Source organism: Blautia sp. HCP3S3_C4, from assembly GCF_052064095.1.
Lineage (GTDB): Bacteria > Bacillota > Clostridia > Lachnospirales > Lachnospiraceae > Blautia_A.
The window spans coordinates 1-57,671 of record NZ_JBQHWF010000015.1; the positions used below are offsets into that span (position 1 = coordinate 1).

Annotated in this window: 61 protein-coding genes (1 of these 61 running past the window's edge); 42 read left to right on the forward strand and 19 right to left on the reverse strand. The window is 39.2% G+C overall.

The genetic code is table 11. The features are described from left to right. Nucleotides 1–155: 155 nt before the first annotated feature. The 4 genes from ACTNC6_RS12820 to ACTNC6_RS12835 all read right to left on the reverse strand — a co-directional run bounded on the left by ACTNC6_RS12820 (nucleotide 156) and on the right by ACTNC6_RS12835 (nucleotide 3,075). Complete coding sequence (locus ACTNC6_RS12820) at nucleotides 156–884, reverse strand: hypothetical protein (protein ID WP_238297854.1); 729 nt, start codon at nucleotides 882–884, stop codon at nucleotides 156–158. Beyond that, the gene (gene mobQ / locus ACTNC6_RS12825; RefSeq protein ID WP_238297853.1) at nucleotides 796–2,298 is read right to left on the reverse strand and encodes a MobQ family relaxase; all 1,503 of its coding nucleotides are present in this window, start codon (nucleotides 2,296–2,298) and stop codon (nucleotides 796–798) included. Before mobQ ends, ACTNC6_RS12820 begins: the two co-directional genes overlap by 89 nt. A gap of 197 nt (nucleotides 2,299–2,495) precedes the next feature. Further along, entirely contained in the window at nucleotides 2,496–2,834 is a 339-nt protein-coding gene (locus ACTNC6_RS12830) for a DUF3847 domain-containing protein (protein WP_238297852.1), read from the reverse strand. Between the two features lie 58 nt (nucleotides 2,835–2,892). Beyond that, nucleotides 2,893–3,075 (reverse strand): transposon-encoded TnpW family protein, encoded by a 183-nt coding sequence (locus ACTNC6_RS12835; protein WP_238297851.1) that lies wholly within the window; start codon nucleotides 3,073–3,075, stop codon nucleotides 2,893–2,895. Nucleotides 3,076–3,316: 241 nt separating this feature from the next. On the opposite strand from ACTNC6_RS12835, the gene ACTNC6_RS12840 reads away from it, so the two are divergent. The 13 genes from ACTNC6_RS12840 to ACTNC6_RS12900 all read left to right on the forward strand — a co-directional run bounded on the left by ACTNC6_RS12840 (nucleotide 3,317) and on the right by ACTNC6_RS12900 (nucleotide 15,439). Next, nucleotides 3,317–4,075, forward strand: a complete 759-nt coding sequence (locus tag ACTNC6_RS12840; RefSeq protein ID WP_346793721.1) for a hypothetical protein — start codon at nucleotides 3,317–3,319, stop codon at nucleotides 4,073–4,075. A gap of 84 nt (nucleotides 4,076–4,159) precedes the next feature. Next, on the forward strand, nucleotides 4,160–5,059 hold the full coding sequence (locus ACTNC6_RS12845) for a hypothetical protein (RefSeq protein ID WP_238297849.1): 900 nt from the start codon (nucleotides 4,160–4,162) through the stop codon (nucleotides 5,057–5,059). Nucleotides 5,060–5,077: 18 nt separating this feature from the next. After that, a complete protein-coding gene (locus tag ACTNC6_RS12850; RefSeq protein ID WP_238297848.1) occupies nucleotides 5,078–5,878 on the forward strand; it encodes a KilA-N domain-containing protein in 801 nt (266 codons plus the stop codon). A gap of 188 nt (nucleotides 5,879–6,066) precedes the next feature. Next, a complete protein-coding gene (locus ACTNC6_RS12855; protein ID WP_238297847.1) occupies nucleotides 6,067–7,890 on the forward strand; it encodes a recombinase family protein in 1,824 nt (607 codons plus the stop codon). 26 nt (nucleotides 7,891–7,916) lie between these two features. After that, nucleotides 7,917–8,399 carry an HD domain-containing protein gene (locus tag ACTNC6_RS12860; RefSeq protein WP_441044326.1) on the forward strand — a complete coding sequence of 161 codons (483 nt, stop codon included), beginning with the start codon at nucleotides 7,917–7,919 and terminating at the stop codon, nucleotides 8,397–8,399. Nucleotides 8,400–8,427: 28 nt separating this feature from the next. Beyond that, nucleotides 8,428–9,933, forward strand: a complete 1,506-nt coding sequence (locus tag ACTNC6_RS12865) for an HD domain-containing protein (protein ID WP_441044282.1) — start codon at nucleotides 8,428–8,430, stop codon at nucleotides 9,931–9,933. A 42-nt stretch (nucleotides 9,934–9,975) separates the two neighbouring features. Beyond that, the gene (tnpA, locus tag ACTNC6_RS12870) at nucleotides 9,976–10,263 is read left to right on the forward strand and encodes an IS200/IS605 family transposase (protein WP_441035369.1); all 288 of its coding nucleotides are present in this window, start codon (nucleotides 9,976–9,978) and stop codon (nucleotides 10,261–10,263) included. Then, entirely contained in the window at nucleotides 10,260–11,354 is a 1,095-nt protein-coding gene (locus ACTNC6_RS12875; RefSeq protein ID WP_441035367.1) for an RNA-guided endonuclease TnpB family protein, read from the forward strand. Before tnpA ends, ACTNC6_RS12875 begins: the two co-directional genes overlap by 4 nt. A gap of 413 nt (nucleotides 11,355–11,767) precedes the next feature. Next, nucleotides 11,768–12,067, forward strand: a complete 300-nt coding sequence (locus ACTNC6_RS12880; protein ID WP_441035366.1) for a BMC domain-containing protein — start codon at nucleotides 11,768–11,770, stop codon at nucleotides 12,065–12,067. Nucleotides 12,068–12,090: 23 nt separating this feature from the next. Beyond that, nucleotides 12,091–12,378: a BMC domain-containing protein gene (locus ACTNC6_RS12885; protein ID WP_441035364.1), complete on the forward strand. Its 288-nt coding sequence runs from the start codon at nucleotides 12,091–12,093 to the stop codon at nucleotides 12,376–12,378. 202 nt (nucleotides 12,379–12,580) lie between these two features. After that, nucleotides 12,581–14,035: a diguanylate cyclase gene (locus ACTNC6_RS12890; protein WP_441044283.1), complete on the forward strand. Its 1,455-nt coding sequence runs from the start codon at nucleotides 12,581–12,583 to the stop codon at nucleotides 14,033–14,035. An 81-nt stretch (nucleotides 14,036–14,116) separates the two neighbouring features. Continuing rightward, nucleotides 14,117–14,866: an inositol monophosphatase family protein gene (locus tag ACTNC6_RS12895; protein ID WP_441035361.1), complete on the forward strand. Its 750-nt coding sequence runs from the start codon at nucleotides 14,117–14,119 to the stop codon at nucleotides 14,864–14,866. A gap of 69 nt (nucleotides 14,867–14,935) precedes the next feature. Further along, a complete protein-coding gene (locus tag ACTNC6_RS12900; RefSeq protein ID WP_441035360.1) occupies nucleotides 14,936–15,439 on the forward strand; it encodes a gamma carbonic anhydrase family protein in 504 nt (167 codons plus the stop codon). 88 nt (nucleotides 15,440–15,527) lie between these two features. On the opposite strand, the gene ACTNC6_RS12905 is transcribed toward ACTNC6_RS12900, so the two are convergent. Together ACTNC6_RS12905 and ACTNC6_RS12910 are read right to left on the reverse strand one after the other, a co-directional pair. Beyond that, nucleotides 15,528–16,913: an MATE family efflux transporter gene (locus ACTNC6_RS12905; RefSeq protein ID WP_441044284.1), complete on the reverse strand. Its 1,386-nt coding sequence runs from the start codon at nucleotides 16,911–16,913 to the stop codon at nucleotides 15,528–15,530. 142 nt (nucleotides 16,914–17,055) lie between these two features. After that, a complete protein-coding gene (locus tag ACTNC6_RS12910) occupies nucleotides 17,056–17,622 on the reverse strand; it encodes a class I SAM-dependent methyltransferase (protein ID WP_303243455.1) in 567 nt (188 codons plus the stop codon). 283 nt (nucleotides 17,623–17,905) lie between these two features. Between ACTNC6_RS12910 and ACTNC6_RS12915 the strand changes: the two genes are divergently transcribed. The 3 genes from ACTNC6_RS12915 (at nucleotide 17,906) to ACTNC6_RS12925 (ending at nucleotide 20,726) form a co-directional block, all read left to right on the forward strand. Further along, nucleotides 17,906–18,895, forward strand: coding sequence for a guanosine polyphosphate pyrophosphohydrolase (locus ACTNC6_RS12915; RefSeq protein WP_441035356.1), 990 nt, complete (start codon nucleotides 17,906–17,908; stop codon nucleotides 18,893–18,895). Between the two features lie 137 nt (nucleotides 18,896–19,032). After that, the gene (yfcC, locus tag ACTNC6_RS12920) at nucleotides 19,033–20,553 is read left to right on the forward strand and encodes a putative basic amino acid antiporter YfcC (RefSeq protein WP_441044285.1); all 1,521 of its coding nucleotides are present in this window, start codon (nucleotides 19,033–19,035) and stop codon (nucleotides 20,551–20,553) included. Nucleotides 20,554–20,582: 29 nt separating this feature from the next. Next, nucleotides 20,583–20,726, forward strand: a complete 144-nt coding sequence (locus ACTNC6_RS12925) for a hypothetical protein (protein WP_441044286.1) — start codon at nucleotides 20,583–20,585, stop codon at nucleotides 20,724–20,726. A gap of 158 nt (nucleotides 20,727–20,884) precedes the next feature. On the opposite strand, the gene ACTNC6_RS12930 is transcribed toward ACTNC6_RS12925, so the two are convergent. Beyond that, nucleotides 20,885–21,046 carry a hypothetical protein gene (locus ACTNC6_RS12930; protein WP_441035405.1) on the reverse strand — a complete coding sequence of 54 codons (162 nt, stop codon included), beginning with the start codon at nucleotides 21,044–21,046 and terminating at the stop codon, nucleotides 20,885–20,887. A gap of 283 nt (nucleotides 21,047–21,329) precedes the next feature. Here ACTNC6_RS12930 and ACTNC6_RS12935 point away from each other — a divergent pair, with 283 nt between their 5' ends. The 4 genes from ACTNC6_RS12935 to ACTNC6_RS12950 all read left to right on the forward strand — a co-directional run bounded on the left by ACTNC6_RS12935 (nucleotide 21,330) and on the right by ACTNC6_RS12950 (nucleotide 24,581). Continuing rightward, nucleotides 21,330–21,779: a flavodoxin family protein gene (locus ACTNC6_RS12935; RefSeq protein ID WP_441035353.1), complete on the forward strand. Its 450-nt coding sequence runs from the start codon at nucleotides 21,330–21,332 to the stop codon at nucleotides 21,777–21,779. Between the two features lie 532 nt (nucleotides 21,780–22,311). Further along, on the forward strand, nucleotides 22,312–23,190 hold the full coding sequence (locus tag ACTNC6_RS12940) for a LysR family transcriptional regulator (protein WP_173744190.1): 879 nt from the start codon (nucleotides 22,312–22,314) through the stop codon (nucleotides 23,188–23,190). Between the two features lie 124 nt (nucleotides 23,191–23,314). Continuing rightward, nucleotides 23,315–23,785 (forward strand): flavodoxin, encoded by a 471-nt coding sequence (locus tag ACTNC6_RS12945; protein ID WP_441044287.1) that lies wholly within the window; start codon nucleotides 23,315–23,317, stop codon nucleotides 23,783–23,785. A 28-nt stretch (nucleotides 23,786–23,813) separates the two neighbouring features. Then, nucleotides 23,814–24,581 carry a carboxymuconolactone decarboxylase family protein gene (locus ACTNC6_RS12950; protein WP_441044288.1) on the forward strand — a complete coding sequence of 256 codons (768 nt, stop codon included), beginning with the start codon at nucleotides 23,814–23,816 and terminating at the stop codon, nucleotides 24,579–24,581. A 189-nt stretch (nucleotides 24,582–24,770) separates the two neighbouring features. Here ACTNC6_RS12950 and ACTNC6_RS12955 read toward each other — a convergent pair whose 3' ends face one another. Further along, entirely contained in the window at nucleotides 24,771–25,919 is a 1,149-nt protein-coding gene (locus ACTNC6_RS12955; protein ID WP_441044289.1) for an SLC13 family permease, read from the reverse strand. Between the two features lie 719 nt (nucleotides 25,920–26,638). Here ACTNC6_RS12955 and ACTNC6_RS12960 point away from each other — a divergent pair. Next, entirely contained in the window at nucleotides 26,639–28,681 is a 2,043-nt protein-coding gene (locus ACTNC6_RS12960; protein ID WP_441044291.1) for an N-6 DNA methylase, read from the forward strand. A gap of 47 nt (nucleotides 28,682–28,728) precedes the next feature. Here the strand turns inward: ACTNC6_RS12960 and ACTNC6_RS12965 are convergent, their stop codons facing one another. Both ACTNC6_RS12965 and ACTNC6_RS12970 read right to left on the reverse strand, forming a co-directional pair. Then, on the reverse strand, nucleotides 28,729–28,890 hold the full coding sequence (locus tag ACTNC6_RS12965; protein WP_441044293.1) for a hypothetical protein: 162 nt from the start codon (nucleotides 28,888–28,890) through the stop codon (nucleotides 28,729–28,731). An 11-nt stretch (nucleotides 28,891–28,901) separates the two neighbouring features. Continuing rightward, nucleotides 28,902–29,732 carry a MamI family restriction endonuclease gene (locus ACTNC6_RS12970; RefSeq protein ID WP_441044294.1) on the reverse strand — a complete coding sequence of 277 codons (831 nt, stop codon included), beginning with the start codon at nucleotides 29,730–29,732 and terminating at the stop codon, nucleotides 28,902–28,904. Between the two features lie 381 nt (nucleotides 29,733–30,113). Between ACTNC6_RS12970 and ACTNC6_RS12975 the strand changes: the two genes are divergently transcribed. Continuing rightward, on the forward strand, nucleotides 30,114–30,776 hold the full coding sequence (locus tag ACTNC6_RS12975; RefSeq protein ID WP_441044295.1) for a hypothetical protein: 663 nt from the start codon (nucleotides 30,114–30,116) through the stop codon (nucleotides 30,774–30,776). 45 nt (nucleotides 30,777–30,821) lie between these two features. On the opposite strand, the gene ACTNC6_RS12980 is transcribed toward ACTNC6_RS12975, so the two are convergent. From ACTNC6_RS12980 to ACTNC6_RS13000, 5 genes are all read right to left on the reverse strand, one after another. Continuing rightward, nucleotides 30,822–31,724, reverse strand: coding sequence for a phage major capsid protein (locus tag ACTNC6_RS12980; protein ID WP_441044296.1), 903 nt, complete (start codon nucleotides 31,722–31,724; stop codon nucleotides 30,822–30,824). A gap of 1 nt (nucleotide 31,725) precedes the next feature. Further along, nucleotides 31,726–32,025 (reverse strand): hypothetical protein, encoded by a 300-nt coding sequence (locus ACTNC6_RS12985; RefSeq protein ID WP_441044297.1) that lies wholly within the window; start codon nucleotides 32,023–32,025, stop codon nucleotides 31,726–31,728. 248 nt (nucleotides 32,026–32,273) lie between these two features. Next, nucleotides 32,274–32,507 (reverse strand): hypothetical protein, encoded by a 234-nt coding sequence (locus tag ACTNC6_RS12990; protein ID WP_441044298.1) that lies wholly within the window; start codon nucleotides 32,505–32,507, stop codon nucleotides 32,274–32,276. 152 nt (nucleotides 32,508–32,659) lie between these two features. Then, complete coding sequence (locus ACTNC6_RS12995; RefSeq protein WP_441044299.1) at nucleotides 32,660–34,915, reverse strand: phage/plasmid primase, P4 family; 2,256 nt, start codon at nucleotides 34,913–34,915, stop codon at nucleotides 32,660–32,662. An 11-nt stretch (nucleotides 34,916–34,926) separates the two neighbouring features. Continuing rightward, complete coding sequence (locus ACTNC6_RS13000) at nucleotides 34,927–35,136, reverse strand: hypothetical protein (RefSeq protein ID WP_441044300.1); 210 nt, start codon at nucleotides 35,134–35,136, stop codon at nucleotides 34,927–34,929. A 201-nt stretch (nucleotides 35,137–35,337) separates the two neighbouring features. Between ACTNC6_RS13000 and ACTNC6_RS13005 the strand changes: the two genes are divergently transcribed. The 10 genes from ACTNC6_RS13005 to ACTNC6_RS13050 all read left to right on the forward strand — a co-directional run bounded on the left by ACTNC6_RS13005 (nucleotide 35,338) and on the right by ACTNC6_RS13050 (nucleotide 42,750). Beyond that, nucleotides 35,338–35,748 (forward strand): helix-turn-helix domain-containing protein, encoded by a 411-nt coding sequence (locus tag ACTNC6_RS13005; RefSeq protein ID WP_441044301.1) that lies wholly within the window; start codon nucleotides 35,338–35,340, stop codon nucleotides 35,746–35,748. Nucleotides 35,749–35,932: 184 nt separating this feature from the next. After that, on the forward strand, nucleotides 35,933–36,145 hold the full coding sequence (locus ACTNC6_RS13010) for an excisionase (RefSeq protein WP_441044327.1): 213 nt from the start codon (nucleotides 35,933–35,935) through the stop codon (nucleotides 36,143–36,145). A gap of 82 nt (nucleotides 36,146–36,227) precedes the next feature. Further along, the gene (locus tag ACTNC6_RS13015; protein ID WP_187566373.1) at nucleotides 36,228–36,452 is read left to right on the forward strand and encodes an excisionase; all 225 of its coding nucleotides are present in this window, start codon (nucleotides 36,228–36,230) and stop codon (nucleotides 36,450–36,452) included. Continuing rightward, nucleotides 36,449–36,658, forward strand: coding sequence for a DNA-binding protein (locus ACTNC6_RS13020; RefSeq protein ID WP_441044302.1), 210 nt, complete (start codon nucleotides 36,449–36,451; stop codon nucleotides 36,656–36,658). The genes ACTNC6_RS13015 and ACTNC6_RS13020 overlap by 4 nt, the downstream gene beginning before the upstream one ends. Beyond that, on the forward strand, nucleotides 36,659–37,930 hold the full coding sequence (locus ACTNC6_RS13025) for a tyrosine-type recombinase/integrase (RefSeq protein WP_441044303.1): 1,272 nt from the start codon (nucleotides 36,659–36,661) through the stop codon (nucleotides 37,928–37,930). A gap of 186 nt (nucleotides 37,931–38,116) precedes the next feature. Beyond that, the gene (locus ACTNC6_RS13030; RefSeq protein WP_187566370.1) at nucleotides 38,117–39,154 is read left to right on the forward strand and encodes a DUF262 domain-containing protein; all 1,038 of its coding nucleotides are present in this window, start codon (nucleotides 38,117–38,119) and stop codon (nucleotides 39,152–39,154) included. Between the two features lie 2 nt (nucleotides 39,155–39,156). Next, on the forward strand, nucleotides 39,157–39,798 hold the full coding sequence (locus tag ACTNC6_RS13035; RefSeq protein WP_187566369.1) for an MAE_28990/MAE_18760 family HEPN-like nuclease: 642 nt from the start codon (nucleotides 39,157–39,159) through the stop codon (nucleotides 39,796–39,798). Between the two features lie 92 nt (nucleotides 39,799–39,890). Beyond that, complete coding sequence (locus ACTNC6_RS13040) at nucleotides 39,891–40,925, forward strand: hypothetical protein (RefSeq protein ID WP_441044304.1); 1,035 nt, start codon at nucleotides 39,891–39,893, stop codon at nucleotides 40,923–40,925. A gap of 184 nt (nucleotides 40,926–41,109) precedes the next feature. After that, nucleotides 41,110–41,580 (forward strand): low molecular weight protein-tyrosine-phosphatase, encoded by a 471-nt coding sequence (locus tag ACTNC6_RS13045; protein WP_441044328.1) that lies wholly within the window; start codon nucleotides 41,110–41,112, stop codon nucleotides 41,578–41,580. Nucleotides 41,581–41,814: 234 nt separating this feature from the next. Next, entirely contained in the window at nucleotides 41,815–42,750 is a 936-nt protein-coding gene (locus tag ACTNC6_RS13050) for a DUF5688 family protein (RefSeq protein WP_441044305.1), read from the forward strand. Nucleotides 42,751–42,817: 67 nt separating this feature from the next. On the opposite strand, the gene ACTNC6_RS13055 is transcribed toward ACTNC6_RS13050, so the two are convergent. The 3 genes from ACTNC6_RS13055 to ACTNC6_RS13065 form a co-directional block, all read right to left on the reverse strand. Beyond that, entirely contained in the window at nucleotides 42,818–43,612 is a 795-nt protein-coding gene (locus ACTNC6_RS13055; RefSeq protein ID WP_303243077.1) for an ABC transporter ATP-binding protein, read from the reverse strand. Between the two features lie 2 nt (nucleotides 43,613–43,614). Beyond that, the gene (locus ACTNC6_RS13060) at nucleotides 43,615–44,532 is read right to left on the reverse strand and encodes an ABC transporter permease (RefSeq protein ID WP_019162144.1); all 918 of its coding nucleotides are present in this window, start codon (nucleotides 44,530–44,532) and stop codon (nucleotides 43,615–43,617) included. Between the two features lie 91 nt (nucleotides 44,533–44,623). Continuing rightward, a complete protein-coding gene (locus tag ACTNC6_RS13065) occupies nucleotides 44,624–45,652 on the reverse strand; it encodes an ABC transporter substrate-binding protein (RefSeq protein ID WP_441044306.1) in 1,029 nt (342 codons plus the stop codon). 168 nt (nucleotides 45,653–45,820) lie between these two features. On the opposite strand from ACTNC6_RS13065, the gene ACTNC6_RS13070 reads away from it, so the two are divergent. Beyond that, nucleotides 45,821–46,585, forward strand: a complete 765-nt coding sequence (locus tag ACTNC6_RS13070) for an N-acetylmuramoyl-L-alanine amidase (RefSeq protein ID WP_441035744.1) — start codon at nucleotides 45,821–45,823, stop codon at nucleotides 46,583–46,585. A gap of 137 nt (nucleotides 46,586–46,722) precedes the next feature. Next, a complete protein-coding gene (locus tag ACTNC6_RS13075; RefSeq protein ID WP_173742458.1) occupies nucleotides 46,723–47,322 on the forward strand; it encodes a YdcF family protein in 600 nt (199 codons plus the stop codon). Nucleotides 47,323–47,372: 50 nt separating this feature from the next. Here ACTNC6_RS13075 and ACTNC6_RS13080 read toward each other — a convergent pair whose 3' ends face one another. Next, nucleotides 47,373–48,659, reverse strand: coding sequence for an HlyC/CorC family transporter (locus ACTNC6_RS13080; RefSeq protein ID WP_441035742.1), 1,287 nt, complete (start codon nucleotides 48,657–48,659; stop codon nucleotides 47,373–47,375). Nucleotides 48,660–48,926: 267 nt separating this feature from the next. Between ACTNC6_RS13080 and ACTNC6_RS13085 the strand changes: the two genes are divergently transcribed. The 8 genes from ACTNC6_RS13085 to ACTNC6_RS13120 form a co-directional block, all read left to right on the forward strand. Then, nucleotides 48,927–50,441 carry a hypothetical protein gene (locus ACTNC6_RS13085; protein ID WP_441044307.1) on the forward strand — a complete coding sequence of 505 codons (1,515 nt, stop codon included), beginning with the start codon at nucleotides 48,927–48,929 and terminating at the stop codon, nucleotides 50,439–50,441. A 96-nt stretch (nucleotides 50,442–50,537) separates the two neighbouring features. Further along, entirely contained in the window at nucleotides 50,538–50,882 is a 345-nt protein-coding gene (locus ACTNC6_RS13090) for a TIGR04086 family membrane protein (RefSeq protein WP_441044308.1), read from the forward strand. Nucleotides 50,883–50,955: 73 nt separating this feature from the next. Further along, nucleotides 50,956–51,096, forward strand: a complete 141-nt coding sequence (gene scfA, locus ACTNC6_RS13095) for a six-cysteine ranthipeptide SCIFF (protein WP_015524633.1) — start codon at nucleotides 50,956–50,958, stop codon at nucleotides 51,094–51,096. A gap of 126 nt (nucleotides 51,097–51,222) precedes the next feature. Then, nucleotides 51,223–52,590: a thioether cross-link-forming SCIFF peptide maturase gene (gene scfB, locus ACTNC6_RS13100; protein ID WP_441035738.1), complete on the forward strand. Its 1,368-nt coding sequence runs from the start codon at nucleotides 51,223–51,225 to the stop codon at nucleotides 52,588–52,590. A 40-nt stretch (nucleotides 52,591–52,630) separates the two neighbouring features. Next, nucleotides 52,631–55,045: a protein translocase subunit SecD gene (secD, locus tag ACTNC6_RS13105; RefSeq protein WP_441044309.1), complete on the forward strand. Its 2,415-nt coding sequence runs from the start codon at nucleotides 52,631–52,633 to the stop codon at nucleotides 55,043–55,045. A gap of 165 nt (nucleotides 55,046–55,210) precedes the next feature. Continuing rightward, on the forward strand, nucleotides 55,211–56,923 hold the full coding sequence (recJ, locus tag ACTNC6_RS13110; RefSeq protein ID WP_441044311.1) for a single-stranded-DNA-specific exonuclease RecJ: 1,713 nt from the start codon (nucleotides 55,211–55,213) through the stop codon (nucleotides 56,921–56,923). 96 nt (nucleotides 56,924–57,019) lie between these two features. After that, nucleotides 57,020–57,544, forward strand: a complete 525-nt coding sequence (locus ACTNC6_RS13115) for an adenine phosphoribosyltransferase (protein ID WP_441035733.1) — start codon at nucleotides 57,020–57,022, stop codon at nucleotides 57,542–57,544. 36 nt (nucleotides 57,545–57,580) lie between these two features. Beyond that, nucleotides 57,581–57,671, forward strand: partial view of a RelA/SpoT family protein gene (locus ACTNC6_RS13120; RefSeq protein ID WP_441035731.1) — the beginning only. Its footprint extends 2,237 nt past the window's final position; the window shows 91 of its 2,328 coding nt (coding positions 1–91); the start codon lies at nucleotides 57,581–57,583; its stop codon lies beyond the right edge, outside the window.

Sequence of the window (57,671 nt, forward strand, 5' to 3'; positions counted from 1 at the left end):
ATCGAAATTGATGTAAACGAAAGGGCAGTTTTATAAAACCGCAAGACTGCTTTTTCGTTTACACCAACTCCGATTGTTTCCTTAACAATTTGAACCGCCTTTGTATTACTCTCCCGTGAGCAGATTTCATCTGCCCATGGGAGTACTTTTATGCATTAATGGTAACTGCCCTTACAACTGCCATGATACAAAAAATTCAGACCTGCCGAAAGAATAAGCCACCAGCTTAGCACATTAATATCTACCGGAATCAGTGAAACAGATAACATTGACAATGTAACACTGATAACACAAAGTGCTACGGACACAGCCTTTCTAAGTTCTGCAACACCAGTGTTTTTGTAATATTGCCATCGGTCATCACACTTTTCTGTAATCCTGTCAAATGCTATTTTCGCAAGTACAAATACACCTGCCGCAATCCCAACAGACACTAAAGCAATAATACCAACTGCCACATAGGAATGGACATACTGAGCCAGATATTCATAGCACCACTGATACACCCTACAAAGCAAATTTGAAATGTTCATCACATTCCTGCCACGATTCAGAAACCAATCAGGTATGGTGGCAACTACATCTTTGTTGACAAAAAAGATATAACCAGTTTGAACAATGCTGATAAAAGCAATTACCCATGTCCATACGCCAAGTGTAGCGGTTTGCGTTCGCAACTTTTCCTGTAACTGTATTTGCATATCTGCTTTTACTTGCTTGCGGATATGCTTAGCTTCAACGGAAATATGATTGTTAAAATCAGCTTCCAATGCCTTCGCTTTCATTAAGACAACATTAGCGTTCTCTGCCTTTTTCTCGGCTTCTGCGAAGATTCTCTGAGCCTTCTCTTTCTCTGCCAGCACCTGCTGATTTTCCTTTTTCAACTTCTCGTTCTCCACCAGTACCAAATCGCTCTCTGCTAATCTGGCGATATGAGCGTTCAAGTTCTGATTCTCTTGCGCTATTGCGTCCAGAGTTGATTGCATGGATTGTATCTGCGATTTCAGCTTTTGCCTGTCGGATAAATGCGTCTGTATCTGATTCTCCAACTGATTTATCCGATGACGGTAAGTTTCGTTCTCCTCCATAAGTGTCTCCGACAGACTCAACAAGTCGTCTTCGTTCTTTAAGTTTTCTGATTCGTTCATCTCGTTCCCTCGCTTTCTCTTTTACTCTTTGCATAATTTCTGCAATTGCTGATTCTGTGTTTGCAATCGCAGATTCTGTCCGGCTAATTCCTGATTCTCTGCCGACAGCTTGGCATTCTCTTCGTTCAATTTCTTCAGCAATTCGTCCTGCTTCTGAATCGTATTCCGAAGAAAATCCAACTCCTTCTGCTGTTCCTCCATGATGTCCAGCATCTCTTCCTGTGAGGAAAAAATCTTCATGATTTCCTCCAAGGTATCCTGCAATTCGTTCATATAAAAAACGTCCTTTCTCTATAATGGTCTGTTGTAATTCACGGACTGTCTGTAACCATTTTGTCTTAAGTGAATTGATAGCTTTTACAATCCGGTTGTATTCGCACCGATTAGAAACAAAGCCTGCCTTCTCCATCTTGCGGGCACGATACCCTTCGTGGATGGTAGGCTCTAAATCCAGCTCCTGCCGTTTGTAACTTCTGTGGTCAATCTGCTGTTCCAAAGACAGATATTCGTTACAGATATCTGCCCATGATTTTCTCCAGATTTCTGCTTTACTGTGTTCGTTCCAGTCATTTGGTTCTACAGTAATGCGTTTCCAAAGCTTTTCATTCCGTTTACCAAGCTTCTGCTCTCCGGTAGCAGGGTCAATGAGTGGAATGCGGTTTCCGTCTTCATCAAGGGCATAAATCTTCTTTTCCTTCTGTGCCCATGTGCCATCGGGTTTGATGCCACGCATGGTCAGCATAATGTGAGCATGGGGGTTGCCATCACCCTTATCATGCAATGCCCAGTCGGCACACATGCCAACGGAAACAAAATTATCCTGCACATACCTTCTTACAATTTCAATCTGACATTCCCTTGAAAGCTCCTTTGGAAGTGCCACTTCTATCTCTCTCGCAAGCTGTGCGTTGGATTTCTTTTCTGCCTTTTCCACCGCATTCCATAATACATTCCGGTCAGCATATTCCGGCGGAGCATGTGCCGGAAGTGCAACTTCTGTAAATACAACTCCACGCTTTTTCGTAAAGTCATGAACAAGACCTGTGCGGTCATCCATGAGCTTTTCGCCGGAGCGGTAGGCAGAAGAAGCAACTGCCGATTTTCCATCACTCCTGCTAATGATTTTGATACTGCAATGATAAATTGACATAGTGCATATCCTCCTTCGTTAAAAGTGCATATTCTTATGTGGAAGAACGCCGGAGGGGTTCTTCCTATGGGAAGCAGACCGTTCCGAAAGTTTATCTTTTAAAACCCAGATGCTTCCCATAAGCCTCGCAGAGCGCGCGCAATAGACAGGCTCTGCCTGTCTATAAGTGCGCCCTTCTCCCTAAAAAGAGAAGGGAATCAGGAAACTCCTGACTCCCCAACTTCCTCTTTTTTCATATCTGTATCCGGACCTTTTTGCATTGCTTTGGAGAAAAATTTCCCGTTGGCTTCCTGCTTATTTAGAAATGCAATCAGCTTAGGGATTTCTTCCAGCTCAATACATCTTCCAAGAACTGACTCCACCGCCGCACCAATTTCAATCAGACGGTGGGTACGGATTTTCCGTTCTTCCTCCTTCTTTCGTTTCTCCAGCTGCTTCTTTTGTGCCTCATAACGCTTCAGTTCCTGTGCCAGCTTCTCGATCCTTAAATCCTTCTCCTGGATTCTTTCTTCATAGGTTTTGGTTGATTTACCCATACAAAACTCCTTCCTGCTGATGAAATATCAGCTTAAAAACAATTGATTTGTGCAACAATTACTCTGCATCCGGTATACCCTGCTTCCGGTTGGCAATATCATTTGCCATCAGATGCAAAAGCTTATCCTCAAAGGTAGCTGTAGTATTCTCTGCGAAAAACACATTTACCTTATAGGTGGTCTGTCCTTTTCTTTTGGTAAAAGAGGACATCGCCTGCTCTTTACTTGCTGTCTGCTCCATAATTATTTCACCTCCTCCTTGAAATGTGAACATATGTTTGCTATAATCAAAGTATCTTTGACGGACTGCGACAACGGATAAGACAAATCTTCATAAAATCCGGCTCCTTTCTTATGGTATTAAGTAATCTTTTTTCGATAAATAAGATTACTTCCTCACCTATAGGAGAAATGCAGTCCCAAAACGGAACTGTTTTTTATAAAAGTTTTGAAAATATTTTTTGAAAGGTGGTGAATCCCTGTTGAAGGAATGTACAAATGATTATTTTGAAGAAGACATGCCGGAAGATGACCTGACGGATGCCCTTGAACGGGAGAATGCCGCTATTCTTGAAATAGAACTTGAGATGGAAAATGAGCCGAAAGTATCAGGGATACCGGAAGCATCAACAAGAAACAAGCTGAAACGTGAACTGGAACAGGAAGCACTGACACGTCTTGAGGATTCTGCCAGAACCGAGGAGGAATTTGCAAATGTGGTTACATGGTGGAACAGGTTTGATGCCAACCGGGAACGTAAGGAACGCTACCATGAAATAGGAAGATCGGATGTTCCCCTTGAATGGGGAATGTCACCGGATGAGATTGTAATTCCTGCTCCCATCCGGCATGTTTTCTGGAAGCAGATACTGAAAGGGGATTTCCTTGATGCCATTTATGACTGCCCCTTTGAAATACATGAGCTGGTAACAGACGAGGATATTTCTAAAGCAATCTTTGCGTTAAAAGATGTACAGAAGGAGCTTTTATATCAGCTTGCCATTAAGGGATACTCCTGCCAGTTAATTGCAGCATGTAGAGAGCAGACCGACAGAAATATCCGAAAAATCCGTGACACCATGTTAAAAAAGCTTCGTAAATCCTTTATGCAGGCACTACAAAACAGAGTGGATAATCACATTTCCCTTACGAAGACGGAGCAGATTTTTTATGATACCTATCGGTCACTGATTACGGATAAAAAGAATAAGAAAACGAAAGAAATCACAAATACCATTTGACCTTGTAGGACATGCTTGGTATGATAGTAATATATTTTCCAATGATACAGATTACATTTTAGAGCAGACAGATTGGAGGCTTTTATGAGTAACCTATTTAAGAGAACCAGCTCCAACTGGGCACGTTATGACAAATATGAATGGAAGGAAGATAAAGAAGGTACGTTGTACATCACACCTTCACCGGATGCGAAAGTGTCTCTTTATAATCCGCTAAAGGATTCGGAGCAGATTGTATTAAAGGCGGTAAACCTTGGATTGATGTGCATGGACAAAAATAATACACAGGAACGTTTGCAGAGTGCCATTATGGATTTTGTTACCTGTTACGGACTGCTTGGATTTATGACAGCACTTCCTACCACACCGGACTTTATTACCTACCATGCGGTATATTTGCCGAAGAACCATTTCATCAAAGAGGAAAGCATGACTACGGAAAAATATCTTTCTTACTTCTTTCCCTTTGATAAGATTGATTTTGTAAAAAAAGGGATGGAATCTTCATGGAGTACGGACGATGTGCAGATGATGGCACTGATTATGACCATGAAAAACAAATCGCAGGCAGTAATGATGAGTTTCCAGAAAGAATATGCAGAACGGTATGACTGGCTTGTGACTTTATTTAAAGACTGGGCATTTACCTTTATGTCAAGCTTTCTCTACTATCAGGACTTTGACATGCTGGATGATATGCAAAAACAGCTTTACCGTCAGGGCATGGCGGCATTTGGCGGTATTGCACCAACCTATCACATAGAGCTGCTTGACCGACCTACCATTGTCTGGGATTTCCACTCCCTCTTACTTGGTGTGCAGATGATGTTTTCCTTTATGCTTACCGATGAAAAATCCACACTCCGGGTATGTAAGCATTGTGGCAATGCTTTTATTGCCAACAGACCAAACAGCGTATTCTGCAGCGGCAAATGCAAGAACCAGTATAATGTGTATAAGAGCCGGGCGAAGGATAAAGAATAAAGAAAGGACGGCTGATTTATGGAAAAACTCAATGTCGATGGTACTGAAATACAGGTATTACAGATTGAAGAAGATGATTATATTTCTTTAACAGATATGGTGCGAAAAATTGATAACGGACCGGCATTGATTGAGAAGTGGCTTCGTAATAAAAATACAATAGAATTTCTTGGTATATGGGAAGAAATGTATAACGAAGATTTTGATATCCATGCATATGAAGAAATTATGCAGGAAGCTGGTCTGAATCGTTTCATTATGTCGGTTAAGCAATGGGTAACCAGAACCAATTCAAAAGGTATCATAGCTAAAGCTGGACGATATGGTGGAACATACGCATACAAGGATATTGCATTTGAGTTTGCAAGTTGGGTATCTCCTCAGTTTAAGCTGTATCTGATTAAGGAATTTGAACGGTTAAAAAAGAAAGAACAAGCTTTACTTGGCTGGAGTGCGAAAAGAGAGCTGGCAAAAATCAATTACCGAATACATACAGATGCCATAAAAACAAATCTGATTCCAGCTGAGCTTACACCACAGCAGACCTCTGTAATCTATGCATCCGAAGCAGATGTATTAAATATGGCATTGTTTGGTATGACTGCCAAGCAGTGGCGTGAAGAACATCCTGACAAAAAGGGGAATATCAGAGATTATGCTAGCATTAATGAATTGATTTGTCTTTCCAACATGGAAAATATCAATGCAGTTTTGATTGAAGACGGATTAAGTCAGAAAGAACGTCTGATAAAATTAAATAAGATTGCCATACATCAAATGTCCATTTTGGAAGAACAAAATCCAAAGGTATTGAAGTAATTCAATTGCATTTTTCTAATTCCCCCGAATTCGGGGGAATTAAAATTTATAAGTTTTACAAAACAGTTCCGATTTTCTTTCGGATTTCTCCTATTAGTGAGACAATAATTATTTTTACACAAACCAGCTTATTCGTGGTAGAATAAAACCACAGATAAGCTGGTTGTTTGTTTTGAAAGGAGAATCTTATGAAAACAAAACAACCGGAACTTAACAAAATCACTGCACTCTACGAGAGATTATCCCGTGATGATGAACTGAGTGGTGACAGCAACAGTATTATAAATCAGAAGAAAATGTTGGAGAAATTTGCAACCGAGCAGGGATTTGTCAACCTACGTCACTATACGGATGATGGCTGGTCGGGAACCAATTTTGACAGACCTGACTGGAAGCGTATGCTTGCGGATATTGAAGATGGCACTGTAGGATGCGTTATCGTAAAGGATATGAGCCGTATCGGACGTAATTACCTTGAAGTAGGCTTTTATACGGAAGTGCTGTTTCGAAAGAAAAATGTGCGATTTATTGCCATTTCCAACAATGTGGACAGTGCTCTAAACGATGGCAGTAACGAATTTGCCCCATTTCTTAACATTATGAATGAGTGGTATGTACGTGATACCAGCCGGAAAATCAAATCCGTACTTCATAATAAGGGAATGGATGGAAAACATCTGACAAGCAACGCAATTTACGGGTACAAGAAAGACCCTGATGACCCAGACCATTGGATTATTGATGAAGAGGCTGCCACAGTGGTAAGACGTATTTATCAGCTTATCATTGAGGGAAACGGACCGATGCAGGTGGCAAGGATTCTGAAGGATGAAAAGGTTGAAAGACCTTCCTATTATCTTGCAAAGCAGGGACTTGGAACCTGTCGGGGAAGCTGTGACATGAACAGACCATTCACTTGGACTGCTTCTACGATTTCAGACCTTGTAAGAAAACCTGAATATATGGGGCATACAGTAAATTTCCGTACCAAAAAGGAATCCTACAAGGATAAACATTCTGTGCATAATTCACCGGAGGACTGGGTTATCTTTGAGAATACTCAGGAAGCGATTGTGGACGAAGAAACATGGCTTACTGTTCAGAAAATCCGTGAAACCAAGCACCGTCCCACCAAGAAAGGTGACATCAATCCTCTGACCGGACTGGTATATTGTGCTGACTGCGGTGCTAAGATGTTCAACCACCGCACCGGCGGTTATGAAAAGAGGGATAAGGATGGTAATCCTACCGGAAAGTACACCAATGCACAGGACAATTACACCTGCTCCACCTACAGTAAGGCAAAGAGCAAGTTTGAAAACAGATGCACACAGCATCATGTCCGCACGGATGTTATCAGGGATTTGCTTTTGGAAGTTATTAAAGCTACCAGCACTTATGTGATGGAGCATGAATCCGAGTTTATCGAAAAGGTTCGCAGTGCTACGGAGCTTCAACAGGAAAGCGAAGCCAAAGCACTGAAAAAACGTCTTTCCAGAGAGCAGAAACGTATCAAAGAATTAAATACCCTCATTAAGAAAATCTATGAGGACAATGTAAATGGGAAGCTAAGTGACAAGCGGTTTGAAATGCTTTTGGCTGACTACGAAACGGAACAAAATGAATTGGAATTATCAGTAGATGCTTTAGAAAAGACTTTTAATGACTATCAGGAGAATGCTGATAATGTAGATAAGTTTATTGAACTTGTACACCGATACACAGATTTCACAGAACTTACTACTCCTATGATTCATGAGTTTGTTGATAAAATCGTGGTACACGAAGCAGACAAATCAACCGGTGACAGAATTCAGCAGATTGATATTTATCTCAAGTATGTGGGTAAGCTGGATGTTCCGATGCCGGAGCTTACACCTGAACAGATAAAAGAAGAAGACCGCAAACGCCGTAAGCGTGCATGGAACCGTACTTATATGCGTCGCAAATATGAGCGTGAAAAGGCGGAACGTGAGGCAAAAGAAAAAGGGTTATCTGAGGCAGTCAGATAGACTGTCCCAGAAATAACCCTGTGAAAGTGAAACATGAGAGTGTTGCAGAGCATAGCTGGAGACTTGCTGTAATGGCTTATTTTGTGCGGGATGAATTTCCGGAAGCGGATATTGATAAGGTAATACAGATGTGCATATTCCATGATATGGGGGAGGCGATTACAGGAGATATTCCGGCATTTGATAAAACATCTGCTGATTCAGATCATGAAGCTTATGTGATGGATAAACTATTGGATGCTTTGCCGGAACCATACCGCAGGGATTTGAAAGGGCTATTTGCTGAAATGGAAGCTTTGGAGACATTGGAAGCAAAAATATATAAGGCACTGGACAAACTGGAAGCGCTTATTCAGCATAATGAGGCTGACCTTTCTACCTGGATTCCACTGGAATATGATCTTCAGATGACATACGGAAATAAAGAATGCAGCTTTTCGGAATATATGAAAGAACTGAGGGATACAGTAAGGGAAGATTCAAAAAAGAAAGTCCGGCAGGAAAAATAAGTAATACAATGGATGGAGAATAATTCAAATGATAGTTAACAGGTGTTCGGAAAATTTACTTACAAAATCAAAAAAATTATATGAGAATTACAGAGATAACTGTACAGTGGTTCAGAGAATGCTGGAAAAATATAAAAAGATATATCCCAATATTTCTGATTATTCTATTATGCATTTTATAGATATTGCAGAATTTTGCGATTTAATCATGGACAGACAGCAGCTGGAAGATTTGAATGAAGATGAGTGCTACTGTCTTTTGATGGCGGCTCTGTTTGCTCATACCGGATTTGGTTTAAATCAGGAAATTATGAATAAATATATAAGCAAACTGGGAATTCAAAAGCAGACTCAATCGCTTACATTCCTGCAGATCATGAGTAAATATCATGTTTTGTTCAGTGCGTGTCTGATAGAAGAATATGGAGATATATTTGAATTTCCGTCAGAGATACATAAACATGCCATAATCAGTATGCTGCGTTTTATTGGAGATAATAGTGATGATATAAATCAACTGGAAGAAATTTTGGCATTAGACAATAAAAAAACTGTCAGATTGAAGGGTCTGGCAGCAGTTCTTGTGGTTGGAAATCAGCTTGCAGAATTGAAAAACATAAATCCTGACCTGGATTATGAGGCTTTTGATAAATATAATTCGGAAGAGATTGTTGGATTTGTTGAAAGAAATGTGGTAAGAAGCATCACTGTTAAAGATGGTAAACTTGTGATAGAAGCAGGCGGCTCGGATTCCGCCTATGCATTGATTGAAAGAAAAGTAAATTTAATTACCAATAATTTTGAAAAGATTTTCAGAAGTCTGACTCATGGGTCGGGTGATAAAGCCAGTCTTTTTGGCATTGATTCCATAGAACTCAAATGTGTTCTGCCTGCTGAAAATTCAGAGAAGATCTATCTTAATAAAGAAATTGAAGAATCATGGACAGAAGAAGATATAGAACTTTTTCATAAACTCTCTTTTGAAGAAAGAGTGTTTTATGCGGATTATCTGTCTACAGAGTTTGAGATCACCAAGTTTCTTGTGGACTTTGCAAAGACAAACAACGCAGTACTTGCGGGATTAGAATATAGAGTAAAATCACCGAAGTCCTTATATAATAAGCTCTATCAGAGAGTAGAGAAATCTTTTTTTGATTCAATAGCGGATGTTATTCGTTATACAGTGATACTGGAGCCGAAAAATTATGTTGAACAGATACGTTCTGTGACAGATGCTCTGTATGAGAAAAACTGGAAAATCTATTCATTGAAAAATTATTGGGTCAATGACAGCTTTCCATATAATGGTGTAAATGCCAAGTTTAAAAATTCACGTAACTATCGTATTGAAATCCAGTTCCATACTCAGGAAAGCTTTAATGTGAAGATGAGTGAAGAAGATCACAAATTGTATGAGCAAAGAAGGGTTTTGGAACCTGGCTGCGAGGAGTATAACAGAATATTGCAGTTGCAGCTGAAATTATATTCAAATATGGAATATCCTGAGAATATTGAGGATTTAGACAAAATTTAACATAATATATAGCAAGAATTCTCCTTCCTCTATAGGTGGGAGATGAATTGCAAAAAAAACAGAAAAGAACACTCGTTCTGCAATGCGATTCATGGTATTGACCATGTGCATGTAATGTTTCGTGCACAGCCTAAAACGGAACTCAGTAAATTTATCAATGCATATAAAAGTGCCAGCAGCAGGCTGCTGAAAAAAGAGTATCCGGAAATCCGGGAAAAACTTTGGAAAGAAGCATTCTGGAGTCAGAGTTTCTGCCTTTTGACGGCAGGAGGCGCACCAGCTGAAGTAATCCGTCAATACATCGAAACCCAGGGAGAGAAAAAGCATTGAACATAGCATATCGTTTCCGGATCTATCCAACAGAAGAACAGAAGATACTTCTGGGAAAAACATTTGGCTGCTGCCGTTTTCTGTATAACCAGATGCTTAATGACAAGATCCGGGAGTATAAAAAGACGAAAAAACTGTTAAAAAATACACCAGCCATGTATAAAAAGGAGTATTCATTTCTGAAAGAAGTAGATTCGCTGGCACTGGCAAATGTTCAGCTTCATTTGGAGAAAGTATATAAGAAATTTTTCCGTGATCCCAAGGTTGGATTTCCACGTTTCAAGTCAAAACATCACTCCAAAAACAGCTACACAACAAATGTAGTCAACGGAAATATTCTGGTAGAAGATAAGCGGATCCGGCTTCCCAAATTAAAATGGATCTCCATGAAAAAACACAGGGAGCCTGCAGAAAACTGCTGTCTGAAATCAGTGACAGTCAGTATGGAGCCGTCCGGAAAGTATTTTGCAAGTCTGCTGTATGAAGGATACAGCTGCGAAAACCAAGCAGCAGATAATGATTACAGCAATGCCAAAATACTGGGAATTGATTATGCGATGCAGGGGATGGCAGTGTTTTCAGAAGAGATTGAACTTGAAAAAGCAGGATTCTTCAGAAGAAATGAAAAAAGGCTGGCAAGGGAGCAGCGTAAACTGTCGAGATGTGTAAAAGAAAGCCGCAATTATGTGCGGCAGAAAAAGAAAGTTGCCAGGTGCCATGAAAAAATACGAAACCAGAGAAAGGATTATCTGCATAAACTGAGCCGCAGGATTACAGACCAGTACGATATAGTCGCGGTAGAAGATATTGATATGAAAGCGATGGGCCAGTGCCTGCATTTTGGAAAAAGTGTACAGGATAATGGATACGGGATATTCCGGAATATGCTGGATTATAAGCTTGCCTGGAAGGGAAAGAAATTAGTAAAGATAGACCGCTTTTTCCCTTCAAGCAAAAAATGCAGAAAGATAAAAAAAGAGCTGAGATTATCCGAAAGAGTATACCGCTGCATGTGTGGAAATGAGATGGACAGAGATCGAAATGCAGCGATCAATATCCGTGAAGAGGCAAGAAGGATGCTGGCAGTATAAACTGTCCATATCCGGACAATAAGTAAGAAAATACGCCCGTGTCCGGGCAAAAAGAATCGCGGGGCACGCGAGGATAGCTTGTAGATACTTGGCTCAGTAGAGTCATTGAGCAAGAAGCCCCCACTTCAAAATCTGGGATTTAAGTGGTGGGAGCATGTCACAGTATTGGATAATTTGAGATCAGAACTGCTTGAAAGCTTGTGACTAATTATAAAAGAGGGAATTTATGGAAATAGTAAAAAAGAAATAATCCAACGGTCATATCTCCTGAAAAATGTGGGATTGTGTTGTGTTTTGTGAAATTTTATGAGATTCTAGCAGAAAACGACTTGTAAATATAGTGAAAACAAGGTATACTGGTATAAAAGAAAACAGTCGGGAAAACCATGTTCCCGTCGTGTAAGGAGGATAAAATGGCAAAAAACTATGATGGTATGGCGGTTGGGGTGTTTGAACTGGATAACCTGGTAGCTTGCTTTGTCGCTCTTGATGCAGCATCCAAGGCTGCAAACGTAACAATTCAGAGTGTGGAACGAAATCGACTGAAAAGTGGGGCATGTGTCAAAATGCGTGGCAGTGTTTCCGATGTAAATGCTGCAATGGAAGTGGCATTGGAGACAGCCAGACCACTGGGTAAGATTGTTTCCCACACTGTGATCGCAGCACCTACGGCAGATACTGAAGTGGCACTCAAGATGACCATTAACAAATAGAACATGTCAGGAGGATATAGAAGATGTCATATGGAGCATTAGGATTAGTGGAGGTTCTGGGAAGCTGTAATGCAGTCGTTGTCCTTGACCAGATGCTGAAAACATCAGAAGTGGAATTCCGTACCTGGCATACCAAGTGCGGAGGCCATGCAACCGTATTCTTAAGCGGTGACGTAGCAGCAGTAAAAGCTGCAGTAGATGCTGTAAAGGGAAATCCACCCTGCGAAATTGTAGCGGCAGCTGTAATCTCAGCTCCGTCAGAAGAAACATCACGGCTGGTGGAAGAAGAGGAAGCGAAACATCACAAATAACCATGAAAAGGACTTTCTGCAGATCGGTGAATAAAGTGCAGAGAGTCTTTTTGTATATATATCAAAATCCAGTAACATTGTTATTTGAGGATGAGATTAACTGTAAGGAGTTTCGACTTTACGCTAAAATAGTTTCATGTTATCATTAGCGTAACTAAAAAACATTTAAGAGGAAACTGTTTTTGAACAGGAGGTGCTGCATATGAAGATAAAGCATTCACAGATGGGATTTTACATTAAAGTAAGCAGCCTGTTTATTGTTATGGTAGTTGTCGGCTTTCTGGTTTTCTTTGTAAATATCCAGAATGCTGTAAAAGAAAATTCGCAAAAATCTATGATAACCAATGTGTCCAGACAGAGCGAACATTTGAGAGAGATTATGAAGATACATTATCAGTATCTGAGTGAGATTGCGGAAGAAATGGGAGAAGAAGAATTACTTTCAGAAAGAAATCTGAATGATATAGTTTCCTTGCAAAAACATACGGATCTTGAAAGAGTAGCATTGATAGAGCCTGATGGAACATCCCATTATGACAATGGGGATGTTAAGAACGTTTCCCATCGGAGATATTTTAAAGAAGCTATGAATGGGAAGGTGACATTAAGTGAACCTTTAAACAGCAGTGTTGACGGGAAAATAAGAGTAGTTCTTGGAGTGCCTGTATATAAAAATGAACAGGTAATAGGAGTCCTGGGAGGCTCTTGTAATGTATCTGCAATAGGTAAGATGCTTTTTGAGAATCTGTTTGGCAAAGAGGGAAATATCCTGATTCTGTCAAGCAATGGGATGGTTATATCCTGTGATGACAGTTCTAATAAAAGTATAAAGATTGCCAGAGAGTCTAATTTGTTTGAATATTACAAAAAAGAAAAGCTGCATGATTGGGCAGAGAAGATAGAGGATGATTTTGAATCTGAGAAAGAAGGCTTTGCTCAGTTTAAGGTTGTTAAGAATGAAAAAACAGATTATTTTCTTGCATATATGCCGCTGGGGATGAATAACTGGATGATTGCCTATATTGTGCCTGCAAACCTGGCTATAAGTAATTACAGCTTTGCCAATCAGTACGCGATTGCTTTTCTGGGATATTTTACTATTCTTGTCCTGCTTCTGATACTGGCAATTCTCCGCAAAAGCAGGAAAGAAAAAGAACAGCTGATGGTACGTGCACAGAGGGATTCTCTGACTGGCTTGTACAATAAAGAAACAACGCAGAATCTTATTTCTGAAATTGTGTCAGATGGTAAAATGCATGGTTTTATGATTCTGGATATTGACTTTTTTAAATCTGTGAATGATACTTATGGACATGCTGTTGGGGATAAGGTCCTTAGTGCGGTTGGGAATTTGTTTCAGATGCAGTTCCGAGATCAGGATATTATAGGTCGAATTGGCGGCGATGAATTTATTATCCTGATGCGGGATATACAGAATAATGAAATCATAGAAGAACGGATAAACTGTTTGTTTGAGCAGGTTCGTAATTTATCTGTACCTGAGCTGGGAGAAGCCAGAATTACATTAAGTGCTGGTGTTGCGATTTCTCCAAAGGACGGAAATACTTTTATGGAATTATACAGACATGCGGATAAAGCACTTTATAAAGTGAAAAGTGAAGGAAGAAATAATTATCAGCGATATAAAAAAATGTGATTGGATAGACAGTAATCTGTAAAATGTACATAAATGGTTTGTAAACATCAATAATAATTTGTGATGGGGAGTGATGGATCAATGAAAGATATACATACAATATTAAACGAAATCATTGTCGCTGCAAAAGAGTGTGGACAGGTTATGCTTCAGGCAGACAGAAATAATTTTGGGATTAAAGACAAAGCAGGAAAAGCAAATTTTGTTACAGCATATGACTGCAAAATCCAGGAAATACTGCAAATCAGGCTGTCGCAGATTCTTCCGGAAGCAGAATTTCTGGGAGAGGAAGAGGATTGCCGGATTGACAGAAATGCGGAATATATTTTTGTGGTGGATCCAATTGATGGAACTACCAATTTTATTAAAGATTATCATATGAGCTGCGTGTCTGTTGGTCTGATCCGAAACGGGAAAAGATATCTGGGAGTGGTGCATAATCCATATCTTGATGAAACCTTCAGTGCAATTTCCGGTGAAGGTGCATATATGAATGGAAATGCCATTCATGTATCATCGGATGATCTGGAAAACAGTATTGTTTTGTTTGGCTCTTCTCCCTATAATACGGAACTTGCAAAAGCTTCTTTTGAACTGGCTTATGAGTATTTCCAGAAATGTCTTGATATCAGAAGGAGTGGTTCAGCAGCTCTTGACCTGTGCTCTATAGCATCAGGAAGAGCAGAACTTTACTTTGAACTGATATTGTCCCCATGGGATTTTGCTGCAGGTGCACTTATTGTTGAAGAAGCTGGTGGGATAGTAACAACTGTTGAGGGAGGGGCACTTCCGTGTCTGGAGAAGAGCTCGGTTTTGGCACGAAATAAGTGAGGGCTCAGATCTCCGGATAATGGTTATGAATATTTGCTTTAGTAACGTAGAAAGGTGAGTTTTCAGAAGATGAATTATAAAAATGTAAAAATATCAGAGGATGCCAGAATTGCAAAACAGTCGGTAGTGATCGGAGATGTAACGATTGGACGTGACAGTTGTGTTCTGCATTATGCGGTGATACGTGGGGATGATGCCCCTGTTGTGATTGGTGAAGAGTCAAATATCCAGGAAAATTGTACCATCCATGTAAATCATAATATGCCGGTGCATATTGGAAATAATGTGACAGTAGGACATAATGCAGTGCTTCACGGATGTGTGATTGGAGATCGGACATTGATCGGAATGGGAGCTGTTGTCCTTGACGGCGCCAGAATTGGCAGGGACTGTATTGTTGGAGCAGGAAGCCTTGTGACAAAAAATACAGTAATACCGGATGGTTCTCTTGTAATGGGCAGTCCTGCCAAGATTAAACGAAATCTTACCTGGGAAGAGAAACTGAGTATTATTGAGAATAGTAAGGAATATATTACAGTGTCTGCTGAAATGCAGAGACAGGGAGTGTTATAGAGCTGGAAAGCTTCCGGTTATATAAAAGCTTTGAAGGATAATTAAAAAGACAGAAGGTATCAGATCGGATTACCTTCTGTCTTTTTAATTATTCTTCTGGGATTTTCTGGATAACAGTTCTGTTTATGCTTATCAGGAAGAGCACAGATATGATCAGTGAAATGACTTCTGCAATGGGGAATGACCACCAGACAGCGTGGAGTCCACCGATGGATGCCAGGATGTATGCAGCGGGAACCAGAACGAAGAGCTGTCTCATAATAGATACGATCATACTGAAAACAGCCTTTCCCAGTGCCTGGAATACAGTTCCTGCAATGATGCAGAACCATGCGATCAGATAATGGATACCGATGATCCGAAGTGCAGGAATACCGATGGCAAGCATATCGCCAGAGGCACTGAACATTCCCAGGAGAGCCTCTGGTATGAGTTCATACGCCAGAAAGCCAACAAAGGTAAAGCAGAATGCAATGAACATGCTGACCTTGATCGTCTGGATCATACGCTTTTTGTGACGGGCACCGTAATTATAGGCAATGATTGGTGTAATACCGTTATTAAGACCAAACACAGGCATAAAGAAGAAGCTTTGCAGCTTAAAATAAACACCAAATACTGCAGTTGCAGTAACCGTAAACTGTACCAGGATCAGATTCATGGAATAAGTCATAATGGAGCTGATGGATTGCATAATGATGGAAGGAATACCTACTGCATAAATATGACCGATAATTATTTTATCCGGGCGGAAGCCTTTGAAATTAAGACGAACCTCAGGATTAAATTTATGGTTGCAGACCCCGGCAACAATGCAGGCTACAAATTGGCCGATCACTGTGGCAACAGCTGCTCCTGCAACTCCCATTTTGGGTGCTCCCAGGAGACCAAAGATCAGGATAGGATCCAGGATAATATTAGTGAATGCACCACATAATTGAGAAATCATGCTGAAAATAGTTTTTCCGGTAGAAGCGAGAACGCGTTCGTAGAAAAACTGACCAAACATACCAAGGGAAAAAATCATAACTATGCTTAGATATTGAATTCCATATTGCATGATTTCCGAATCTGCCTGGCTGACCTGGCTGGCGTAAAATGGTTTTACTACCAGAAATCCCAGGACTAGGAATACCAGAAAACTCAGAAAATACAGAAAAGCAGCATTTTCAGCGGCCTGGTTGGCTTTTTTGAAATTCTTTTCCCCAAGGGATTTAGAAAGCAGAGCATTCATACCTACACCGGTACCGGCACCTACAGCAATCAGAAGGGTCTGCAGGGGAAACGCCATGGACACGGCCGTCAGGGCATTTTCAGAAAGCATGGCAACGAATACGCTGTCTACAATATTGTACAATGCCTGTACCAGCATGGAAATCATCATGGGCAGAGACATGTTCAGTACAAGCCTGCCTACAGGCATTGTACCCATTTTATTTTCTGCTACAGGAGCAGAGGTGTTTTGTTGATTCATAGTTCCTCCATTTTGTGAATTATAGCAATCCTCGTAAATAATACATCTTAAGCATTATCTACGAGGATTGCTATGGAATGAAAAAAATATAACATGAATAGCAGAGGGTTTCAAGAGCTATGTAAAAACATCAGGAAAGTTCTCAGGATAACTTTATGACCAGCACAGGAATAGGAGGATGATTGGGGCGGTTATAATATTCGCTTTTTATAACCAGATATTTATGAGAATCCAGTTGCTTAAGCCATGCCAGAATCTGATCTCTCTCCTCAAAACCGGAATCACCACCGCTGTAGATGCAGAGAGATATCATACCTCCTTTTTTTAGAAGGATTAAAGCTTGTGACAGTGCCTGTACGCTGGTTTCTCCTCTGGTGGCCAGAGCATGGTTTCCTCCCGGCAGATAACCAAAGTTAAAAACAATACAGTTTACACTGCCAGGTTCTGCATATTGAGCCATATTTGCGTGAGATTCCAAGAGAAGGGTGTAATTGTCTGGAGCATTGGCGGTATCCAGACGTTCTCTGGTTGCGTTCAATGCCTGTTCCTGAATGTCAAAAGCAAGCACTTTACCGGTACTACCGCAGAGTCTGGAGAGGAGGAGGGTATCATTGCCATTTCCCATGGTTGCATCAATGCAAAGATCCCCATCCTGTACCTGGTTTCGGATAAAACCGGAACACCACGCAGTGATTTGATAATTATTCATATAATTCCTCCGAAAATCAGAAATATTTGTCAGTTGATACGTTGTGATGTTTTCTATTTTGCCAGAATCTGTGGAAAAGTCAAGAATTTATAGGAGATAGTAATAAATAAAAAGTTTGCGGACTTATTTTGGATAACGTGTTATACTATATTGAAATTAACCGAAGCAGTTATTCGGTTATGAGCAAGTAGCAAAGCGAATTGCGAATATCCGCTTGACCTGTGGTCCGTGGATTATTGCGGATTGTTTATGAAAATTGAAAACTTCAAAAGAGGAAAAGCTTATGATTACATTAAATGATTACCTGTATTCAGGAGATACGGTCTTAAAAATTTTACAGAAATATACCCGGGATCTGAGGAAAGAAGCGAAGCTCACTCATAATGAGATTGATCTGATGCATGTGAATTTCCTGATCCAGATTACAGAGCTATTAGAGCACAATGATTTCCTTACAGCGCAATCTCAGAAAATCAGAGAATTTTATAAATATATGGCTCATGAGTATCCCTTTCTTGCATTTACATTTAAAGGAAGGATTAAGTCGCTGATTCGGGCGGAGGAGAAATTTAACGGTTACATTGTGGAATATATTTACGATTATTATACAAAACATGGAACCTATCCTTCTGTGCCGGAACTGAAAAATAAACTCAGCTGTTTTCGGGATTTTATTGCATACAGAATTGTGTTGTGTATGCCAAAGTGTCATCTGAAACCAGGAGAAGATCAGGAAATGGCGTCGATCCGCTATCTTTATGAGATTGCCAATGTTCTGCCTGGATTTCTGGAAGAGAGAGGGTTTACTGTGGAGTCTGCTTATGGAGTGAAGAAAAGTACATCGCCGCTTCTAAATGAAGATGTGAAGCCCTATTATCGGGATTATATCTGTGGAACCAACAGGGAAGGGTATCAGTCCTTGCATATCACAGTTTATGACAACAGTTCCCGCTCTTTCATGGAAGTGCAGCTGCGCACCAAGAAAATGGATGATAATGCAGAAATTGGTTCGGCGAATCACCTGGGATATGAGAAGAAACAACAGGATGAGCGTGCAAGACGTGATGCTATTCCAGAAGGCGAGTGTGTTTATTTCGATGAAGCTTATGAACGGGGCATGCGTCTTTTGCAGCTGGAACTGGCAGATCTGGATGTAAATATGTTTTCCGCAGTAGATAACAGTCTGATCAATGATGGGTGCGGACTGTTTAGGGGAAGACTGATATTACCTTATGAACATTTGTCAAGATTTCAGAATGATGTGATTGATTGAATAAAACGCCTATCTTTTGATGTATAAAAATACAGGGAAATGACAAAAATTGATAAAATATGTAAATTTTTAGTTATATTTTAGGCATTCTATGGTACACTGATATAGTATATCAAAAATGGGAGGGAAACTCGAAAATGAGCAAAAAAGAAGGAAAAGGGTTAAAGTCTTTTAACAAGGGATTTCAAGTGCCTGACACCTACATTATTATTTTTTTAGTAGTTGTTGTCGCTGCACTTCTGACTTTCCTTGTACCAAAGGGATTTTACGAAACACAGGATATTTCGTACATGATCAATGGTGTTGAGAAAACCCGTACAGTAATCAAAGACGGAAGTTTCCAGTATCTGACAGACGATGCAGGAAATGTAGTGACAGAGGGAGTAGCACTTTTTAGTGGAGATGGTGGAACAGGATTCTTCAACTATATGTATAACGGAATCGTAAGCAGTTCTGCAATCGAGATTATCGCATTCCTTATGGTAGTAGGTGGTGCATTCGGTATCATGATCCGTACAGGTGCGATTGAATCCGGATTGATCGGATTGATCCGTAAGGCAAAGGGAGCAGAAAAACTGCTGATTCCGATACTTTTCGTACTGTTTTCTCTTGGTGGAGCAGTTTTTGGAATGGGAGAAGAAGCACTTCCGTTTACTATGATTCTTTGTCCGTTGTTTGTAGCAGTTGGATACGATTCAGTTATTGCAGTTCTTGTTACTTATGTTGCAACACAGATTGGTTTCGGTTCATCATGGATGAATCCATTCTCTGTAGGTATTGCACAGGGTATTGCAGGTATTGACGTATTCTCCGGAGCAGGATTCCGTATGGTAATGTGGGTAGTATTTACAGCACTCGGCTGTGGAATGACTATGTTCTATGCATCAAAGATCAAAAAGACTCCGACAATCTCAATCGCATATAAGACTGATGCATATTTCCGTGAGCAGTATGAAAAAACAGGAATTGACGAAGGACATTCGTTTGGTCTTGGACACATTTTAGTTCTTATGACACTGGCTGCTACAGTAGTATGGGTAGTTTGGGGAGTTATGACTCAAGGATACTACATGCCGGAGATTGCTACTCAGTTCTTCATTATGGGAATTGTTTCCGGTGTGATTGGAGTTATCTTTAAACTGAACGATATGAAACTGAATGATATCGCAACATCATTCAAAGATGGAGCAAAAGACCTGATCGGTGCTGCACTTGTTGTTGCTATGGCACAGGGCATCATGCAGGTTCTTGGTGGATCTGATCCGACAACACCTACGGTTATTAATACAATTATGTATAATATTTCAAATGCACTGTCTGGAGTTTCCGGAGCAGTTGCAGCAGTACTTATGTATCTGTTCCAGTCTGTATTCAACTTCTTCGTTGTATCCGGAACCGGACAGGCTGCGATCACAATGCCAATCATGGCTCCACTGTCAGACCTGTTAGGTGTTTCACGTCAGACAGCTGTAGTTGCATTCCAGCTTGGTGATGCATTTACAAACCTGATTGTTCCTACATCAGGATGCCTGATCGGATCTCTTGCAATTGCAAAGATTGAGTGGTCTAACTGGATTAAATTCATGTGGAAATTCCTTGGTGTATTAATGATTGGTGCAATTATTACAATTCTTATTGCAGTTGGAACTGGATTCTAAAACATACATTTGATAATTGAGAGTGATTTATGATGAAATTAATTCAGAATATTGATGTCTATGCCCCACAGCATCTGGGGAAAAAAGATGTACTTACAATCAATGATAATCTTGACAAGGAACTTCAGCTTGTTGAAGCAATTGCAAAAGGGAATACAGTTTATACAAAATAAAGTATATTGATGTTAAAAGCACCAGTCATTCAGTTGGCTGGTGCTTTTTGCAACGGATCCTGAATAATAAGATCACTTATGCCGGGAAACGAATGACCAGAGACAAACTATTGTCGTACCTGTTAGCAGAATCCATATCTTTTGATATGTTAATTATACTATATCTTCGATAATTCTAATATTTTTCCATTAATACTTATTGTTACAACTTGCCCTGGTATGAACTTTCCACTGCTTTGAAGTGCTTTTTTTGCTGCCATCTCCAATCCACCACAGCCGTTGCATTTGTCTTTATTAATCCTGATAATCTTTCTTATCATTTTTACCCTCCGTCAATAGAATTTAACTTTTGTTTCTGCTGGAATTATAGTATGATAAATACAACTTGTATGTTTGATTTCCAACAGGAGGAAGGATTTTGGCAGATTATCTTTGTATGGATCGTGCAGCAATGTTTACAGAGATATTTAAGTTACAAAAGAAGGTTTTATAAAAACGAATAGAAATCATTTTGAATTGATTACTTGCAATGAAACAGATTTACAAGCTGACAAATGATGGTATAATTAATTCTATTGTTGAGCTGATAGAAAGGGTATAGGTATGAGAAAAGCAATCATATATGCATCTGTGCATCATGGAAATACAGAAAAATTAGTAAAGAGCATAGCAGAAGAGTGTCAGGTCGATTTGATTGATGCAGTAAAACAGTCAGATGCAGATCTGAGCAGTTATGATATGATCGGGTTTGCATCAGGAATCTATTTTTCAAAGTTTCATCAGTCGATATTGAAATTTGCGGAAAAGAATTTACCAGATGACAAAAAGGTCTTTTTGATCTGTACTTATGGTGGAAGTGGGAATTATAAATCCATAGAGCGGATTTTGGATAAAAAACATGCCAGTGTAGATGGTAAATTTGGATGCAAAGGATACGATACATTTGGGCCGTTCAAACTGTTTGGAGGTATTGCAAAAGGACATCCGGATGATAAAGATATCCAAAATGCAGTGGAATTTGTAAAAAACTTAAAAAATATAAAGACGAAATAGAAACATTAGATTTCATCTTCAGGGAGCAAAAGTGCCAATATGTCTATTCCTAAACAGTATCAGTGGCAGCCTGGAATTCGATTCATAATGAAACAGTCACCATATGGGATCAACACCGAAGAGAGCAGGAATACAGAAGAACGCAGAATGTGATTATAAAATATGAAAAAGGGGAAAGCGTCGATCATCCGAAATTTGGCGAAGGAATTATAGAAAAAATAGAGCAACGATCTTGCTTTGTGAGTCTTCATATTCGCTTTGGAGAAGAACTGAAAGTGATAGATTAGAAATGGCCTCTTCAGACAAAATACAAAAAAAGAAAATGATAACAGTAATATTTGTCTGCTACGGCACTCTTTGAAAGCTTCGCCAAAAAGCCAGTAAAATCACGGTCCGGAGGGCATAGGCGGTTAGAAAATAACCCGAAAATAACCCACGGTATTTTGTGCAGATATTACATGTAAATATAGATGATGTCTGGGATGCAATATGATAGAATGGTTACAAGAAAAATTTGTAGGAATATAAAGATATGGAATTAAGATTATTACGCTATTTTTTAACAGTAGCAAAAGAACAGAGCTTTACAAAAGCAGCAGAACAATTGCATATTACCCAGCCAACGCTATCCAGACAAATGGCGGCATTTGAAGAGGACCTGGGAATAATATTATTTATTCGAAACGGGAAGAAAATATCGCTCACTGATGAAGGAATTTTATTAAAAAGGCGTGCCTTGGAGATTCTTAATCTTGAGGAAAGGACGCTTGAGGAACTGAAAGGAAAAGAAGAGGTTGTAGAGAGCACGATAACCATTGGATGCGGTGAATTTGCAGCAGTGGAGACATTGGCGAAGATATGTAAAACATATAAAGAAAAATATCCGCTGGTTCAGATTGTATTGCATACTGCAACAGCAGATGCAGTGTATGAGATGATGAACAAAGGACTTGTAGATATTGCATTATTCATGGAGCCGGTGGACACCGAAGGGCTGGATTATATCCGGATCACAGATTGCGATCACTGGTGTGTCGGAATGCGGCCGGATGATCCGCTGGCAGAAAAAGAGTTTATAAAAAAAGAAGATCTTATTGGAAAGCCCTTGATCCTGCCGGAAAGAATGAACGTTCAAAGTGAACTTGCCAACTGGTTTGGGAAAGACTTTTCAAAATTACAGATTGCTTTTACGAGTAATCTTGGAACGAATGCCGGAGTTATGGCAGCAAATGGACTGGGGTATCCAATTTCAATTGAGGGTGCTGCAAAGTATTGGCGAGAGGATATTCTTGTACAGCGAAGAATTTCTCCTGAAATCACGACCAGTACGGTGATTGCCTGGCGACGGAATATCCCATATTCTTTGGCAGTCCGTAAAATGATCGAGGAGATTAATGCTTTTCAGGCATAAAACAAAATTCAATATAAGCATTAGACATAATGAAGCGATAGAGCTTAAAATAGATGTGTAAGATGAATGTAAATCTTATACATCTATTTTTTGCGAAAATACGTATAGAAAGGGGCTTTTTATTATGAGTAAAAAATTAGTAGCATTTTTCAGTGCAAGCGGAACAACAAAAAAAGTAGCACAGATGATCGCAGAGGAAGTAAAAGCGGATTTGTTTGAGATTGAGCCGAAAGTTCCATATACAAAGCCTGATCTTGACTGGATGAATAAAAAATCCAGAAGCAGTGTGGAAATGAGTGATAAAAAATATAGACCGGCGATTATGAAAAAAGAGATGGATATGAGTTCTTATGACGAGATCCTTCTGGGATTCCCAATCTGGTGGTATGTGGCTCCGACAATCATCAATACATTTTTAGAAGCTTACGATTTCAGTGGTAAAAAGATTGTGCTTTTTGCAACATCCGGAGGAAGTGGATTTGGGAATACTGTGAAAGAATTGCAGTCATCTGCATCAGACGCAGATATTACAGAAGGCAGACTGTTAAATTGTGGAACGAAACAGGAAATCACTGAATGGATAAACTCTTTATAAATAACAGCGTTATGGAGGTATACAGAATATGGGAAAAATAGTACAGACAGCAGGGAGAAATACACTTGGTGAATTCGCACCGGAATTTGCACATTTTAACGATGATGTACTTTTCGGCGAAAACTGGAATAATCAGGACATCGACGTAAAAACAAGAAGCATTATTACAGTGGTTGCTCTGATGGCTTCCGGAATTACGGATTCTTCTTTAAGATATCATCTTCAAAATGCAAAAAATCATGGTGTGACACAAAAAGAGATTGCTGCAGTGATCACGCATGCCGCATTCTATGCAGGTTGGCCAAAAGCATGGGCTGTTTTCAATCTTGCAAAGGAAGTGTGGGAAACAGGCGAAGGAGATTTGCCATACGAAGAGGAAGCGATGCGGGCGCATGCAAAAGAGATGGTATTTCCAATTGGTGCACCAAACGATGGCTTTGCACAGTATTTTTCGGGCAGGAGTTTTCTTGCACCGATTTCTACTTTTCAGGTTGGAATTTTCAATGTGACATTCGAACCAGGATGCAGAAATAACTGGCATATCCATCATGCAAAAAGTGGAGGCGGACAGATTCTGGTATGCGTTGCCGGAAGAGGATATTATCAGGTAGAAGGTAAAGAAGCTGTAGAAATGAAGCCAGGCGACTGCATCAATATTCCGGCAGAAGTGAAACACTGGCATGGCGCAGCACCGGATGAATGGTTTTCACATCTGGCAATAGAAGTTCCGGGCGAAAATAGTTCCAATGAATGGCTTGAACCGGTAAGTGATGAAGAATATAGAAAACTAAAATAGGAAGGTTGAAAAAACTATATTTATAAGACAATTAGAAAGTTGTAAAGTGGTGTAAAGATTAATGATCTTTGTATTGGCACCGAAAATTTATTTATTTCTCCGCGGCTTTTCTTCCAGGATGGGAGAGTGCCGCGGAGAATTTTTTGCGAAGAAAGAATTGCTATAGCTTTTGTAATTCCGGGAAAACCTTTATCTAAGAAAAAAATACAATATTAACATGAATATCATGAATATAATATTGGAGGCTGTGAATATTCCAAAATACTTCCCTCTCAGATTCCTGTTTTCTTTTGCAATATATTTGAAACTTATCAGGCTTGCCATGGATGCAATCAGAGTGCCGAGACCTCCAATATTGGTTCCGACAATTAAAGCCCGGTAATTATCTGTAAAATCGGATAAAAGAAGCGCAGCGGGAACATTGCTCATAATCTGACTGGCAAGAACAGCAGTAAGTGTTTCCCTTCCTGCCATGATTCTTTCCAGAAAACTGCTGAATTGCGGAATCCTTCCAAGGTTGCCGATAAAAATAAATAATGCGATAAAGGTGGCAAGCAGGGAGTAATCCACCCTGCTTATATTTTCCCTGTTTCTTAGCAGCATATATATAAGAACCAATACAAGAGGAATCTGGTATGGAATGATACGTGCAACAGTGAGCAGGCAGATTGTAAATAAGATCAGGTAAGCGGCCAGGTATTCCATGTTAAGTTCTTTTCTGTCAGAGAATCCCAAAAGAGTTTTATTTTTTTCGGAACCGCATACGTGAGGTGCTTTGGCAGCGGCTACCTGTATCCATATCAGAAGAAGGATAAGTGCTGTGGCGGAATAGGGAAGCATCAGGGTTATTAATTCTGCCGCGGACATCCCTGCTCTGGCATATAGATAAAGGTTCTGCGGATTTCCGATTGGTGTGAGCATGCTTCCGAGATTAGCAGCGATTGTCTGCATGGCTACTATTTTAAGAAGCCAGTAATTGCCCAGTTCCTTTGGCAGTTTATGCACAATGATCAGTGCAAGAGGAACAAAAGTAATCAATGCCACATCATTGGTGATCACCATTGACAGGAAGAAACATAAGAGTACCAACAGCCTGATCACACCCACAGTTCCCGATGTTCCCATCAGCAATTTTTGGGCAAGTATATCAAAAACACCAACAGCCTTCAAACCAGCTACAATTGCCATCAAACAGAAGAGGAGCCCGAGAGTCCTGAAATCGATATAAGTAAAATAAGCCTTATCCGGTCTGACCCAGAACATAGAAAGAAGCGCCAGGATCACTGCAATTGACAAAACGGTTTCTTTCCTGAAAAAAACATATAATTTTTGTAACATAATATTTCCTTTCCGGTCTGATACGACCGCGTATAAGTATATCACAGAAACATCCAGAAAAAAAGAATATCATTTTGTATTATGGATTGTGTTTGCGATTACCGCCTCATTCCTGTATAATAAAAATGTTATCAATGGCGACATCATTTCAAAAGTTCAGAATATGAAAGGAAAACGTTTTGGAAGAACTATACAGAAAATATCAGGGAAAAACAATAAAAGATGACTATGGGAAAAATTCCAAGGAATTTATAGATTTTGCAAATGACATGAAAAAGAGCATTGGGAAATTTGTTTGAGCAGTAGTCTGCACCCCCTAAACTGACTACGATTTGACTACTACAGACGGAAGTGATTTGCTTCATTTTGCACTTTTTTGCAAAAAATGTAGTAAATGAGAAGAAAACTACGATACCTTGAAATGCTGATAAAACCTTGCAAAATACGGAATTTCAAGGCAATTTGAGAGGAGAAAAAACAATGATTCGAGTACTTTTCGTATGCCACGGCAGGGCTTTGGATACAGTTATAAGTGGCGATGAAGTGCGATAAAGCGGGGCAAATTGTGGTGGAGTGATAAGTTGAGGACTACGGTATTTATACGTACTAGTTAATGATACATAGAAATCAAGATGCATATCTGAAATTAAGATACGTATCTTGATTTTTTTGTTGCAATATGTTATGTTTATATCAAGAACTTTATTAGGAGGAACAAAATGAATTCAGGAGTAAGTTATTCAATGTTTTATGAAATACTTCTAAATTTGAGAGAATATTTTCATAGCTATGGAAGAATTGATGATTCAAATGCGAAACTAGATGAGATTATAAAATTGATTGCTATTAATTATGAATTAGCATCTAAAGGAGAAAAATTTTCACTTCAATATATAAGAAAAATGGCATTAGAATTAACTGGGAATGAAAACAATATTGCAGACGGCTTAATTAGATTATTTGAAAGAGAAGCTGAGGATAAAATTTTTTATAATGATGATGGAACCAATATTTTTGGTGCAAATCCAACTTTATGTTTACAATCAAACGAAAATGAATTTGCTGAGAAATTAATTAGTGAAATAGAAAAAATAGATTTTATACATTTATTAGAAAGTCATAGATATTCTGACTTCGATATAATAAATGAGTGCTTTGGACATTTTGTGAGAGAAAATTTTAGAAATAATAAAGAAGATGCTCAGTATATGACACCGTATGAGATTTCAGAACCAATATTAGATGTCATATTTAGCGACATGGAAAAAGACGGATATTTTACTGATGATGTATTGAAAGAATTCACAATAATGGATCCAACATGTGGTGTAGGTACACTTTTGATAGAAAGTGCTAATCATTTTACTAGATATATTGAAAAGAAAATATCTAATAGTAAAAAGAAAGAAAAGTATATTGAAAATTTTAGAAGAAGTGGAATGATTGGACAAGATAAAGTTGAGAGAATGGTCCGTTTGTCAAAGATAAATGCATTATTACTAGGCTGCAATATGTCCAATATTAAAATTGGAAATAGTATTATAGGGGAGAGTACGATAAATTCATATATTGGAAATGTAAATATGATATTTACTAATCCTCCATTTGGCGCCGAATATGAAATCTCCCAATTGAATATGGAAGAATACCCTATCCTTAATGAAATGGATATATCAGTTAATAATATATCGTCAGAATTGTTAATGCTAGATAAATGCATTGCTCTTCTTAAGGAAAACGGATATATGGCTATTGTTTTGCCGGATTCAGTTTTTGCATCCAAAGGATTAAATTCATTATATAGGGAAGCAATATTAAAAAGTGTTACGATTAAAGGTGTATATGAGTTGCCATCTGTTACATTTGCACAGGCAGGGACAAGGACAAATACTTGTGTATTGTATTTGCAGAAAAAGAAAACAGTTGCTGATAATAAAATGTTTATGGCTATATGTGCAGACTTAGGTTATATTGTAAAAGAAAAAATGGGTGTTCCGGTTAAAATTTCAAAGGGAAAAAATGATATGCTGGATATTGCATCCATTCTTTGCAATAATAAAAATTGTGCGAAAATTTTGTTGGAGAATCCCTCGGTTACGCAAGTGTCAATGGATGAATTGACCGATGATGTAATTAAACCTAGTTTTTATGCTGCAGGAAGATTTAAAACTGTAGAGAATATGAAAAAAATCGGAATAGCTGGGTATGAGGTAAAAAAACTGTCTGATGTTGTTGAGTTTGTTACAACTTCAAGAAAAAGCTATATGGTGTCGGAGTCGATTAAGCACATTAGTATTTTACATGTTAATGATAATTGTACTATTAATTTTAGCGAAGTTGAGAAGTTTGAGCCTATTTCAAAGGGAAGAAGTTGTATAAAAGGAGATCTGATATTTTCGAAGCTGAATCCTAGAATACCTAGAATGGCTGTTGTTCCTGAAAAAGAATATAACTTAGTGTGCTCAAATGAATTCGAAATAATCAAACCAATAGGAGATATTGATGCATACACATTGTGTTTTATCTTGCGAACGAACAGTGTAAAAGTTCAAATAGAAAGCATGACTTCTGGAACATCATCTTCACATAGCAGAATTAAAAGAGAACAATTGGGTGACATATTGATTCCAGTTCCGGTAGGTGAAAAACAAATCAAAGAGATGAAAATGATGGGAGAAAAAATAAAAAAGGCAATTGAAGAAATTTATATTGGTGAAAATGCTATTTTAGAACAACAATTGTTGTTAGAAAATATATACTAATCTGATGACGAAGCTACCATTTTTATGGTAGCTTCATGTATAGTCTCTTAAATAAAAATTACAACATTTGAATCTTCATCAGAAGAATCGTTATCGTCGGTATCGACACAACCGATTTCATAAGTTCTATCTGTTGAATCATCATATATTATTACATCTGAATTAGTATCAAAAGTGTGTAGAATATCGATTAATTCTGATACCTTCATTTATACCTCCTTTAGAATTTACTAATTATAACTTCATTATTGACAATTTCAGCCTTAAATATTAATTCAGAGCCAGGTGTGTTTTCTAGTGGAATTTGTAATTTTGAAAAACCATTTTCTTTTCCGTTACCGTGACGAGCATAGTTTTGATTCGTTCCGTTTTTAGGAGGGAACAATTGGAAATTAACACTTGGCTTTTTGGTTGTATCAGCAAATTTGGGATAACCAAGTTTGTTCATCCATTCAATATAGCGTGCCCGTAAAATTTGGTGTTCCTGAATATTAACTTTCCAAATTCGAATTCGATAGTTTTTTTCCGGGTTCAAATCAATAGAAAGAAGAAAAATAGCTTTGTATTCAAGGAAACGTTCCATAATTTCAGGTGTTACGGCTGTAAAATTCCATCTAGGAGCAGTAGCGCCTGCTTTATCTAATGAATCTAGAAAATTAGCCCCTTTTACTTCTGAACCATCACATAAATCATCGCCTTTACCGCGCATGCCTTGGCCTGCAATTTGAGTCTGTAAAGATACAAGGTGCTGTGCAATGTAACCTGTATCAATCATTGATGATTGGGCTGTAAGCGTGCTCCAGTGTGATAGTAAATTTCGTTGTTTGACAACTTGTTCCTCGATGAGAGCCTTAGCCAATTCTTTTCGTTGCTCTTTAGATAACAATTTTAAGGCATAATTTGAAATAGTAACTCGATCTTCAATAGGTACTTTGTCAATCTCAATATGAATTGTTTCGGTTGTTAATTCACTGTTAATTGTTTGAGGATCTTTGTTATTTTTTATTATTTCTTTAATTGCTGTACAATATGCTTCTAGACGTGCTTCCATATTATCAATATCCTCCTAAAAGTTTGATCAAGTTTATCATATCAAAAAAATGTATAGATTACTAGATGGAACTTACGAGTAAAAGTATAAGAGGCAGAGGGGCGGCCTAAATCTCTACCACTATTTTCCCTAAAGACCGATGCCCCCTCTCACGCAGATTTTCGCGAAATTGCATAGGGGGTATTGCCTTTGCAGGATTTTAGCGGTTAAATTGGCTGGAATTAAGGCTGAAATTCAAAATAATGTGCGCGAATAGTATTGTTGTTTCGTGTAAAAGTAGGGCTGCCTTGAAATAGGGTAGCTCTTTTTCAAATATTGTGTTGACTAATTTGCCCGTTAGAGTGATATATGTACATACCAAAAAGAAAGGTGGTATGTGCGATGATTACGGAAATTGATTTTAGGGTTAAAGGTGAGGAACGAAAGAAGCTGGCTTATGCCATAGGTGAATTACTTGGAATGCCGGTAAAGTACACCAGAACACCCAAGTTTGATTACTTGATTGGAAGCAACGTTCTGGATAAAAATGGAGTGTTCCATGCATCTGAGAATATGACAGAAAGTAAGTTGGAATTGGTTTTAGAACGGTTTTACAAAGGCGAGCCTATACAACAATCAGAGCAGATGGAAGAAGAAAATGTCGAAGAAGATGGACTGATTATATCAGTTTCGAGGAAAATATTCAAGGATGATAAGCTGGAAAATTTGCAGAAGTTGATAGAAGGGAAGCAAACACTTTTTAAACACGCATTCCTGACAGAGCAGTTGGAGGTTGTTATTACCGAGAATCAGGTTTCATTTCCCTGGTTTCCACTTGCGTCTGAGCCGGATGCGGTAAATGCTTATACAGAATTTATTTCCAAACTGTGCGAATTAGCAATAAAGCTAAAACGAGTATCACTGACGGATAAAGAAGTTGAGAATGAAAAATACGCATTCCGATGTTTTCTTTTACGCTTGGGATTTATCGGAGACGATAGCAAGAATGCTCGCCGGATTCTTCTTCAAAATCTTTCTGGAAATTCAGCATTTCGCAAAGCATAAAATAATGATATTCTTTGGTGCAGGGTTTCACAGAGATGCCCTGTACTATTTTATCTTAAGAAGCTGTACGGCTTCTGGACGGATGAGCTTGCCATCGATACGCTCATAAGCTGCGTATCCGGTCAGATTTTCGCGGGCATACAGTTCTGTCAAGACTTTCACAGAAAGGGGCTGTCGCTCTAATATCCAGAAGTAGGACAGATCTCCAAATGCAACAGGAACGCTGCTGTCTGCTATATCCGGCATATAGGGAGATATAATCACTGGCCTGCTTAAAATCGTGTCATCTGACTGACGCCACAGATAATTGCCATCCTTGTCTTTTAATGTTCTGAGGGTTAATGCTGTATTGTCATTCATTAACCAGACGCCATTCTTCCTGAATTCAGGCTTGGTGGCAAAGTATAATGCGATAATATCATCATAAGATAAACTATCGGCAGTATCAATAGAACGTCCTGTCTCGGCGGTTATTAAAAGGCCTGTTGGCTCGTTTACGCCTGTTCCGTTGATGAAAACCTGTTCTTCGGCTCTGCCAAATCTGCGAGCAAATTCATTTGTTAAATACTTTTCTACATTGAAGTGCATATCCTCAATGAATCGGTTATTTAATTTTGATACAGCAGCTACCTTGTAAGAAGAAAAAGATGCTTTGTCAAAAGAATCGTTATCCTCTGGAAAGGCAGTAGATTCATCTACAATGGCTGCATTAGCAGTAGAGAATACTGTTTGGATGAGACCTTCTTTGGTTGGGGCATGAAGAACAGTTCCAAGTCTGCGGAATAAGTTTTCTTTTTCAACAGCATCTGAAAAGTCGTTGAAACTGCCAGAAGGAAACATATAGCTGTCGGAGCCCTTGTCATATCCTTCAGATAAAATTTTCTCATTTCTTTTTTTGTTCCGGATAGCATTGCTAAATTCGTAATTATAATCGCTGGATGTTAACATATTACATACCTCCTTCAATATGGGCCAGTCTTGGATCGCACTGGCTACAGATTAGTGTGTTACGGTTGATTGCTTCAAGTTCGTGCTGACAGTGGTGCGGACAGATTATCTGCAGATGTTTGGCAGCAGGAACCTTTTCCTGTGATAAGCCTTCAAGATGGAACAGACCACTACGACATTCTGAAATACCAAATTCGTAGCTGCCATCTTTTATGAGAGAATCCTCACTGAATTCTCCAAAATAATTGTGATACTTTCCGTCGGTTGCTGACATCTGTAATGGAAAAATAAACTTACTCATGATTTCTACCTCCTCTAAAATCTGTGAAATGATGCTTGTTACAATAACTTTCTGCGTCTGATCTGCTTGTAAAGAATATGGTGGAAAATCCACGTAAGATACACCAACAATAATCTGATGGTGATTTACTTCTCATAATAGCAACAGGGCGTCCTTGCGGTGTAGCCATGAGTGATATTACATCGTAGTGTGCTGTTTCCAAATTACTTGGAACGAAGCAGGACGCATAACATGGTTGAGACATTGTATCAATCCTCCAATCTTTTCTTAAAATGATCAAAGTAAAAACTCTGTAATTCTTCGTAAGTGTCAAAATAGTGGCCCGTACCACAGTATTTCAGACACCAGGGCGTATCTGTGGTATTGCGGCTTTTCATAACGATGGCTGCAAAATTCATGGTTTGAGGAATGATCTTGATTACTTCATAACGCTCATAATCTAATCCAGTCCACAGATATCGCTTTAAATTTTCGTCAATCAAACGGTTTCCTCCTTCCTTATAAGGTGCATCCAATTTTGGGTGTCGCTCTATGACGGTCAATTACATAACTTTTTATATACAATAAATTTTTCTCTTATAAGAAAAGTTGTATATAAGAGTGTCACCGACTGACACCACATATGAAATGGATGTTATGCTGCAAAAATGGATTTTAAACGAAGTCCTTTCACATACCTTCCGGATTTATCGCGTTTACGCTCAAAACCTGCATGTTCAATTGCGGCATAAAAGTCTGCTGTTCCCCTGATATACTCTCCTGTATTCATGCAGTGACCACGATAAGAGGAATACAGCTCACCGGATTTTTCTTTATAACTGTCATCGATTTCACAACATTCACATAAGAAATCATCAAGCCAGTCATTTTCTTCCCGATATGCTTTGATTGCATTCTGCACACATTCCGGTGGATCAATCTGAAAGTTATTCTGATATACCATTTTGGCACCTTCAATAATCCAGGTGAGAACTGCCCCTCCGGCATTTTCAAAAAGATAATCAGCATAATTCTTAATATCAGATTTGCCTTCAATCTTTGCGTTGAAAGGAATAACAATCAACCTACGCCAAGTACCGGGATCGGTAGCACCTACCTTTGGAAGATGATTGGTATAAAGAACAGTAAGATGACTCGGTGTGAAACTAAGTGGATCTTTATATTTCTTTTCACCATATATCTGGTCGGTAGAGCATAGCTGTTTGATTGTTGCTGTATTAAGGCGTGTACCTTCTTCTAACTCGGATGCAATAAGAATGCGTTTTCCTTTTGTTTCAGCAAGCTCCGGTTTTACATTCCTACGACAGCCAACAGTGAGTGCGTCAGCGGAAATGTTACCGCTGTATGTTCCCATGACTTTTGCTATGGTATTCCAGAAGGTAGATTTACCATTCCGGCCTTCCCCATATGCAATAATCAAGGCTTCTACATATACTTTCCCGATAGCAGCAAGGCCAACAATCATCTGTACATATTGGATAAGCTCTGTGTCATTGCAGAAGAATTTGTTTAGTGCATCCATCCAAATCTCATTTCCGTTATTATCCGGTGAGACAGCAGTAACCTTTGTCATGAGATCACTGGCTTCATGGGGCCTTGCACCTGCGATACCATCCGGAAGATGATAAATTGCAGTTGGTGTATTCAGATCATCAGCATTTGCATCTAAATCTTCCGGGGCCTTTAACAACATTGGTCGGGCTTCTTTTAATGCAGAAGAAATGTATTTGGAATCACGACGCTTTATTACAAAGTTTTTGTAATTCATAGCCTCTTCAAACATATTGTATGAATACTTTTGCTCCGGAGTAAAAAGGTTAAGTGCTTTAGATTTGCTCATACTGGCAAGAATCGATAAAGCACCATTTTGCTTCATTAGCTCCATTGCTTTCAGACGATAGCCTTCTGCATCATCAAGTTGTGAAGTTGTTAGGTCTTGAACAACAGCTTGGGCCTTTTCGTCGGATGCTTCCCAGAGGATGCCGTTATACCTAAGGTAGCCTGTTGCTGTGGTAAAAACCAGTTCATTTTCATGCTCCCTACTCAAGATTTCTGCCTGACCGACATCTGAAAAATCATTCGGAATAAGAGAGGGTTTAAAGTTGTAAATCTCTGGTGGAATATAATCCTCTTGCTTTGCAATCTGCTTTCCAAAGTTACATGCGCTGTCCCAAATGTGGTCGATTTCCTCTTGGGGAAGAGGAGAGCTGCATTTGTCTACCTCGGCCAGAAATAATCGCTTTGCCTCTTCTGTAGCACCATAACGCTTTATCAATATACCTGCTGTATGAGATAAGGTTGCGTTGCGCTGGCCTTCTGGGATATTTTCCAAATCTCTGCACCAGCTATCGTCATTTTCTACGAGAAAAGCATTTAACGACATAGTGCCGGCATGAAATTCTACATCAGGAGATGTCGTCCCGAAGAAAAACCTGGATGCGTCTACAGCATTTGGATCAACAAAAGGAAAATATTTACTAAGTTGCTCTTTTAATTGTTTGTGTTCTGCAGCAGAAATGATAGTGTCTGTTGCAAATATAATATGAAATCTTGGACGAGCCGATTGGCTGCCTTTGCACTTAATATGGTTGCGACTGTAATGGATGGCATAAGTCACAGGTTCGAATTCCTGTGCAATTTTTTCGGCAGTAATCCAGTCATTTGGATTGTCAGAAAATTCGTTATCGATATCGAAGCCGGCACAATTGCTTGTTATAAAGTTAGCATTGCTGCGGCGATAATTTGAAAATTCTGCACAGACATAATCGTGACTTACGCATTCCATAAGGGAAGCGGTATCTACAACATCTATTCGGTGAGAATATTTGTTGTTCTTGGAGTTCCCGGTACAGTCAGCATAATACATGGTTAACATGCATGTGTTTTCCATTGTAATTCCTCCTATTGGCTGTTGTTTTCTGGTTTCAATGCATTTTCGGCATCTAAGTTGTGAAGCTGCTCGCATAACTTGTCGTAGTTAATGAGCGCTTTGTTTCCAACATAGATAGCCGGGAGCTTTCCTTCTTTTAATAGAAGTCTTAATGCGTGCTCCGATAAAAGTCCTGTTTTGGCAATTTCGCGAATTGTCATCATAGTTGGTGTAATCGCCATGAGAATACCTCCTTTCTCACATATTATAAGAATGAATTTGCTTATTTTTTATAAGAAAAGCAACCTCGTTTATGTATATACTACCATGTTACGTGAGAAAATACAATATAAAATCTTAGAAAAACTAAGAAAAGTTGTAAAATAGTATTGCACATTCTTAGATTTCGTGATACTATAATAAACGAAAGGTGGTATAAGCACATGAGTTTTTCAGAACGTATTAAAGAATTGCGCAAAGAAAAAGGAATAACACAGATTGAGTTGGCAGATGCAATGGGACTTTCAAAAGGAACGGTTGCTATGTGGGAAGTTGGAAAACGAGAAGCTAATTTTGATACCTTAGATAAGTTATCTGTTTATTTTCAAGTATCAGTAGATTATTTGCTGGGACGTTCTAATGATAGAAGTCAGAAAGCGTATGAAGATGACCTTGTTGAAAGAATGTTAGGTCCTGATCCAAAAGAAATGAAGCAGTGTGTTGAAGATTTCTTCAAGCTGGACGAATTTGGCATGCGAGCTGTTATGGATTTGATAAAAAATGAGTATAAGCGTTGCGTTGAGCAGGATTCGTTGCAGGATGCATATTCTCATTATAAATTAATAGATGAATAAGGAACTGTCTTAAGTGTACAAGTCCTCCGAATACAAAGGTTACATATTTGCAGGAAGGAGGATATTTCAAATGAACAATAGAAAAATAGCAACGCCGGTGAAAGACCAGGTAAGTGCAACCAGCACCATATCAAAAGGGTGCGTGGATAATGGCAATACCTGTTCTGACACCGGCGTTTTTAATTTGGAAGATGATGAGAAAAAGATAGTGGTTCCGGTGCCTGAAAAATACACGCTTACAATTAAGGAAGCAGCTGCGTACTTCAATATAGGGACAAAAAAGCTACGTAGGCTAGCAGAGGAAAATACAGATCGTTTTGCAGTTTTTAGTGGAAATAAGTATCTGATAATTCGCACAAAATTTGAGAAATTTATCGATGAATCTTCGGAGATATAAATTGTTTTTATCTGCCAAAAAGTACTGGACTAATTGAGCAGACAGAGGGATATATGGTATGCAAAGAAAGGAGGCATGTTCGATGAGAGAAGCAAAGAAACCTATGCCAATATGTGAAAAGTATATGCTTACAATAAAAGAGGCGGCAGAGTATTTTAATATTGGCATCAAGAAGATGAGACGCTTGGCTGAAGATAACGAAGGAGAATTTGCCATTTATATGGGAAATCGATACCTTGTTATCAGAGAGCGCTTTGAAAACTATATTGTGAACTTAAGTTGCGGAGGGGAGGATGAGGAAGAGTGAAAAATCCAAGTCCAGGAGTAAAGGATATTATCACACCCACCGAAGCGATTGATTATTTTGTACTCAGTCGTAGGAAGTTTTATGATTTATTAAAATTGGATAAGCAGAAGGATTTTCTTGTGTTCTATAAGGAACGCAAGATGATAATTCGCACAGCGTTTGCAAAGTATCTGGAAGCGAATCCGGATTTAAGGAGGCGATGTTAAATGGCAAAGTCAGGTATCAGAAGAGATTCAAAGCACCGGGTGCTGCGTAGAGGTGAGTCAATTCGATGGGATGGAAAATACCAATTCAAGTACCATGTAGATGGCAAGGCACATTTTGTGTACAGTTGGAGATTAGAGCCTACGGATAAGCTGCCGACAGGAAAGAAGCCATGCTTATCGCTTAGGGAACTTGAAAAGCAGATTGGTTATGATCTGGATTCACAAATGCATCCGGAAGGAAGAAGTATGACGGTTGAGGAATTGGTAGAGCGTTATTTATCTACCAGGATTGGAGTCAAGCCGAATACGAAATCCAATTATAATTTTGTGAAAAATCTTATGAAGAAAGAGGATTTTTATTATAAGAAGATAGGCGATGTAAAAACTTCGGATGCGAAGCTGTTTCTGATAAAGTTACAGCAGGATGGAAAAAGGTATAGTACAGTAAAAACAGTGCGTGGCGTGTTAAGGCCGGCTTTTCAAATGGCAGTGGATGATGATGTGCTTCATAAAAATCCATTTGGCTTTGAACTTGCCGGCGTGGTGGTGAATGACAGTGTTACCAGAGAAGCGCTAACGCGAGATCAAATGCGTAAATTCCTGAAGTTTGTTCATGACGATAATGTATACTGCAAATATTATGAAGTGGTATACATACTTTTCCATACTGGTATGCGAATTTCAGAATTTTGTGGTCTTACAATTAAGGATATTAATTTGGAAAACAGGATTGTGAATATAGACCACCAGCTTCAGAGGTTATCCGATATGACCTTAGTAATTGAGCCAACAAAGACTTCTGCCGGAACGAGAAAACTTCCGATAACAGAGGATGTCGCAAAATGCTTTCAGGCCATCATAGAGGATAGGGAAAAGCCCAAGGTAGAAAAGGTGGTGGACGGATATACCGGTTTCCTGTTTTTGGATGACAAAGGCCTGCCACTGGTGGCAATGCACTGGGAACATCGATTCAATCATATGGTGAAGCGGTACAACGATATCTATCGGGTGCAGATGCCGAATATCACGCCACATGTTTGCCGGCACACGTATTGCAGCAATATGGCGAAATCCGGCATGAATCCTAAAACACTGCAGTATCTTATGGGACATAGTGATATAGGAGTTACACTTAACACCTACACGCATTTGGGACTAGAGGATGCTGAGGATGAATTAAAAAGGCTGGAAGACCTACAGAATGCCAGAAAGGAATTGGAACGGACGCAAGGGGAGAAGCCGGTGTCGCAGAGGATGTTTAAGGCAATATAGAAGAATAGTTGAATTTAAGCTGGGCGGGTGCTCAGCTTCTTCTTGTGGTTAACCTGATAAGGAAGGAGGGTGTGGAAATAATCATGAATGCTATGGAGATTAAAATGCTATGAAAAATCAATGAGTAATGTTATAATAATCACAAGTATATTTACGTATATTTTTACGGTTAGAGGAGAATATATTATGATAGATTTAAATTCAGAATTAATGGAGCAAAAAATGAAAGTTGATTTTAATACCTACGACTTATCTGTTAAAGAGTTGTTAAGTATGGTAAATGATGGGCTGATAAATATAGCGCCAGAATATCAGCGACAGTTTAGATGGGATGAAGAACGCCAGTCAAGTTTAGTTGAATCTCTTTTCTTGGGAATTCCAGTTCCAAGTCTTTTCATGGCAACAAATGTGGATGGAACTTGGGAAGTGATTGATGGAGTGCAGAGACTTAGTACAATGATTTGTTTTGCAGGAGATGATAGTGTACGAGAGAAAGTCAATGCAAAAAAAGTTGAGCCCTTGAAACTGAAAGGGTTATCAAAACTAGCCAATTTTAATGATAAGAGATTTTCTGATCTTCCAGTAGGTGTACAAAATAAGTTTAAATTGACTAGTATTAAAGTCACTACGTTGAGTGATAAAAGCGATAAAGATGTACGTTTTGATTTGTTTGAACGATTGAATAAAGGAGGTGTAAATCTTACACCTCAGGAAATTCGTAGTTGTGTTTATCGAGGAGGATTTAATGATTTCTTAAAAGAGCTATCCAAAGATTCTAATTTTAAGAATTGCGTGCATTTATCTGAGAGTCAAGAAAATGATGGTACACGAGAGGAACTTGTTTTGAGATTTTTTGCGTATTTGTATGATTTGGATTCGTTTGAGCATAGCGTAAAAGATTTCTTGAATAATTATATGTCAAAAGCTGATAAAGGATTTAATTATAGTGAAAATGATAAATTATTCAGAACAGTATTCAAAATATTGAATGATGCCTTGCCTAATGGCATAAGTAAAGGAAGGAAAAATACACCACTTAATCTTTTTGAGGCTGTGTCAGTAGGAGCTGCATTAGCATACATGAATAATGGAAAAATAAATACTGCAGGAATGGATGAATGGCTAAAAGATAAAGAATTATTAAAATATATTACAGGAGCTACTAATTCGAAACCGAGAGTAATAGGCAGAATTGAGTTCTGTAGAAAAAAGTTTGAGGGATAAAAGTGTTTGATGAAATAAAGGAAGAAATGACTCGTAAAATATGTGAACTAAGAATATGGCTTAGTAACATAAATGATAGTGATGATTTTTCTGCGATTAACAAGGGATTGTTTTATGTGTATATATATGGTATTTATGAGGAAACAGTTAGAACTGTCGTTCAGAAAACGATAGAGGAATTAAATGCCAAATCAGTAAAGATTGATGAGTGCATATATGAGCTGTATGCACTCATTTTTTCTACAGAATATGACAGCATATATGGTGTAGGTAATGAACATAAGTGGGAAAAAAGGTGGAATATTTCGGATAAATTAACTCAGAATCCTGTTGTTGTTATTCCGAATGAAATAATACCTACTGATGGGAAGAATCTGCGATATAGACAATTAGAAAGTATCGCAAAAACTTTTGGTATTCATAATGCAATTCTTCCCAGGGCAGAAATTGGAGGAGATATCCAGGAAATGGTTGACAAAAGGAATTATATTGCACATGGCAATAAAACTCCAAAAGAAGTGGGACGTGAAGTTTCTGTTAATGATTTACAACGTAAATTAGATCATATCTCGGAGGCATGTACATATATTATTGAGTTATATGAGGAATATATTGAAGAACAATTGTATTTGAAGAATCATTAAAAGTAATTTGTTGTAAAACGTCACATAAGTTTTTGTACTACGCAAATTACCGGAATATGAGAAGAATTACATGTTTTTAGGAGTGAACTAGTGTGGATGGTTTAAACTTAAATCCAGTGCAGAAAGCAGCATTTTCCTTAATCCAACAAGACCTTAGATATATTTATACGGTTATAAAATATATAAATCCAGATGAATCGAACTATATTCCGTCTATGATGCCATATTTTGGAGTTATCATTGATGGTGCAGAAGATTGGGTGAAAGCAATCAATAATTCGAATAAGTGTAAGCTTCAGATGCCCTTATTTAAAGAAACTGAACAGGTGTTTTACGAGCAAATTAGGAATAGTATAAAACTATGGCAACAGGATTATGAAAAAATATATAATCTATTAGGTGACGCATATCGAAAAAGTGATGATTATTTTGGAAGTGTATGTAAACCTATAGCTAAAAAATTACATCTTTATGATATTTATGGTGTTGATTCTGTAAATGGAGTGATTTGTGGTAACACTATTTTATGCCAATACTATTCACCCTTTTTTTCATATACTGGCAATAATGGAGAGTACATAAAATCAATGACAGAAATTGGTGGTAGATATACTAGACTGTTTAATGCTATGAGTAAATATCATGTAAATACCGATTTTAAATTCGATGTTCAGGATTATGGAGGTTTTATAAAATCGCCAGTTGGAAATGTGTATAGTGATAGATTTGTTCTATTATCTATTTTATGTCAGATTAATTTTTTGTTGTATGGTGTTGAACAATGGGTAAAAGATGAAATACCTACGAAGTTGAGATTTGGATATTTGTTGTATTTTTCTTTAATAAATGTCATTGATCAGATAAATTCAAAGCTAGGAATTACTTTTAAAATTGATACGAGCTGGAAATCAGATAGATTTCGGAATGCTATGGCACACTACAAGTTAGGAATAGTATTAAAGGAGAATGAATTGATAAGTTGCGATGCAATGTTTGGATTAACAAGGAAACTATTTGGAGAGGATTATCTCATCGTAAAAAAGTCAATTTATAAGGAACTTAAAGGATTAGCGAAACAGATAGGTGAGTATCTTGAATTACCACAAAGAATGGTATATTTACAGTAATCATTAGTAGTAATCCCACCCGCTTTTTACTACGTTTCTACTACGATTGCTGTACACATCTTGCAATATTTTGCTAAGATTTGCATTTTTTGTACAGAAATGACCGATACATAAAGAAGAATTTACACCGCGCAAATCGCTGCAAATGGCAGCAGGATAGCGCATTTTGAAAGGAGATAGAGATTTGATTAAAGTCTTATTCATCTGCCACGGCAATATCTGCCGATCAACTTTAAGTGAGAGTGTCTTTACCTACAAGGTAAAGTCCATGGGCTTAGCCGATCAATTTATAATTGATAGTTTTGCAACAAGTCGTGAGGAGATTGGTAATCCTCCGCACAGGGGAACAGTAAACAAATTAAGGGAGGTAGGAATCCCTTTAGTGCCTCATAGAGCTAAGCAGATTACTTTAGCAGATTATGATAAGGCGGATTATATTATTGGCATGGATACCGCCAATATACGAAACCTTAACAGGATGTTAAAGGGAGATCCAGAGGGGAAGATTTATAAGCTTCTGTCATTTGCCGGGTCAGGAAGAGATATAGCAGATCCATGGTATACCGGTGATTTTGATAAGACGTATAATGATGTACTGGAAGGCTGTGAGGGCTTTTTGGAATATTTATATGAAAAAGGAGAAATCCATAGATAAGAGGGAATAATACCTTGCAAGGACAGCTGTTTCGGTAAGGTTTTGTCGATGAGTTTTACTTTACAAATGACAGAGAGTATTTTATACTTGGTCTACAGCAACTCTTAAGGGAGCTATCTGCTCCCTTCTTTTTTACCCTGAACATAATTGTCGGGGAATTTCAATCAGGGCGTCCTGCCCGAATATGTTTCCAATTTTTATTCAGTTAAAAAAATAATAGAAAGGAAAAATTATATGCAGAAGGATTATGAAATCTTTATTGAGGATCTCCAGGAAAAAATTTATCAGAAGGGAGAAATCCCGAGGGAGAATATGAAGTTTGAAAGGGAGGGCGGCAAATATGCTATTGGCGGTGACAGGCTTTTAGTAAAATTTGCAGAACATGAGGATGCCTGGGAGATGTGCGGAGTGTATACCCAGGAGCTTTTTCGAGCGTTTCAGGAAGGCAGAACCATAGAGGACATTGTGGAAGAAATTGTCAGAGATATATCAGGAATCAGAAAAGCTGATATTTATGAAAAGACCAGGGATATTTGGGATTATGAGAAAACGAAAAAAAGACTTTTTATCAGATTATTAAATGCAGAAAAATATGAAGATGAATTAAAAGACGCAGTTTACAGAACTCTGGGAGATGTGGCACTGGTACTCTATATGAAAGTTTCTGAGCAGGATGACTGCATTACCAGTACTAAAATTCGCCAGAGTATAGTGAAAAAATGGAATAGAGACTGCGATACAGTAATAAAAGAAGCACTGGTGAATACTTACCTTATGAGTCCTCCCAGAATTTACAGATGGGAACAGATGATTTTTGATCCGGAATATGAAGGAGAGAATTTTATGGATCTGACGGGAATTCATGAATTAAAAAAGGATGCCATGGGAAACTGTTTAAGTACTTCAAAAAAGACAAATGGTGCAGTGGCTGTATTTTTGCCGGGAGTGGCAGAAAGATTGGCGGCACTTCTGGAGTCGGACTTCTATATGGTATTTACCAGTATTCACGAAGTGATGATCCATAATGACAGGAATGTAGAACCAGAGGATCTGAAAGAGGTATTGCAGGAAACCATAAAATCTGCAACTCCTAAAGAAGACTACCTTACTTCCAGAATCTATCATTACAGCAGGGCAACACATAAGTTTACCTGTGTGTCAGAAGACTAAAAAGAAAAGCCGTTTCGGCCAGAGACTTTAGAAGTTTCTGGCCGAAACGGCATAATGATTAAGATTATCATCCTAATAAAGCGGAATCATTACTGAATTCTTTTCCACTTGCTTGTTCGAACTGATCCAGGAGATCTTTCACTGTCAGTTTTTTCTTTTCTTCACCCTGAATATCCAGGATGATTTTTCCTTCCATCATCATGATCAGGCGGTTGCCATGAGCAATTGCATCTTTCATGTTATGGGTGATCATCAGGGTTGTGAGATGATCGCGGTTAACAATCATATCTGTGATTTCCAGAACCTTAGAAGCTGTCTTGGGATCAAGCGCTGCAGTATGCTCGTCCAGAAGAAGAAGCTTTGGTTTCTGGAGGGTTGCCATTAATAAAGTTAATGCCTGACGCTGTCCACCGGAGAGAAGTCCTACCTTGGAGGTTAATCTGTCTTCCAGGCCAAGTCCTAGGATTTTAAGCAATTCCTTATATTCTGTACGTTCAGCTTTGGTGATACCGGGACGGAGCAGGCGAGATTTGCCGCGACGCTTGGCAAGGGCCAGATTTTCTTCAATGCCCATGGTAGCTGCTGTTCCGGTCATAGGATCCTGGAATACACGGCCAAGATATGCAGCACGTTTGTGCTCAGAAAGCTTTGTGACATCAATATTATCGATTAGGATCTGGCCTTCGTCTACCAGCCAAGTGCCGGCTACTGCATTCAGCATAGTAGATTTACCTGCACCATTTCCACCGATGACTGTTACAAAGTCTCCTTCGTTTAGTTTCAGATTCAGCCCGTTTAAAGCCCGTTTTTCATTAATGGTTCCGGGGTTAAAGGTTTTATAGATATTTTTCAGTTCAAGCATTTTTATTTACCTCCCCTTTTGACTGGTTTGTTGAAATATTTGCCCTTCCAGTATGGGAATGCAAGGAAGAGGGCAACTACGATAGCGGAGAGCATCTTCAGAAGATCTGTATCAATGCCCATCCAGATTACTGCCTGAAGAACCAGGTAATAGAGAATGGAACCAAGGATTACAGCTACCATGCGCAGGGCAAAGTTGTGGAAAATACGTCCGAAAATTGCCTCACCGATGATAACAGCAGCAAGACCGATAACGATGGAACCACGTCCCATATTTACATCGGCAAATCCCTGATACTGTGCAAGCAGCGCACTGGAAAGTCCTACAAGACCATTGGAGATCATAAGACCGAGAACTTTGCACAGATCTGTATTTATGCCCTGTGCCCGGGACATGTTGGGGTTACATCCCGTAGCGCGCAGGGAGCAGCCGAGTTCTGTACCAAAGAACCAGTAGAGAACAGCAATAAGAACAATACATATCACTGCTACAATAAAGATAGCGTTTTTGGTCAGATCGGAGTTTTTAATATGGCGCAGGGAAACCAGAAGATTATATTTATCTACGTTAATTGCTTGGTTAGCTTTTCCCATGATTTTTAGGTTGATGGAATACAGGGATAACTGAGTCAGGATTCCGGCCAGGATTGCGGGTATTCCCATGAAAGTGTGAAAAATGCCGGTTACAAGTCCTGCGAGCATTCCGGCAATTGTTGCTGCCAGCATTGCAGTCCAGACATTGTGTCCTGACAGCATCATCATGATACAGACAGCGCCTCCGGTACACATAGTACCGTCTACTGTAAGATCGGCAATATCAAGAATACGGAATGTCAGATAAACTCCGATTGCCATGATTCCCCAGATCAGACCCTGAGCAACAGCACCGGGGAGCGCTGCGATTAATGTCATTATTTGCATTATACTTATTCCTCCTGTTGAACGCGAAAAGCGAGAGAGGCACGTAGCCTTTCTCGCTGATCAATTTTTAATTAATTTGTGAGTTGCTTCTTTATTCTGCTGCTTCTGTATCATCAGTGTCGTCAGAAGTTTCCTCAGAAGTGCTATCGTCAGATGCTTCGCCGATTGCTACATAATCGTCCGGGACTTCAACTCCAAGCTCTTCACAGATATCTTTGTTATATTCCTTGGTGAAGTTTGGTGCATATTCAATTGGCATCTGAGAGATATCTTCTCCGTCTTTCAGGATTTTTACAGCCATTTTACCGGTTGTAACACCAAGGTCATAATAGTTAATAGAAAGAGTAGCAACACCGCATCCGGCACAAATTCCCTCTTCTCCTGTGATTACAGGAACTTTTGCAGGAAGACAGATATTGTTAATGATTTCTGTGTTGGAAGCAACGGTATTATCTGTAGGAACGTAAATAACATCGCTGTCATTAGCTGCTGTTGTTGTAACAGAAGACAGGTCATTTGAATCGGAGAAAGCATAGTATTCACATGTATATCCAAGTTCCTCCAATGCAGCTTTTACAGTATCAACCTGATACTGGGAATTTGCTTCTGCTGAACAGTAGAGAAGCCCCACTTTCTTTGCATCAGGGAAAAGCTCCTGGAGCATGGCTGCCTGTTCATCCAGCGGAGCAAGGTCAGAAGTACCGGAAATATTTCCGCCTACTGTACCGTCAAAGTCCTTTAAATCCAAAGCAACACCATATTCTGTAACTGCTGTACCAAGAATAGGGATATCACTGGTTCCTGCAGCTGCTGCCTGAAGAGATGCGGTAGCGTTTGCGAGGATCAGATCCTCGTTATTGGATACAAAACTGTTGATGATAGTAGAACAGGTATTGGAATCACCCTGAGCATTCTGCTCATCAAAGGTAACTGCATCTTCACCCAGTTCTTTTACAATTTCATCCTTAAATCCCTGAGTTGCAGCATCCAGTGCTTCATGCTGTACAAGCTGACAGATACCGATTGTATATTTGTCCCCATCTGCAGCACTGGCTGTAACTGCGCAGGTTCCCATTGCCATAACAGCAGCAAGCGTAATTGTTAATGCTTTTCTTTTCATATATTATAACCTCCTAAATAATAATCAATTAAAAGTAGTTGATTTTTGAAGTATAACGCTTTAAAGCAAAAAAGTCAAGATGATTTATAAATAATTTCACAGGAGGGATTTTGTGTCATATATTAAAGTGAAAAGTTATTATGATAAAAGTCAGAAAGGTTATTGGCTATGGCATATTCAATCATGCTGGATGCAGGCCATGGAGGCCAGGATCCGGGAGCGGTATATAAAGGAAGACAGGAAAAGGATGACAATCTGAAACTTGCACTTGCTGTAGGAAAAATTCTGGAAAATAATGGAATTAATGTGTTATATACCAGAACCACAGATGTTTATCAGACTCCTTTTGAAAAGGCCCAGCTGGCAAATCAGGCGAAGGTGGATTATTTTATTTCATTTCATCGTAACAGCAGTTCAGGTGAGGATAAGTACACAGGTGTGGAGGTCCTGGTTTATGATAAAAGTGGAATCAAATATCAGATGGCAGAAAACATTCTGGGGGCTCTGGGGGAAATTGGTTTCAGGGAAATCGGAGTAAAAGAGCGACCGGGACTTGTTGTGCTTAGAAAAACCAGGATGCCGGCTCTTCTTATTGAAACAGGATTTATCAATTCTGAAAAAGATAATCAGTTGTTTGATAATAAGTTTGACGAAATCGCACAAAGTATTGCAGATGCAATTTTGGGAACCTTAGATAAAGAAATAATAGAAGAACCTTTATATTATCGGGTACAGACTGGTGCCTTCCGGAACAGAAAAAATGCAGACCGTATGTTATATCAATTGCTGGAAAAGGGATATCCGTCATTCCTGCTTCATGAAAACGGGCTATTTAAGGTGCAGACCGGTGCTTATCGTCAGTTGGGAAATGCAGTCCGTATGGAACAGAGATTGCGGGAAGACGGGTATCATACAGTGATCGTGACGAGATAAAGTAAGTGTGCGGAAACATAAAAAGCTAAAGACAAGACTTTGATAATATGATAGAATCTATACCAGGTTAGAAAGACAAAAATATCTTTTTATCCTGGTATAGACAAATTAAACTATGAAAGAAGAATAGAATAATTATGATAAAAGATACATACCCACAATTTCTGGCTGATGTGGAAGAATTTATTTTTGCTGAAAATATACCACAGAAAGCAGATATTATTTTTGTACCTGGAAACGGGTATCCTCAGATGGCAGAAAGGGCAGCACAGCTTTATAAACAGGGACTGGCAGATTTTGTTTTGCCCAGTGGCCGATATAGTGTGGTGAATCAGAAATTTTCAGGTGTTATGGCAAAACAGGATGTTTATAATGGGAATTATGAAACGGAATGGGAGTTTCTTCAACAGGTTCTGATTAAAAATGGTGTGCCGTCAGAATGTATTTTGAAAGAAGATATGGCTACCTTTACTTATGAAAATGCTATTTTTTCCAGACAGGTTGCAGATAAGGTGGGACTTAAGATAAAAAAAGCAATTTTGTGTTGTAAATCTTATCATAGCAGAAGGTCACTGATGTATTATCAACTGTTATTTCCGGATACTGAATTCTTTGTAGTACCTGTGGACGCAGATGGGATTACAAGGGAAAACTGGAGAAAAACAGAGGAAGGGATAGAGGCTGTTACAGGAGAAATAAACAGAATTATGAAACAGTTTTCATTGATGCTTGCATAAAAAGGGCTCTGGCAAATGCCAGAGCCTAAAATATTCAGAAAAACAGATGTTTAGTCATGTTCACTGTTTGTATTCTCTGACTTTTCGGGAAGCCAGATATGAACAAGTTCAATTCTGTTTTTGTCAAGAAGATCAACAACCAGACGGGTTCCGTTTTCCAGAGTGACGGATTGACCCTCAGAGGGGAGACTGTCCAGCTGTTCAATGATATATCCACCGATGGAATCATAATCTTCGGATTCCAGCTGTGTTCCCAAAGCCTCATTAATATCATCAAGCTTTGCGGAGCCCTGAACTACATATTCCCTGCCAGGCTGAATTTCTTTGATATCTTCAACCTCATCTTCATCGTATTCATCACGGATTTCGCCTACGATTTCTTCCAGAAGGTCTTCCAGTGTGACCAGACCGGTAGTGGCACCGTATTCATCCAGGACAATAGCAAGATTTACGGATGCTTTCCGCATTTCGATCATAAGATCGGCAGTTGCCTTATATTCGTAAGTAAAATAAGGTTCGCGGAGAATCTTTCGTATGGAAAATGTCTGATCCTTTGGATAGACAAGGAGGTCTTTCATGTTAATGATTCCGATTACATTATCCGTATTATCTTCATAAACAGGAAAGCGAGTATGCATGACTTCCCGGAATATTTCCATAAGTTCTTCATAAGTAGAGTCTACATTGACAAAAGTCATATCTATACGTGGAATCATTACATCTCTGGCTGCAGAATCTCCAAAATCAAAAACATTATAAATCATCTTCTTTTCTTCATTTTCAATCACACCTTCCTCCTGACCTACGTTGACAAGGGTACGGAGTTCATGCTCGGTCATTACATTTACCCGTGTATTGGGATCAATGTGAAGAAGAGCCAACACACCGGAGGTTATTTTTGTAATAATAAATGCGGCTGGCGTGAGAAGGACAATCAGGAAATATATAATCCGTGAGTAGGAAAGTGCCAGCTTCTCTGCATGAATTGTGGCCAGATTCTTTGGGGTGATCTCTCCGAAGATCAGAATTAGCAGTGTCAGGATTCCGGTAGCAATACCTACATATGCATTTCCGAAAAGCTGAATAGTGAGTGTGGTCATCAAGGCAGAAACGGACATATTTACAATATTGTTGCCGATAAGGATTGTGCTGAGCATTTTGGGAGAATTGGAAATGATTTTCTCCAGGATTATAGCTCGTTTATCTCCTTGAGAGGCAAGAGATTGTACCCTTATTTTATTGACAGTAGTCATGGCGGTTTCTGCAGAAGAAAAGAATGCAGAAAGTAAAATAAGGATAATAACTGCAGTTAATTGGAAAATAGTACTTGAATCCAAAGTGGTGTCACTCCTTCTTATATTAAACATTATGTGTTTGACAGAAAATATACCGTATTTTTTATGGAAAATCAAGAATAAAAATAGAAAAGGGGGTGTTTAAAAAGATGGATTTGTGCTATAATGCATTCGACAAAAAGTGAAAAATAATGTTACAGATTCTTTACAAAAGAATAAAGATTTGATAATATAAAAACGTACGATATCATCGTGTTATATAAAATTGATAAATACAAATAGATTTGTTTAAGAATACAGAGGTGCAGAATGTCTAATAGAAATAAAAAAATGAAAAAAAATTACATGTTAACCGGAAAAAAAGCAGGATTTCTTGCTGTTGCAGCTATGTCTGCAGTATTAGTGGGAGGACAGGTTTCAGCAGGTGCGGCTTCAGCCGGTGCTGCACAGGAGACTTCTGTTTCCAGTATGATTCCAGATAATATTACCATAGACAAACCAGTTCAGCTGGCAGATATCAGTCTTCCGGGAAATGAATATGGTTCTCTGGAGTGGCTGGATGGAAGCTATGTTCCCTCCAATCGTGTAGAATCCTGTAAGGTGATTCTGAAGCCGGCAGAGGGACGTGATCTGAGTCAGGTACAGGGATGGGATTCAGAAGCCGGCGGAGTTATAGGATATATTAATGTGATTGTCAATGACCCGGAGGAAGATAGGGACGATGTGAAGGATAACAGTGCAGACAATCAGACGGAGCCCACAGTGACACCTGAAAATATTCAGCCAACGCAGAAGCTGGATTCAGAGACTGATAAAGAAGATAATAAAAACAATAACAAAAAAGAAGAAGATCAGAAACAGGATAAAGAGGAACTTAAAGACGGCCAGAAGGATGAAGTGCCACCGGCAGAAACGCCGGATACAGAACTTTCAGTAACTCCGGAACCGGAAGAACCAGAAGCTCCGGAAAAAGAGGGAGAAGAAACTGAAGAGGAAACAGAAAAACCAGAAGAAATAGAGGGAGAACTGGAGCCTGAGGAAACTCCGGCAGAAGATGAAAAAACAGAGGATAATATTTTTGATAATCCTGTGAAACCGGATCAGGAGGACGACCGTCCTGCAGAGGCCGAGGATAATCTTACTGAAGAGGAAAAAGAAGCGCGTGCCCAGGTAAACCACACCTGTGACGGAATTACGGTAAGTGGTATTAATCTGCCCTGGTATGTGCAGTTCAGAGTTTCCAGTGGGGACAGCTACCAGTTTACAAATGAAACAGATGCAATGATTTTTCAATCCTTTGAGTTTGAACTTTGGGATTTGCAGAATAATACTGAGTATGAGATTCCTAATGGAGAGTATATCAGTGTGACGGTACCGGTGAAAGCCGGATATGAGTATACCATTGAGCATTTGCTGGACAATGGGGCTACAGAATCAATTATTCCTACTGTGGAAAATGATACTATGGTATTCAGTACTCATTCTTTCAGTCCCTTTGGCATTGCAGGAAGCAAGCAGCTGGTTGGACCTGATGACAGTGGCAATGCAGAGACTGCGCCTGTTGCTGATTCTACAGTAACTGTTATGCCATCTGCACAGAAAACAGAAACTTCTGCGCAGAATTCTGATAATGCAGGAGCGGTCAGTGAGAATTCCAATGGCAATGCCACATCTGATGAAAAACAGGCAGATATCAACTCTTCCAAATCTGATCATGCGGTAGAGACAGGTGATACAACAACAATCATGCCCTTTGCTGTGCTGATTGTGGCAGCGGCGGTTATTATTGGCGCAGTTGTTTTCCTGAAAAAGAAAAAGAAATAAGCAGAATACCATAAGAAATCTCCTCATAATATTTTATAGAGCTTTAAAAAAGAAATCTGTAAAATATATTCGTAAAGTTGGGGGAAGCTTATGAAGATGAGAAATATTTTGAGCTCACTGTTGTTTGCATATGCGCTTACAGGTGTGGGTTTATTACTGTTAGCTTTTTTTCTATATGTTTTTAAACTGGGAGAGACGGCTGTAGATGTGGGTATTATTTTGATTTGCATTTTCGTTTGCTTTATGGGCGGACTTATGACCGGAAGATTCTTGCGGGAAAACAGAGCTTTCTGGGGAATGCTCACAGGTTTGGCATATTTTCTTTTGCTTCTCATTGTTTCTTTTGCAGTAAAACGACGTTTGGATATGAGAGTTGTTCATGCCGTGACCACTTTTTGTATGTGTATTGGTGGTGGAACTCTGGGAGGAATGCTGTCGTAAAAAAAAGCTTTCATAATTTATAAAATTATGGTATACTATGCCAAGAATATAATTACATAAGGAGGATAGAGTGATGGAACATATCAAAACCCTGAATACAAAGAATTTACAGAACACAGTAAAAAAAGGTGGATGCGGTGAGTGTCAGACTTCCTGCCAGTCCGCATGTAAAACTTCCTGTACAGTAGGAAACCAGAGCTGCGAGCATAAATAAGATCAGCTGTGGATACAGAGAACCTGCCACCGGCAGCTTCTCTTATATGCTGTGGCATAAAAGAGATAAGCAGCGGAGTAGATTACTTCGCTGCTTATCTTACGCTTAGAAAGGATTTAGTTAGAAATGAGTCTGATTCATCGTTACAAAAGCAATGGCTTTAATATTGTGCTGGATATAAATAGCGGATGCATTCATCTTGTGGATGATGTTACATATGAAGTGCTGCCTTATCTGGAGGAAGGACTTTCATCAGATGCTATTGTTGAGAAACTGGGAGGCCAGTATAAAAAAGAAGATATTGAGACATCCGTAAAAGAGTGTAATAAGCTGAAGGAAGATGGAATGCTTTTTACCCGGGATGTCTATGAAAATGCAATTGAAGAATTTTCCAATAACCGGCAGACCGTTGTAAAAGCATTGTGCCTGCACATTGCTCATGACTGCAACCTGGCCTGTCGTTATTGTTTTGCCGAGGAAGGGGAATATCACGGAAGAAGAGCACTGATGTCCTTTGAAATTGGTAAGAAAGCTTTGGACTTCCTTATTGCCAATTCAGGCTCCAGGAGAAATCTGGAAGTGGATTTCTTTGGCGGAGAGCCGCTGATGAACTGGCAGGTTGTAAAAGACCTTGTAAAATATGGCCGTGAACAGGAGAAAATCCATAACAAGAATTTCCGTTTTACCCTTACTACCAATGGTGTATTACTGAATGATGAAATTATGGAATTTTGCAATAAAGAGATGGCGAATGTGGTACTTAGCGTGGATGGACGTAAGGAGATTCATGATTATATGCGTCCTTTCCGTAAAGGCGCGGGAAGCTATGATCTCATTATCCCGAAATTTCAGAAATTTGCCGAGTCCCGTAACCAGGAGAAGTATTATGTGAGAGGTACCTTTACTCATCATAATCTGGATTTTTCAAAGGATGTGCTTCATCTGGCAGATCTTGGGTTTGAACAGATTTCTGTGGAACCTGTAGTTGCGGCAGATACAGAGGAATATGCAATCCGTGAGGAGGATATTCCGCAGATCATGGCTGAATATGATGCATTGGCAAAAGAAATGATCAGGAGAGAAAAAGAAGGAAAAGGCTTTAACTTTTTCCATTTTATGATTGATCTTACCGGTGGTCCCTGCGTTTATAAGAGACTTTCAGGCTGCGGATCAGGTACTGAATATCTGGCAGTAACTCCTTGGGGAGATCTTTATCCCTGTCATCAGTTTGTGGGAGAAGAAGAATATCTTATGGGGAATGTGGATGAGGGTATTACAAAACCGGAAATCCAGAAAGAATTTGGCGGCTGCAATGTTTATACAAAAAAGGATTGTAAAGATTGCTTTGCACGTTTTTACTGTAGCGGCGGATGTGCTGCCAATGCTTATCATTTCCAGGGAGACATCAAAGGTAATTATGCAATCGGATGTGAGCTCCAGAGAAAGCGTGTGGAGTGCGCTATCATGATAAAAGCTGCTCTGGCATGTGAGTGATCAGATGACAGCCTAAATAAATCAAGAAGGGAAAAGAACTATGAAAAAAAGTAGAGGAATCGTAGTGCTGCTTCTTACGGTGATTCTGACAGTGTTCTTTTGCTTTACTGCAGCCGTAGGTATCGGTCCTACTGGAACCGGCGCAGCAAAACATATTAACACAGGTCTGGATCTTTCCGGTGGTGTCAGCATTACCTATCAGACCAAGAAGAGCAACCCTACCAAAGAGGAAATGTCAGATACTATCTATAAGCTGCAGAAGCGTGTAGAGCAGTACAGTACAGAAGCACAGGTATATCAGGAGGGCTCTGACAGAATCACTGTTGAAATTCCTGGCGTAACAGATGCAGATGCAATTCTGAATGACCTGGGTAAACCTGGATCATTATATTTCATCACACAGGAGGATGCAGACGGCAATCAGAACTTTACCACAGGACAGAATGGTTATGTACTTGCAAGAAGCATGGATGAGATCAAGGAGTCCGGCTGTGTTGTTCTGGAAGGTAGTGATGTAGCTGACGCAGAGGGTGGAGCTATTCAGAATCAGAGTACTAGTGCCAAGGAATATGTAGTCAGCCTGACACTTACTTCTGACGGTAAGAATAGTGGAAAAGAAAAATTCTCTGAGGCAACCAAAGAAAACGTAGGCAAACAGATTGCCATTATTTATGATAATCAGGTTGTAAGTGCTCCAAATGTAAATGAGCAGATTTCCGGTGGAAAAGCACAGATCAGTGGTATGAAGGATCTGGAAGAAGCGCAGAATCTTGCTTCTTATATCCGTATCGGTTCTCTTAGCCTTGAACTTGAGGAACTCCGTTCCAGCGTGGTAGCTGCACAGCTTGGTGAGGAAGCAATTTCTACCAGTGTTATGGCAGGTGCCATAGGACTTATAATCGTAATTCTGTTTATGATTATTGCATATCGTGTTCCGGGTATTGTTGCAGGAATTGCATTGATTCTTTATACAGTCCTGATGCTGATCACACTGAATGCTTTTGACATTACCCTGACGCTTCCGGGTATTGCAGGTATTATTTTGGGTATTGGTATGGCGGTAGACGCCAACGTTATTATTTATGCCCGAATCCGAGAGGAAATCGGTGCAGGCGTTTCTGTGCGGAGCGCTATCAAAGCTGGTTTCAGCAAAGCTTTTTCCGCTATCTTTGATGGAAATATTACAACATTGATCGCAGCTTTTGTATTAATGTGGCTGGGCTCAGGTACAGTTAAGGGATTTGCTTATACCCTGGCACTTGGTATTGTTATTTCAATGTTCACATCACTGGTTGTATCCAGACTGATTGTGAATGCACTGTATGCAGTGGGTATACATGATCCTAAGTTCTATGGAAGCACCAAAGAGCGTAAAGCAATTAATTTTGTGGGAAAAAGAAAGGTATTTTTTATTGTTTCTATTATCCTGATTTTGAGTGGTCCTGCTGCAATGCTGATCAACTCTCAGGCAGGTAATAAAGCATTGAATTATAGCCTTGAGTTTTCAGGTGGTACTTCGACAACAGTTACATTTAATGAAGATATGGATATTAAAACCATTGATTCAGAGGTGACTCCGGTTGTTGAAGAAGTGACCGGTGATAAGAATGTACAGCCTACTAAGGTTGTGGGAACCAATCAGGTGGTGATCAAAACACGTTCCCTGACTCAGGAAGAACGTGAAGCTTTACAGAATGCCCTGGTTGAAAAATTTGGAGTGGATGAGAATACTATTTCCACAGAGAGCATTTCCTCTACAGTAAGTAAAGAGATGCGTCAGGATGCAATCGTAGCTGTGGTTGTTGCAACAATCTGCATGCTTCTTTATATTTGGTTCAGATTTAAGGATATTCGTTTTGCCAGCAGCGCAGTTCTTGCCCTTCTCCATGACGTTCTGGTGGTACTTGCGTTCTATGCCATTGCCAGAATATCTGTAGGTAATACGTTTATTGCCTGCATGCTGACGATTGTAGGTTATTCTATCAATGCGACTATTGTTATCTTTGACCGTATCCGTGAGAATATGCATGGAAGCCGTAGAATTGATAACATTGAAGAGGTTGTTAATTCAAGTATTACCCAGACACTGACCAGAAGTATTTACACTTCCTTTACTACCTTTGTTATGGTAGCAGTTCTTTATATCATGGGTGTTTCTTCTATCCGTGAATTTGCTGCACCGTTAATGGTTGGTATTTTGGTAGGTGCTTATTCTTCTGTTTGTGTAACCGGAGCTCTGTGGCTGGTAATGAAGAAGAATGTTAAAAGAAAAGGTCAGCCGGCTGTTACAATGGCAGCTACAGGAAAAACTTCTGGTACCTCCTCTGTTCGGAAGAAAACAAGAGATGTATCCCAGAAGGATCCTGCTCAGCCGAAAAAGAAAAACAGAAAAAGAGTAGCTGAGCGTCTGGCTGCACAGGAAGCAGCTCAGAATAAGACTGAGGATGAGAAATAAAAAATGAATTAATAATAAGAAGACTGTTGAGCATGAGCAGCTGTCATAAAAAGCTGCTTATGACAACAGTCTTTTTTTATTATGGAAAAATAATAGATGCACGTGACAGAATCTTTTTTGTGCGGTAGAATAGGATGAGATTATGATGAAAACAGGAGATGCAAAATGGAAAAATGGGTGGTGGCTGCGAAAAGGGCGGATTTTAATTCTATAGGACAGGAATTTGAAATTGATCCGGTAATAGCCAGACTGATCAGAAACCGTGATGTGACAGGACAAGATAATATCCGAATGTATTTAAAAGGGTCAATAAAGGATATTCCCTCTCCCTGGCTTATGAAAGATATGAAAAAGGCAGTGAAAATTATTAAAGAGAAAGTATCTGAGAAAGCAAAGATAAGGATTATTGGAGATTATGACATTGATGGTGTGATGTCCACATATGTCCTGTTAAGAGGACTGATAAGAATTGGCGCTGATGTAGATACATATATTCCGGACAGAGTGGCAGATGGCTATGGTATTCATGAGCATCTGATAAACAGGGCAGAAGAGGATAAAGTTGATACGATTCTGACCTGTGACAATGGAATAGCAGCAGTTTCTGAGATTCAGCTTGCAAAGGAAAAAGGCATGACAGTAATTGTGACAGATCATCATGAAATACCTTATAAAGAGACGGAAAATGGGCGGGAAATTATTCTTCCGCCTGCAGATGCTATTTTGAATCCTAAGCAGCAGGATTGCCCATATCCAGGCAAAAATCTGTGCGGAGCAGTAGTTGCATTTAAGCTGATTTCTGCTCTTTATGAAGAATTTTGCGTTCCCGGTGAGGAGCTGGAGGACTATTATGAACTGGCAGCTATCGCGACAGTGGGAGATGTTATGGATCTTCAGGGAGAAAACCGAATCCTAGTCAAAGAAGGACTGAAACGTCTAAAAAATACCGGAAATCCAGGATTACGGGAATTGATAAGAGTCAATGGTCTGGAGGATTCAAAAATTACAGCCTATCATGTGGGGTTTGTCCTGGGTCCCTGTATTAATGCAAGTGGAAGGCTGGATACAGCTGCCCGTTCGCTGGCACTACTGAATGCTGAAAACCAGGACGAGGCCGCAAAACTGGCCGGGGACCTGACTGCGCTGAATCAGAGCCGAAAATCTCTGACGGAAGAAGGAAAAGAAGCGGCTATCCATCAGGTGGAAAATACAGATTTGAAAAACGACAGAGTTCTGGTAATCTATCTTCCGGATTGCCATGAAAGCATTGCCGGAATAATTGCCGGTAGAATCAGAGAAAAATATCATAAACCGACTTTTGTACTGACGAAGGGAGAAAACAGTGCCAAGGGAAGCGGACGGTCCATTGAAGCTTATTCCATGTATGAGGAGCTTGTCAGATGCGCAGATCTGCTGATCCAGTTTGGGGGGCATCCTATGGCTGCGGGGCTTTCCATAGAAGAAAAAAATATAGAAAAATTCCGCAGAAGACTGAATCAGAACTGTTCACTTACAGAAGAAGACTTACAACCTAAAATTGTAATTGATGTGCCTATGCCAATTTCTTACATCACTAAAAACCTGATCAGACAGATTGCCCTTCTGGAACCCTTTGGAAAAGGGAATACAAAACCATTATTTGCTCAGAAAGGCTTAAAGGTTCTGGACGCGGTTGTGGTAGGACGAAACAGAAATGTGGCGAAGGTCAGACTGATGGATCCTCAGGGGACGGTGATGGATGGAGTCTATTTTGGGGAAGCAGATGAATTTGTACGTTTTATCAAAGACCGGTCATCTGTTTCTGTTACTTATTATCCGGAAATCAATCAGTTCAGAGGAAGAGAAGATATTCAGATTGTCATTCAGAATTATTGCTAGTGCAGTTTTTTTCAAAGGATTGATTCTGTAATGAAAAGATGCTATACTATAAATTATTTATGAGTTTACATTGTAAATTTCTGGAGGAAAATTAAGATGAAGAAAATTGAAGAGTACGTTAGAAGTATACCGGATTTCCCGGAACCGGGAATTATTTTCAGAGATATCACAAGTGTTCTGCAGGATGCAGAGGGGCTTCAGCTTGCAATTAATTCCATGCAGGAATTCCTGAAGGATGTGGATGTAGATGTGATCGCAGGAGCAGAATCCAGAGGTTTTATCTTTGGTGTGCCTATTGCGTATAATCTTCATAAACCATTTGTACCTATTCGTAAAAAAGGCAAACTTCCTCGTGAGACTGTATCTGCAAGTTATGATCTTGAATACGGCAGCGCTACCATTGAAATGCATAAGGATTCCATCAAACCGGGACAGAAAGTGGCAATTGTGGATGATCTGATTGCTACAGGCGGAACCATTGAAGCTGCCATAAAGCTTGTAGAGGAGCTGGGTGGCGAAGTTGTAAAAGTGATATTCCTTATGGAGCTGGCCGGTTTGCATGGACGGGAAAGACTTAAGGGATATGATGTAGAATCCGTGATTTGTTATGAAGGCAAATAAGCACAGCTGGTTGTGCGGGACAGGCAGGTGATACAGATGGCAGAGACAATAAAAAATACAGAAGAAAAAAAAGATGGTATACAGACAGAACAGGAGAAGCTTGAATCTGTAAAGAGGGCAGATGCTG

Coding starts and splice junctions, on each gene's coding strand:
- mobQ (WP_238297853.1), bottom strand. CDS start 2,298: ATGTCAATTTATCATTGCAGTATCAAAATCATTAGCAGGAGTGATGGA.
- ACTNC6_RS12830 (WP_238297852.1), bottom strand. CDS start 2,834: ATGGGTAAATCAACCAAAACCTATGAAGAAAGAATCCAGGAGAAGGAT.
- ACTNC6_RS12835 (WP_238297851.1), bottom strand. CDS start 3,075: ATGGAGCAGACAGCAAGTAAAGAGCAGGCGATGTCCTCTTTTACCAAA.
- ACTNC6_RS12845 (WP_238297849.1), top strand. CDS start 4,160: ATGAGTAACCTATTTAAGAGAACCAGCTCCAACTGGGCACGTTATGAC.
- ACTNC6_RS12850 (WP_238297848.1), top strand. CDS start 5,078: ATGGAAAAACTCAATGTCGATGGTACTGAAATACAGGTATTACAGATT.
- ACTNC6_RS12855 (WP_238297847.1), top strand. CDS start 6,067: ATGAAAACAAAACAACCGGAACTTAACAAAATCACTGCACTCTACGAG.
- ACTNC6_RS12865 (WP_441044282.1), top strand. CDS start 8,428: ATGATAGTTAACAGGTGTTCGGAAAATTTACTTACAAAATCAAAAAAA.
- tnpA (WP_441035369.1), top strand. CDS start 9,976: ATGAATTGCAAAAAAAACAGAAAAGAACACTCGTTCTGCAATGCGATT.
- ACTNC6_RS12880 (WP_441035366.1), top strand. CDS start 11,768: ATGGCAAAAAACTATGATGGTATGGCGGTTGGGGTGTTTGAACTGGAT.
- ACTNC6_RS12885 (WP_441035364.1), top strand. CDS start 12,091: ATGTCATATGGAGCATTAGGATTAGTGGAGGTTCTGGGAAGCTGTAAT.
- ACTNC6_RS12890 (WP_441044283.1), top strand. CDS start 12,581: ATGAAGATAAAGCATTCACAGATGGGATTTTACATTAAAGTAAGCAGC.
- ACTNC6_RS12895 (WP_441035361.1), top strand. CDS start 14,117: ATGAAAGATATACATACAATATTAAACGAAATCATTGTCGCTGCAAAA.
- ACTNC6_RS12900 (WP_441035360.1), top strand. CDS start 14,936: ATGAATTATAAAAATGTAAAAATATCAGAGGATGCCAGAATTGCAAAA.
- ACTNC6_RS12905 (WP_441044284.1), bottom strand. CDS start 16,913: ATGAATCAACAAAACACCTCTGCTCCTGTAGCAGAAAATAAAATGGGT.
- ACTNC6_RS12910 (WP_303243455.1), bottom strand. CDS start 17,622: ATGAATAATTATCAAATCACTGCGTGGTGTTCCGGTTTTATCCGAAAC.
- ACTNC6_RS12915 (WP_441035356.1), top strand. CDS start 17,906: ATGATTACATTAAATGATTACCTGTATTCAGGAGATACGGTCTTAAAA.
- yfcC (WP_441044285.1), top strand. CDS start 19,033: ATGAGCAAAAAAGAAGGAAAAGGGTTAAAGTCTTTTAACAAGGGATTT.
- ACTNC6_RS12925 (WP_441044286.1), top strand. CDS start 20,583: ATGATGAAATTAATTCAGAATATTGATGTCTATGCCCCACAGCATCTG.
- ACTNC6_RS12930 (WP_441035405.1), bottom strand. CDS start 21,046: ATGATAAGAAAGATTATCAGGATTAATAAAGACAAATGCAACGGCTGT.
- ACTNC6_RS12935 (WP_441035353.1), top strand. CDS start 21,330: ATGAGAAAAGCAATCATATATGCATCTGTGCATCATGGAAATACAGAA.
- ACTNC6_RS12940 (WP_173744190.1), top strand. CDS start 22,312: ATGGAATTAAGATTATTACGCTATTTTTTAACAGTAGCAAAAGAACAG.
- ACTNC6_RS12945 (WP_441044287.1), top strand. CDS start 23,315: ATGAGTAAAAAATTAGTAGCATTTTTCAGTGCAAGCGGAACAACAAAA.
- ACTNC6_RS12950 (WP_441044288.1), top strand. CDS start 23,814: ATGGGAAAAATAGTACAGACAGCAGGGAGAAATACACTTGGTGAATTC.
- ACTNC6_RS12955 (WP_441044289.1), bottom strand. CDS start 25,919: ATGTTACAAAAATTATATGTTTTTTTCAGGAAAGAAACCGTTTTGTCA.
- ACTNC6_RS12960 (WP_441044291.1), top strand. CDS start 26,639: ATGAATTCAGGAGTAAGTTATTCAATGTTTTATGAAATACTTCTAAAT.
- ACTNC6_RS12965 (WP_441044293.1), bottom strand. CDS start 28,890: ATGAAGGTATCAGAATTAATCGATATTCTACACACTTTTGATACTAAT.
- ACTNC6_RS12970 (WP_441044294.1), bottom strand. CDS start 29,732: ATGGAAGCACGTCTAGAAGCATATTGTACAGCAATTAAAGAAATAATA.
- ACTNC6_RS12975 (WP_441044295.1), top strand. CDS start 30,114: ATGATTACGGAAATTGATTTTAGGGTTAAAGGTGAGGAACGAAAGAAG.
- ACTNC6_RS12980 (WP_441044296.1), bottom strand. CDS start 31,724: ATGTTAACATCCAGCGATTATAATTACGAATTTAGCAATGCTATCCGG.
- ACTNC6_RS12985 (WP_441044297.1), bottom strand. CDS start 32,025: ATGAGTAAGTTTATTTTTCCATTACAGATGTCAGCAACCGACGGAAAG.
- ACTNC6_RS12995 (WP_441044299.1), bottom strand. CDS start 34,915: ATGGAAAACACATGCATGTTAACCATGTATTATGCTGACTGTACCGGG.
- ACTNC6_RS13000 (WP_441044300.1), bottom strand. CDS start 35,136: ATGGCGATTACACCAACTATGATGACAATTCGCGAAATTGCCAAAACA.
- ACTNC6_RS13005 (WP_441044301.1), top strand. CDS start 35,338: ATGAGTTTTTCAGAACGTATTAAAGAATTGCGCAAAGAAAAAGGAATA.
- ACTNC6_RS13015 (WP_187566373.1), top strand. CDS start 36,228: ATGAGAGAAGCAAAGAAACCTATGCCAATATGTGAAAAGTATATGCTT.
- ACTNC6_RS13025 (WP_441044303.1), top strand. CDS start 36,659: ATGGCAAAGTCAGGTATCAGAAGAGATTCAAAGCACCGGGTGCTGCGT.
- ACTNC6_RS13030 (WP_187566370.1), top strand. CDS start 38,117: ATGATAGATTTAAATTCAGAATTAATGGAGCAAAAAATGAAAGTTGAT.
- ACTNC6_RS13050 (WP_441044305.1), top strand. CDS start 41,815: ATGCAGAAGGATTATGAAATCTTTATTGAGGATCTCCAGGAAAAAATT.
- ACTNC6_RS13055 (WP_303243077.1), bottom strand. CDS start 43,612: ATGCTTGAACTGAAAAATATCTATAAAACCTTTAACCCCGGAACCATT.
- ACTNC6_RS13060 (WP_019162144.1), bottom strand. CDS start 44,532: ATGCAAATAATGACATTAATCGCAGCGCTCCCCGGTGCTGTTGCTCAG.
- ACTNC6_RS13065 (WP_441044306.1), bottom strand. CDS start 45,652: ATGAAAAGAAAAGCATTAACAATTACGCTTGCTGCTGTTATGGCAATG.
- ACTNC6_RS13070 (WP_441035744.1), top strand. CDS start 45,821: ATGGCATATTCAATCATGCTGGATGCAGGCCATGGAGGCCAGGATCCG.
- ACTNC6_RS13075 (WP_173742458.1), top strand. CDS start 46,723: ATGATAAAAGATACATACCCACAATTTCTGGCTGATGTGGAAGAATTT.
- ACTNC6_RS13085 (WP_441044307.1), top strand. CDS start 48,927: ATGTCTAATAGAAATAAAAAAATGAAAAAAAATTACATGTTAACCGGA.
- ACTNC6_RS13090 (WP_441044308.1), top strand. CDS start 50,538: ATGAGAAATATTTTGAGCTCACTGTTGTTTGCATATGCGCTTACAGGT.
- scfA (WP_015524633.1), top strand. CDS start 50,956: ATGGAACATATCAAAACCCTGAATACAAAGAATTTACAGAACACAGTA.
- scfB (WP_441035738.1), top strand. CDS start 51,223: ATGAGTCTGATTCATCGTTACAAAAGCAATGGCTTTAATATTGTGCTG.
- secD (WP_441044309.1), top strand. CDS start 52,631: ATGAAAAAAAGTAGAGGAATCGTAGTGCTGCTTCTTACGGTGATTCTG.
- recJ (WP_441044311.1), top strand. CDS start 55,211: ATGGAAAAATGGGTGGTGGCTGCGAAAAGGGCGGATTTTAATTCTATA.
- ACTNC6_RS13115 (WP_441035733.1), top strand. CDS start 57,020: ATGAAGAAAATTGAAGAGTACGTTAGAAGTATACCGGATTTCCCGGAA.